Raw genomic sequence first — 40,949 nt, 5'->3', positions numbered from 1 at the left:
TCCAGGGCCTTGTCCCCCAGGAACCCGGCAATCGATTCCAGGATGGCGCGGCGGCGGTCCTCGGCACTCAGCTCGAAGACGGCGTCGGCCTTTTCATCCGAGACAAAGCCCACCAGGGTTCCCCGTGAATCACCGTGGTTGGTGTTGTCGTAGACCTCCTGGACCAGCGAACCGGCACCAAAACCCGTTCCGGAGAGTCCGTCTTCACGCCAGAACGGCGTGCGGTAGACGGCGTGGACCTTGATCACCAGGCCCAGCGACTGGTGCTGGTGCATCTGGTGCTGCCGCCGCGGAAGCGGCGGATCAAAAGAGACGCGTGAGTAAAGGTTCGGTGGCACCGCCATGATCACAAAACGCGCATTCACGGTGGCGCGCTCCGAGACAACGCTGACGCGGTGCCCGCCTTCCCCGGCGTCCTCCCAGCGGACAGTGCGTACCGGACTGTTAAGTACGACGTCGGCACCCAGTTCCGCTGCCTGCAGCAGGGACACCTGCTGCATCCCTCCGATGACCCGCTTGTCCAGGATGAAGTCCTCGTCGGTGAGGTGGCTGAAGGACCCGGCGGAGGCTGCCATCAGGACCGCCTGCAGTGCCGAAAACGCGTGTGCGGGCTTGGTGAGCATGCCGCCGGCGATGAACAGTCCAATGTTGTTGCAGGCCTCCTCGTCGTTCGAGTTCCGGCGCAGCCAGTGGTGGAAGGAGATGGTGTCCAGTTCACGGGCCTTGGGGTGCGCCCACGGCTCGGTGGCGCCGATTTCCGCGGCGAGGCCGTCCAGAATGCCGATCAGCTTGTCCATTTCCGCCCCGGTGGCTGCGCTCACCGGGAAGGAATCACCGGTGTAGCGGGTTTTCTTGCCGTCGGCGCCGACGTAGACGGACTCGCCCTCCCGGTAGCGGGAGTATGTCTTCAGGCCGAGCTCGTCCAGGAGCTCCAGCAGTACGGTCTGATCCGGGGAGACCCACTGGCCGCCGATTTCCAGCATGGCCCCGTCAATGGTGTCGGTCCAGGTCCGTCCGCCCACGCGGTCCCGTGCTTCCAGCACTGCCACGCTGAGGCCTGCCTTCCTCAGCTCGCGGGCAGCGGTGAGCCCGGAGGGTCCGGCGCCAACGATCACAACGTCACGGTCAAGATTCAGCATGATGTCCTCTCTATGGCCGGTCGAGTGACGCGAACCACTAAATGAATGCCATTCATTTAGTAGAACTATAGCTGTTTCGCGGCCCCCGAGGAAGAGGCCGGTGGAATAATGCTGGGGATACTGCCCGCAGAAAGGCCAGCAATGCCGGCATCACCAGCCGCTTCACGAAGTACCACGGAGCGCGAACCCGTGGCGAAAACCGGTGCGGCACGGCGCCGCGTGGGGCGGCCCGCCGCGGCTGTCCTGGACAAGGCGGGAATCACAGCCGCGGCCCTGCGGCTCATCGGCAAGAACGGCTACGACGGTCTCACCATGGCCGCACTGGCCCGCTCACTGCAAGTGGCGCCGTCGGCCCTTTATAACCATGTGGAATCCAAGCGGGACGTGCTCCTGCTCGTGGAAGACCACTTGACCGCACTGGTGGACGTGACCCCATTCGCGGCGGAACCCTGGGAGTCCGCGGTGCGGAAATGGGCCTGGAGTTACCGGGACGTCTTCGCGGAGCACACGCCCTTGATTCCCGTCATCGCTGTACTTCCCGTGACTGACGCGCCCCAGACCCTCGCCATGTATGAGACCGTCAGCGCAGGATTCCGGGCGGCCGGATTCCCGGAGGAGCGGATCGTGTCCGCCATCGTGGCCCTGGAATCGTTCATTTTCGGATCCGCCTACGACGTCACGGCCCCAGCCGACATTTTCGATTCCGGCAGCATGGCGGAGTCGACGCCGAGCTTCACGGGTGCAGTCCGGAGCTTGGCCGCGCAGGGGCACGAGAAACCTGCAGACGTGGCGTTCAGCCTGGGGCTTGAGGCCCTAATTGCGGGCCTCGGGGCGTTACGGGAGTAGGCCCAGGGCGTTCTCAGCCTCACCCTGTTCCACCACACCAGATTCCGCCAGCCACTCTATGGTGCGCCGCCGCATGGCTCGGTCATGGAAAGAGAACCAACGGGTCTCAAGCCCGGGGAACTCTGTGAGCGTGTTCCTGAAACGCCGGAACGCTCCCTTGCCGTCTATTGCGCGCCAGAGCAGGTCCTTGGCGCGTTCATCCTGCACATCCGCGATGAACGATTCCATATCAATTGCGCCCAATGTCAGCATGAGCAGTCCTCCGGGAGCATGAACAGCTGGTGTCGTTCGCATGCTATACCCACGGTTACGGCCGTGGAATGCCGGATTCTGGGCCCAGCGCTAAGGACCGCCCCAGCGTTAAAGAAGGGAACCCCGGTCCGAAGACCGGGGTTCCCTTGATTGCGTGCGCGAGGGGGGATTTGAACCCCCACGCCCTTTCGGACACTGGCACCTGAAGCCAGCGCGTCTGCCGTTCCGCCACTCGCGCGCAACTTCTTTTCCATGAATTACGGCCGGTTTCCCGGATCCGCAACCTTGTAAAAGCAGCGAGATCAAGCATAACGGACATCGGCGGCAAAACACCAATTGAGCCTCGGGAGGGGTCAAATTCCCCACCGGGAGGGGGCCAGCCGGGAACCACCAGTGAACTTTTCCGGGGGCCCGGCCGTTGTGGATTAAGGTCATTCACAGGCCTGCCCAGTAGTATCTGATGTAGTAGTGCCTGCCACTGCCAGGCAGGCCGCTGGGTTCTGAACTGCATTGTTGGCTGAGTTCCGGAACGAAAACTGCCCCTCAGCCGGGGGGAAAGGAGAAGGACCATGGGATTGCTGGACAAGGTCGAGCGCGGCATCGAAAAAGCCGTCCGCGGTGTCTTCTCCACCGGTTCGCGCGCCCAGGTTGAACCTGTGGAAATCGCCAGCCGGCTCCGCCGCGAGGTTGACAACAAAGCCCTCACCATCGCCGCCGGCCGCACACTGGCCCCCAATGTCTTCGACGTCCAACTCAGTGACGACGACTTCAGGAGGGCTCAGGACTGGGGCACGCCGCTGGCCGAAGAACTCTGCGACGTCGTCATAAACCACGTCCGGAGCCAGGGCTACACCCTGCAGGGCTCGGTGCGGATCTCTTTCCGCCGGTCCGAGGATCTTCGCGCTGGCAACTTCGAGATCGTCTCCTCCACTGAGAAGTCCAAGGCCGGCCCCGGAGTCGCGTCGGCCAGGCCCAACCTGCCAGCAGCCCCCAGCCGCCCGCCCGTACGGCTGCAGCCCGTCCTGGACATCGACGGTCAGCGCTATTCCCTCAATGCCCCCTCCATCGTCCTGGGAAGGTCTTCCGAGGCCGACATCCTGATTGACGACACCGGCGTCTCGCGCCGCCACCTCGAGATCCGCACCGCCACCGGCGTCACCAGCGCTGTGGACCTCGGCTCCACTAACGGCAGCTACGTCAACGGCCATAAACTGGCAGGCAGCACCGAACTGACCGACGGCTCCACCATCACTATGGGACGGACAAAGATCATCTTCCGCCTGCTTCCCGCCAACCCTGGGGGCCGCCCATGAGCGACCTGACCATCACTGCCCTGCGGTTTGGGTTCCTGATCCTGCTCTGGGTCCTCATCTTCAGCATCGTTTCGGCCATGCGCAGGGACCTGATGGTGGGCCGCAAAGCCGCCGCCGGCACCCCCACCGCCCGTCAGGTCCGCAAAAACCCGGGACTGGCCGAGGCTCCGCCGCAGCCGCTCAAGCAGCAGGCCCACCAACTGGTGGTCACCGAAGGCCCGCTCAAGGGAACCACCATCCCCCTGGCCGCCAGCCCCATCCTGTTGGGCCGCGCTCAGGAAGCCACACTGGTACTTGAGGACGACTACGCCTCCGGCCGCCACGCGCGGTTGTTCCCGCAAGGCAGTCGATGGTTCATCGAGGACCTTGGCTCCACCAACGGCACCTACCTGGCCGACCAGCAACTTACCCGGGCTCTGCCCGTTGAGCTTGGTGTACCCGTGAGGATCGGCAAGACGGTCATCGAATTGAGGCCGTAGCCATGGCCGCTGACATTCCCGCCGGCGGGGCCACCCCCGTCCAGCGGCCCCTCATCATGCGCTACGCCGCGCGCTCGGATGTGGGACGCATCCGGGCCAAGAATGATGACTCGGCGTACGTCGGCCGCCATTTGGCAGTGGTCGCGGACGGCATGGGCGGCCACGCTGGCGGCGATGTTGCCTCCGCCGCGACCGTGCTGGACATGCTGCACCTCGATCATGGCGACTACGACGGAGACGCCGGCACGGTCCTCGCCGACGAGATCCAGACGGCCAACTCCCTGCTATCCGAGCTGGTGCACATCAACCCCAAGCTCGCCGGCATGGGCACCACCGTCACATCCCTGCTGCTCGCCCAGGGCAAGCTGCACTTCGCGCATATCGGCGACTCCCGGGCGTACCGCCTGCGTGATGGCGTGTTTGAACAGGTCAGTGTGGACCACACGTTCGTCCAGCGGCTGATCGATGAGGGCCGGCTCCGGCCCGAAGAGGCCGAAACCCACCCGCACAAAAACGTCCTTATGCGCGTCCTGGGCGACGTCGATGCCAGCCCCGAGCTGGATCTGGACACCCTGGACGTCAAACCCGGGGAGCGCTGGTTGCTGTGCTCGGACGGGCTCAACTATGTGGCAGGACACGTGGTGGAGCGGACCGTCCGCGAGACAAAAGACCTGCGTGAGTGCGTCGAAACCCTGGTCAACCTGACGCTGGAAGCCGGCTCACCGGACAACGTCACCGTGGTCATGGTGGAAATCACCGAGGAAACGTCCGACGACGTCAGTACCGCCGCCGTCGACATCATTCCTTCGCAGCTGCTCACCGAAGCCCTCGCCGCGGCCGGCGACGCCGCCAGCGCTTCACCGGACACCGAGGCCGACGACAAAAAGCCCGCCGCCGACAAAGCCGAAAAGCCAGCTGCCGCGGAACCGCCGCCCTCCACCGACCCCCATCTCGGCGAGCACCTTTCGGCCGAAGTGCTGCGGCAGGAACTCGCATCGCGCCCGCACGAACTCGTCGGTGCTGCGGCCACTGCTGCCGAGTCCGGCTCCATTCCCACCATCGCCGGCCGCACCGTGGCCCGGCGGGCCGCCACCGTTCTGACGCACAAGGCCGACGCCCCGGTTGCTGAGGTAGATGACGTCCTGGGACGGCCCAAACCCCGCCGCTGGGTCACCATGTCCATCGCCGCGTCCGTGCTGGTGGTCCTGACACTGGGCCTCTGGCTCGGCTATGCCTGGACCCAGACCCGCTACTACATCGGGGAACACGATTCCCGCGTGGCCATCTTCAATGGTGTGTCCCAGCGGCTTGGTCCCATCCAGCTTTCAACCCTCGAAGCCGTTACAGAGATCCGGATGGATTCCTTGCCCCAGTTCTCCCAGCAGCGCGTCCGGCAGACAGTGCCCGCGCGTGACCTCTACGACGCCCAGCGGATCGTGAAGAACCTCGAAGGCACCGGCACCATTGCTCCGCCGGGTGAGTGCCTGACGCCATCGCCCACTCCGGCGCCAGCAACGGCGCCCGCTGAAACACCCACCGCGCCTGCCCCATCGCCGGACCCAGCCGCTCCGGCGGCAGCACCACCTGCCCCGGCCGCCTCACCCACCCCCACTACCGTCTGTGAGGAGGGCCAGTGAGCCAGCTCAGCACCATCCCCAAGCCCCGGCGCAACGTGGAACTGTTGCTGCTCATCCTCGCCCTGTCTGTGGGCATCGGCGCCAACATGCTGGTGGGCGTTGACCAGGCGAAGGCGTTCGACTCCGATTTCTGGTTCCAGTCCAGCCTCCTCGCGGTGGCCGCCCTGGTCTTCCACGTGGTCCTGCGGGTTCGGGCAAAATATGCCGATCCGGTAATACTTCCCTTGGTGGTTGCACTCAATGGTCTGGGTCTTGCCATGATCCACCGCCTTGACGCCCCCGGGGAGGACACCGGCAACAACCAGCTGCGCTGGACCCTGATCGCCATGGCAGTGGCCATTGGCGTGATCTGGTTCCTCAAGGACCACAGGGTGCTCCGCCGCTTCACTTACATCTCGCTGGCTGTGAGCGCGCTCCTGCTGATTCTTCCGCTGGTGCCCGGCATCTCGGCCGGCGAAATCCTGGGCGCCCGGGTCTGGATCCGGATGGGTCCCATGACGTTCCAGCCGGGTGAGATCGCCAAGATCACGCTGGCTATATTCTTCGCCGGTTATCTTTCCTCCAACCGCGACCTCATTCTCCTGGCCGGCCGCAAGATCGGCCCGCTGCAGTTCCCCCGGTTCAAGGACATGGGGCCCATGATCACCGCCTGGCTGGTGAGCATCGGCGTGTTGATCTTCCAGCGCGACCTCGGGTCTTCCGTGCTGTTCTTCGGCCTGTTCATCGTGATGATCTACGTCGCCACCAGCCGTATCAGCTGGGTGGTCATCGGCTTGGGCCTCATCCTGGGCGGCGGCTTCGTGGCAGCCCAGGTGTTTTCCCATGTCGAAGTCCGCATCTACGGCTGGCTGAACGCCTTCAGCCCGGAAGTTTACGAGACCGGCAGCCGGCAGGTCATCGAGGGACTCTTCGGCATGGCCAACGGCGGCCTGGTGGGTACCGGCCTGGGCCAGGGCCGGCCGGATCTGGTCCCCTTCGCCAACAGCGACATGATCATCGCGTCCATCGGCGAGGAGCTGGGCCTGATCGGACTGTTCGCCGTAGTGCTGATGTACGTCATGCTGTTCACGCGAGGGTTCCGGGCGGCGCTGGGCACCCGGGATGCCTTTGGGAAACTTCTGGCCTGCGGACTTTCCTTCGCCATCGCCCTTCAGTGCTTCGTGGTGATCGGCGGAGTCACACGACTGATCCCGCTGACCGGCTTGACCACGCCGTTCCTTGCCGCCGGCGGCTCATCGCTGCTGGCCAACTGGATCATCGTTGGCCTGCTCCTGCTGATCTCCCATACGGCGCGGGGACCGGTGGACACCACACCACTTCCTCCCGGCGGCGCCGCGGAACCTGCAGGAATTGATACTCCCACCGAGGCGGTGAAACAAGCGTGAACCAAGCAATCCGTAATTCCTGGGTGGCAGCGATCGCCATGTTTGCCTTGATCTTCGGCGCCATCAGCTTCGTCCAGGTGGTGGGTGCCGATGACCTCAAGGGCAACCCCCTGAACCAGCGCGCCATTCTGCAGAATTACTGCAACGACCGCGGCGCCATCATCGTGGGCGGGGACCCCGTGGCCGAATCGGTGGAAGGCACGTCCGAGGTCTGCCAGTTCCAGCGGACCTACGCACAGCCGGCACTCTATGCAGGCATCACTGGCTACTTCTCGAAGAACTACGGTGCCACCGGCCTGGAAGTTGCCATGAACGCCCAGTTGGCCGGCAGCTCCGACCAGCAGTTCTTCGACCGGATCGGCCAGCTCTTCCTGGGCAACCAGCCGAAGGGCGCCTCGGCGGAACTCACCATCGATCCCGCCATCCAGAAGCTCGCCTACGACCTCATCCCGGACGGCCAACGGGGATCCATTGTGGTCACCAGCCCGAAGACCGGCGCCATCCTGGCCATGGTGTCCAAGCCGTCCTATGACCCCAACCTGATCGCCACCCAGGACCCCACCGCCGAAACCACCAACATCAATGAGCTGGTCAAGGTACCCGGCATCAACCTGAACCAGAATGTCAGCGGACCCACGGGCGAGTTGCTCGCTCCGGGATCAGTCTTCAAGCTGGTGGATACCGCGGCGGCCCTCGCCTCCGGGAAGTACAACAAGGACAGCGTGCTCCCCAACCCGGCCGAGATGCCCTTCCCTGGGATCCAGTACAAACTGCCGAACTACGCCGGAGGCAACTGCTACACCCAGGACAAGGCCAGCTTTGCCTTCGCCCTGCAGCAATCCTGCAATACGCCGTTCGCCAGCATTGCCCTCGACCTGGGCCGCGACGCCATCGCCGAGCAGGCCGCAAAATTCGGCTTCGGCGAGGATCTGGGCGACCAGCTCAAGCTCGCCTACGCCAAAGGCGGCGGCTTCCCCGATGACCTGGACGGGCCGGGCCTGGCCCAGTCCGCCATCGGCCAGAAGGACGTGCGCGCCACTCCGCTGCAAATCGCCCTGATGACCGCGGCCATCGCCAACAACGGCGTCCAGATGAGCCCCAGCCTCGTCAAGACCGTGCGGTCCCCGGACCTCAGGGTCATTGACGAGCCCCAGCCTGAAGCACTCCGGACGTCCACCACCCCGGAAATTGCCCGCCAGATCACCGAATGGATGACCAGTGCGGTGAGCCAGGGCATCGCCCGCGGGGCGGCCGTCCCCGGTGTCCAAGTGGCCGGGAAGACCGGAACCGCTGAACTGGGCAACGGCCTGAACAACTCATGGTTCACCGGGTTTGCCCCGGCGAACAACCCGGAGGTGAGTGTCACCATCGTCATGGAAGGCGTAGACATCACCACCGGCGCACAGCTAACCAGTCCGAACGCGAAGAAGATTTTTGAGGCGGTGTTGAATAAGTGAGGCCTACAACGGGAATCACCCTCGGCGGCAGATTCCAGCTGACCACGCGGATTGCGATCGGCGGGATGGGAGAGGTCTGGAAGGCCAAGGACCAGGTCCTGGGCCGAATTGTCGCCATCAAGGTACTGAAGGAGGAATACACCGGTGACCCCGGTTTCCTCCAGAGGTTCCGTGCCGAGGCACGCCACACCGCCCTGTTGAACCACGTGGGCATCGCCAATGTCTTTGACTACGGCGAGGAGGATGGCTCCGCCTACCTGGTCATGGAGCTTGTCCCTGGCCAGCCGCTGAGCAGCATCATCGAGCACGAGCAGGTATTGTCCCCGGACCGGACGCTGTCCATGATGGCGCAGACCGCCCGTGCCCTTTCCGTCGCCCACGCCCAGGGGCTGGTCCACCGCGACATCAAGCCGGGCAACCTGCTGATCACACCCGACGGCCGGGTCAAGGTCACCGACTTCGGCATCGCCCGCCTGGCCGACCAGGTCCCGCTGACACAGACAGGCCAGGTAATGGGCACCGCCCAGTACCTCGCCCCCGAGCAGGCCACCGGCCAGACCGCTACCGGCGCCTCGGACATCTACTCACTCGGCGTGATCGGTTACGAGTGCCTCACCGGGCACCGGCCCTTCTCCGGCGAATCCCAGATCGCCATTGCCCTCGCCCAGGTCAACGACGCCCCGCCGCCGCTTCCGGAGACTCTCCCCAAACCGGTCCGCGCGCTGCTGATGTCCATGCTGGCCAAAGACCCCAAGAACCGCCCGGCCAACGCCATCAAGCTGTCCGAAGCCGCCGAGGCCATCCGCAACGGCGATATTGACGCCGCGCACGCAGCGGTTCCCGGCATGCTGCTCTTCGAGGCAACCACGGGCCCCATTACTGCGCCGGTAGACATTGCCACGGCACCCACCGGCGTCATCGCCCAGAAGGACAGCAACACGACGTCGACGTCCGCCCTGCCCGTGCTGGGTGCCGCTGCCGGCGGCGCTGCAGTCGGCGCCGCGGCCGCGGGAGCCGGGAGCACGCTTTCGCGCGCGGACGCCCTGGCCGCGGAGCGCAGCTGGGTGCAGGAGGAAGAGAAGTACGACGACGAACCGGAGGACGAGCCCGCGCGTCGCGGCCGGAGCCCCTGGACTTGGCCACTGGTCGCCTTAATCGTGCTGGTCCTGTTCGCGCTGGTGGGCTTCTTTCTGACGCAGCAAGGGATTTTTAACCCGTCCGGCACCGTCACCAACTCTGCGTCCAGCAACCCGCCGTCCACCAGCCCCAGCCCGTCAAAAACCTCGGCGTCCGCTACGCCTACCCCCACCCGGACCACCGACGCGCCCACGCCGACGCCCACCCCCACCACGGTGGACATCATTTCGGCGGCCTACCTCGGGAAGGACTACCGTCAGGTCCAGGGGACGCTGGAAACCATGGGCCTGTCCGTCCGGGTCATCCCGCAGCAGAGTACCTCCGCCGCCGGAACGGTGTTGCAGGTCAACCCCACGGGCACCGTGCCCAAGGGGGCTGAAGTGACTGTGACCTACGCCGTCCCGGTCCCGGCCAGCATGCCGACCGCTCCGCCGTCTTCGCCGGCCGCCTCTGCTGAGCCAACGTCCACCCTCCCCAAATGCAACCCTGGCCAGCTGCCGGGATTGCCTCCTACCTGCGCGCCGTAGCGGTCGGAACTGACAGTGAGTGATTCGGCCCGCACCCCGCTCCACCGGGAGGACAGCCTCCCGGTGGATAACCAGCGTGTCCTCAGCGGCCGCTACGAACTCGGCGGAATCATCGGCCGCGGGGGGATGGCGGATGTCCACCGTGGAGTGGATACCCGGCTTGGCCGGACCGTTGCTATCAAGCTTCTCCGCCCGGATATGGCCCGTGATCCGCAGTTCCAGGCGCGCTTCAAACGGGAAGCGCAGTCCGTGGCGGCGCTGAACCACCCGTCCATCGTCGCCATTTACGACACGGGCGAACATACGGTTCCGGATGGCTCGGAGGACAGTGTCCGGGTGCCCTACATCGTGATGGAGTTTGTTGAGGGCCGGACCATCCGCGACCTGATCCGGGCCAAGGAAGTCAGCATTGACCAGGCCATCGACTTCTGCCTGGGTGTGCTTTCTGCCCTTGAATACAGCCACAAGGCGGGCATCGTCCACCGGGACATCAAACCTGCCAACGTGATGTACTGCGAAGGCTCCAATTCCGTGAAGGTCATGGACTTCGGGATTGCCCGGGCCATCGCCGATTCATCCGCCACCATGACGCAGACCCAGGCCGTGGTGGGCACTGCCCAGTACCTCTCGCCCGAGCAAGCCCGGGGCGAAACAGTGGATGCGCGCAGCGACCTCTACTCCGCAGCGTGCCTGCTGTACGAAATGCTCACCGCCCGCCCGCCCTTTATTGGTGACAGCCCCGTGTCCGTGGCGTACCAGCACGTCAGGGAAATCCCGGAGCCCGCAAGCAGCGTGAACCCGGAGGTTTCGGCGGCCCTGGACAGTGTCCTGGCCAAGGCTCTGCAGAAGAACCGGGCGGACCGTTTCCAGGACGCGGCCGCCTTCCGGCGTGCGCTGCGCGCCGCCCGGGCGGGCGTGTCCGTGCCCGCGCTGGCCGCAACCGAAGCCCCCACCGATCCCAACGACCACGTCCCGACGCCGGAACGCCCGCCCGTGACAGAGGCGTTCGGGCTCACCGGAGCCGGCTTCCTGGACGATGCCCCCACCGGCCGGCCGCGCAACGCGGACGACACCCGGACTGACGGCGTACCGGTCATGGCTGCTGCCACCCGGGGACAGTCGGATATCGATGAACTGCCCTTGGGCTTCGCGCCGGAACGTGAGCGGACCGCCCGGCAGAAGTCCCGTCGTCGTACGTGGGTTGCCACCCTGGTGATCTTCACCCTCCTGGTTCTTGGCGGCGGCGGTCTCTGGCTGTACAACGTCGTGAACCAGCCAGCTCCAGCGCCGCCCAAGGTGGCGGTCCCGGCGGTCGCGTCCCTGACGGAGTCGGCGGCCCTGCAGGAACTTTATGGTGCCAACCTGCGGCCGCAGATCAAACGGAACAAGCACGAGACCATACCCAGCGGGACGGCCATCGGCACTGACCCGGTGGCCGGAACCTCGCTTGACCCCAATGCGGAGGTGATCCTGAATATCTCTGAAGGCCCAAGCGCCGTCAAGATTCCGGAGAACCTTCCGGGCCAGACAGAAGCCGCGGCGCGGGACATCCTGCGCCAGGCAGGACTCGTGGGAGCCCCTTCCACCACCACAGCCAACAGCGCCACCGTTCCCGGCGGCAGGGTGATTACCACCAGTCCGGCGCCGGGCCAGCTGGTGGGTGTGGGCACCACGGTGGAGATCGTGATTTCCACCGGCAAGGTGTCCATGCCTGAACTGCGCGGCCGCACGCGTGCCGAGGCGGAAACGGCGCTGAAGGAACTGGGCCTGGTCCCCAACGTCCAGGAAGTGGAGAACTCCGAGGTGGAGGCGGGCCGGGTCACGGATCAAAGCGACCCGGTGAACGCCGCCGTCGATCAGGGCAAGACGATCAATATTGTGGTGGCCAAGGCACCGGCCCCGCCGCCCACACCAACGGCCACGGCCACACCCACTAAAAAGGGCTAAGCCTCCACCCGCTCCTTAAAGCAACGCGGGGTCACTTCGCGCCCATCCCGAAGAGGAACATGGGCGCGAAGTGACCCCGCGTTGTTCGTGTGTGCCGGTCAGTGCTGGATGAGCGGGCTCAGCGTGGCGGCACGGGCGGCGGCTCCCGCCATTCCCAGGGACTCGAGCCAGTTGCCCAGCATCTGGTAGCCGCCTTCGGTCAGGACCGACTCCGGGTGGAACTGCACCCCGCACAGCGGTGCAGTGCGGTGCTGCAGGCCCATCACGACGCCGGTCGCGGTCTCGGCCGTGATCTCCAGGACGTCGGGGATGGTGTCCCTTACCGCTGCCAGCGAGTGGTAGCGCGTCGCTGTCACGGGGGAGGGGAGCCCGGCGAAGACGCTGGTGCCGTTGTGCTCCACCAGCGAGGTCTTGCCGTGCATCAGCTCCGGCGCGTGGGTCACCGTGCCGCCATAGGCTTCGGCCAGGGCCTGATGGCCCAGGCACACACCGAACATCGGCTTGTTGTTCGCCCCGCACCACTTGATCAGCTCAATGCACACGCCCGCCTCGGCGGGGTTTCCCGGACCGGGTGAGATGAGGACGCCGTCGCGCGTTTGTGCCATCTCGATGGCCTCAGCGAGGGTCACGTCGTCGTTGCGGACAACGGTGGTCTCGGCGCCGAGTTCCTGGAGGTAGCCCACCAAGGTGTAAACGAAGCTGTCGTAGTTGTCTACGACCAGGATTTTGGTTGTGGTCATGGCTGGCTTGCAGAACCAATCGTTGAGTCGGTGAATGCGGTGAACCCGGACATCCATGGGAACAGGAACTGAACCATCAGGATCAGTGCGCCGGCGACGAGCACCAGCGACGTGAGGATCCGCAGCCAGAGGGGGCCGGGCAGGTGGCGGAAAATCCAGCCGTACATACTCAGTTTCCTCCCACGGCTGCGGCCACCTGGGCGGCGATCTCGGCCGGCGGGCCCGCCGAGGCAGGCTGCCAGCTGTCCAGCAGCGCGTACGCGATGATGCGTTCCTCGGCGCCGAAGCGCGGATTGCAACTGGTCATGGTGAGGAAGCTTTCGGTGGGAGTGGCGCCGGGTCGGGTGGGGACCGGTTCCAGGACATCGGTCCGGGACGGCATCACAATCTGGTTGTTGCGGAAGACATAGATGTAGTAGCCGTCCTTGGTCTGGACGTAGATTTTGTCCCCCGGGACAAGGGTGTGGATATTGTCCAGGACGGCACCGTGCGTCTGCCGGTGGCCGGCCACCGCGAAGTTACCGACGGCGCCGGGCATGGCGGTGTTGGCGTAATGGCCAAGCCCCAGCGTATCCAGGACATCCCCGGTGGTTCCCTGCACGATGGGCCGGGTGTAGTTGGGGCCAAAGCGGGGGATATACATGATGCCGATGGTGCCGGCATGGCCTGGTGCCGCGGCAACGGCCGGGGTGCCGTAATCCACGGGCGCTGCCGATGGATCCGGTTCCGGGCTTGCAGGCACCGCGCCGCCCAGCCCTTGGGCGAACTCCTTGATGACGGCACTCTGCTTGGCGTCGGATTCGATGTTGGTCCACCACAGCTGCCAGCCCACAAAGAGCAGGAGGATAATGCCGGCCGTGATGAGCAGCTCGCCGAGCACCTGCACTGTGCCACGCAGAAGGGAAGCGCGGACGGGCGCCGCACGGGCGGGCCGCGTAGCGGCGCGCCTCGCCTTCTCCTGCACTACCACGCGTTCTCCTCCGGGGTGGCCGCGATGGGCGTTTGAATGCCCTGAACTACGGCTAGAATTGACTGCTAGTAAGAATCCAGATTTGACCAAGATCGCGCAGACCGCTGGCAACTTCCTTCTTGCAGGATATCAAGCCCGCGGCGCCGAGCTTGCTCCAGTCCGCCAAGGAGAGCCCGTGCCCGAGTCAAAGCCTCGCAAGAAGACTTCCACCGCCGCGCAGCCCGCTTCCGGGGCGCAGGCGTATAAGCCCAACGCTGTTTGGTTCAAGCCGGTGATGTTCGGCCTGATGATCATCGGGCTCTTCTGGATCATCACGTTCTACATCAGCGAGGGCCGGTTTCCTGTCCAGGCCTGGGAGTCGTGGAACATCGTGGCCGGCTTCGGCATTGCCATCATCGGCTTCCTGATGACCACGCGCTGGCGTTCCTGACCTGACCGCAGGACCCGCATGACTCCCGCTGCCGCCGCCCAGCCCCTAAACGAGGGTGTGGACGGAACTGTCCTGGGCGACGACGGCCTCGCCCGTCCGCCGTGGGCCGCCGCGGATCCGCTGTTGCGCGAGTACTACGACTCCGAATGGGGCCTGCCCGTCCGGGACGAACAAGGCCTGTACGAGCGCATCTGCCTTGAGGGCTTCCAGGCAGGTCTCTCGTGGGCAACGATCCTCCGGAAGCGCCCCGCCTTCCGTCAGGCTTTCCTCGACTTCCAGCCGGACGCAGTTGCCGCTTTTACGGAAGCGGATGTTGAGCGCCTGCTCCAGGATCCCGGCATCATCCGCAACCGGCTCAAGATCCGTGCCGCCATCACCAATGCCCGGGCCACCATCGCGCTGCGCGAGCGGGAAGGCCTGGTTGACTTCGTGTGGCAGTTCCAGCCCCGGGCCACTCCCCAGCCGGTCACGCACGCGGAGATCCCCACGCAGTCACCGGAATCGGTGGCGCTCTCCAAGGCGCTGCGGACGCAGGGATTCTCGTTCGTTGGCCCCACCACCATGTTCGCGCTGATGGAAGCCATCGGAATGGTGGACACCCATCTTCTGGACAGCCACCGGCGCGGATCCTCAGGCGTCTGGACCGGCTGACCTGCCGCTCCGCGGGGCGCTGACCGGATGCCCCGCCGGCGCCTGTTGTCCACAGCTGTTGGGAAAGTTATCCACAATGTGTATAACTTTCCCGGCGCCGGAACCGAAAGCCGCCCGTGCAGGCCATGGCGCACGGGACCGGATCCAAAGCGCTCGGACTGACAGTTACTAACAGTGTGGATTGGCTGTGGATAATACACACTGACCCGACCACGGCGATCCTTGGTGTCACCACCCGGAGGCACACCCGGGAGTCCGCTAAAGGCCCGGGGCAATCTCAGTTGCCCTACCCGTGTCCTGCGTGGTCCGTTACCGGCTCTGGGCCCAGTCAGCGATCCCGGCGGACCGGATGGTGGCTGGTGATGGACACCCGGTTAAAGGCATTCATGGTGATCACCAGCCAGCTGACCGCCGAAAATTCATCGGCGCTGAGGTGCTGACGCGCATATCCTTCCTCAAGCTCGGTTGTCCGGTGGTCCGGCAGTTCGGTGATGCATTCTGCCAGGGCAAGGGCAGCCCGCTCCTTGTCCGTGAACAGGGCTGTCTCCCGCCACGCCGGCAGGACAGCAAGCCGCTGCTGGCTCTCCCCGGCCTCCATGGCGTCCCGTACATGCATGTCGAGGCAATAGGCACAGCCGTTGATCTGGGAGATCCGCACGTTGAGCAGCTCTATGGTCTTGCGGTCAATCCCGGCCGCGTCGGCGGCTTCGCGCACTTTCAGCCCCAGACCGTTGAGAGCGCGCCATACCGCGGGGTGCTGCTTGTCGAGGTAGATGTGCTGGGTTGTTGCGGTGGCGCTCAAGGCGGTCCTCCTGGCTGGAAGCTTGCTGGGTCCGATGCTGCGTAGGAACACCCTCGCACACACCGTGTTATCCACTTACTAACACTGGACTACCCACAAGTTATCCACAGTTGTGGACAACAATCCACAGGACGGCCCGAGCGGACCCCTCAGCTGCCCCAGTCGGGGAAACACTGATGGTTAACTACATGTCTGTAAGTTGTTAACACTGTGAATAACCCTGTTGATACGGGCAGGCCGGATCCCCTCGTATGGGCCCCCGGCGCGGAAAATGGCCAGGATATCCACAGGTCGGGCTCAAATGGCGTGTTTTTCCACTTAACCACAGGCGCATCCCCAGGTGTTTTCCACAATTGTGGACAACCGGATGATCCAATCCGGCAAAATGGCGGACACCCGGGAGCAGGGCCACATCGAAATCCTGAACTACACCCATGTAAGTTACCAACAGTGTGGATAACCCCTGTGGATAACTTCGGCGCCGTCGTCGTGGCCTGACGCGGACCACCGGCTGCTCGCACGCCGGGACGCACGCAGCAAGTGAACGGGCAGCGCGATGCGGAGGCCTCACCAGGCACAGAAAAGACCCCGGTGTCCGTTGGGACACCGGGGTCTAAGTGGTCTGTTGGAGCTGGGCCTGAGGACCCGGACGGTCAACCGGCCGTGACGCGGAGCCAGCTCGCCAGGGCCAGCAGGAGAACCACTCCGGCCAGTCCGGCGGCGTGCAGCAGGGGCTGCCGCGGGCCCCGGGGTGCGTACGCAATGACGGCAGCGCACAGGGCTCCTGTGACGAGCCCGCCCAGGTGGGCCTGCCAGGCGATCTGGGGGACCACAAATCCGATCACGCCGTTGATGGCGATCAGGATCCACAGCTGCCGCGTATCCCCGCCGCGGTGTCGCTGTACCAGCAGCATCGCCCCGAAGAGTCCAAAGATCGCCCCCGAGGCACCCACCACTCCGGCAAGAGGCACGCCGGGCACGTAGCCGGGGGTCAGCAAGAGATAGCCGACAGACCCTCCGATGGCAGAGATGAGATACAACGCCAGGAAGCGGACCCGGCCCAGAAGCGGTTCGAGTGCCTGGCCGAAAATCCACAGCATGTACATGTTCAGCACAATGTGGAGGATGAATCCCTGGGAGTGCAGGAACGCCGCCGTCAGCATCCGCCACGGTTCGAACTCACCGAATTCGGGAGTGGCAAAAACATTCGCGAACGCCAGGTTCTGGTAGATCCACTCACCGGGGACCACCCATTGCAGAACGTACATCGCCGCGCACAGGGCGATGATTCCAAACGTCACTATGGGTTTGCCGGTTGCCACGGCGCCGCCGTAGACAGTCTTGACCGCCGGCGTCGTGCGCTTTGTTTCGTTGACGCAGTCAACACACTGGAATCCGACGGCGGCCGCCCGCTGGCAGTCCGGGCACGCTGGGCGGCCGCAGCGCTGGCAGCGCACATAGGAGGGCCGGTCCGGGTGCCTGGGGCACACCGGAACCTGCGCGGACGGCTCGGCCGCCGGAATTCCGTAGCTCATGTGATGGGTTAGAGCTGCTCGATGTCGATGCTGTTGATGGTGACGTCCTCAACCGGGCGGTCGCCCATTCCGGTGCGGACGCCCTCGATGGCGTCGACGACCTTCTTGGAGTCCTCGTCAGCAACCTCGCCGAAGATGCTGTGCTTGCCCTGAAGCCAGTCGGTGGGGATGGTGGTGATGAAGAACTGCGAACCGTTGGTGCCCTTGCCCGCCTGGATGCCGGCGTTGGCCATGGCCAGTTTGTAGGGGGCGTTGAAGCTGAGTTCGGGGTGGATTTCGTCGTCGAACTTGTAGCCGGGTCCGCCCACGCCGCGGCCCAGCGGATCGCCGGCCTGGATCATGAAGTCCTTGATGATGCGGTGGAAGATGGTGCCGTCATACAGCGGCGTGCCCGTCTTGTCCTCACCGGTCTCCGGGTGGGTCCAGGCCTGCTCCCCGGTGGCCAGGCCAACGAAGTTCTTGACCGTCTTCGGCGCATGGTTGCCGAAGAGATTAACGACGATGTCGCCGAGGCTCGTGTGGATGGTTGCTTTTGCAGTTGCGATTGCAGTCATGCCGCCTATTCTTTCACGGCAGGTCAACGTGGAAGGGGCTGGACGGGCAGTTCCGCGCTGGGTGAAATCAGGTGTAAATCCGCGGGAAGAATAGCCCGTGCAGGTCAAGGCACGTAGGCTAACAACAGAACCGTCACATTAATCGGGAGGTAGTTGTGAAGAAATCGGATCGTATTGCCCGTGACCTTGAACAGTCAGTCAACAGCGCAGTTGAGAGCGCCAAGGACTGGGCATCCCCCCGCGTGGAAGCAGCAGTGGATTGGGCAGTTCCCCGCCTGCAGCATGGCCTGGACACCGCATCTCCCAAAATCCAGGAGGGGCTCAAGACCGCGGCCCACAACCTTGCCGACGGCGTCGCAACAGTGACGCCGCGCATCCAGGAGGGGCTCGCCCAGCTCGCCCCGAAAATCCACGACGCCGTTGAGGTCGCCACTCCGCGCCTGTACGAAGCGCTGGACAAGGCCACTCCCGTTATCCAGAACGCCCGGGACCGTGTGGTGGTGGAATACCTGCCGCGCCTTTCGGACCAGATCGGCCACGCGTCCGACGCCGTGCACCGCACCTTGGAAAGCGCGCCGTCCCACGTGGACGCCGTCGCCCAACGGCTTGCCGATTCCGGCGTCGTGCATTCCCTCCAGGAGCAGGCCCAGACGGCCGGCACGCAGCTCAAGGCCGCCGCGCACGAAGCCGGTAAGGCCGTAGGGGTCCAGATCGCCCAGCCGCAGAAGCCCAAGAAGCGCGGCTGGCTGGTGTTCGGCATCATCGCCGCAGCCGTCGCCGCCGGCGTCGCCGCCTGGAAGGCCTCCAAGCCCGTGGAAGACCCGTGGAAGACCCCTTCTCCGGTCACCCCTACTCCGGCGCCGGTGCCTGCCATCAGCGTGAACGACGCCAAGGACACGGCCGGGGACGCAGCCAGCAAGGCTGCGGCCGCCACCGGTCCAGCCGCTGACGCCGTGGCCGGCCAGGCAGAGGATGTTGCCGAGGACGCCGAGGACGCGGCCGAGAAGGCCAAGCACGTCGCCGATGAATCGGCAGACGCAGCAGCTAAGGCGTCCACCGATGCCAAGACCGCCATCAAGAACATTGCGGCCAACATGAACGGTTCCGCGGACAAGAGCAGCAACTAGCACTTCCGGCGCCCTCGCGGCGCCCACTGAAGGGGCTCCGCCTGGTGCGGGGCCCCTTCAGTGTTTTCCCAGTGTTTGTCCGGGCTGGACCCAGTCGCTGGCGGGACGAACCCTGATCGGTGCTAAATTTGAACTGATGTCAGCCGATAAATCCCCTGGGGATGCCTTGAACGACGCAGCACAGCTGCCGCTCGTGTCCATTGTCATCCCGGCTTACAACGAGGAAAGTGTCATCCGGCAGTGTCTCATCGCTGCGGTGTACCAGTCGGTGCCGGCCCACGAAATCATCGTGGTGGACAACCTCTCCACTGACCGCACCGCCACCATCGTGGCGCAGATGCAGCTGGAGTATCCGGAAAGTCCCATCATCCTGCTCAGCCAGGACCGGGACCAGGGCCTGATTCCCACCCGAAATTTTGGCCTAAACCATGCCACCGGCGACGTCCTGGGTCGCATTGACGCCGACTCCGTTGTCGAGCCGGACTGGGTGGAGCAGGTCCAGAACGCCTTTTTTGATCCGTCAGTCCAGGCAGCCACCGGACCCGTGGTCTACTACGACATGCCGATGCGGCGGTTCGGGCTCAAGGCAGACGACAAGATGCGTCAGCTGATGCTCAAGCTCGCCAAGCACCAGTACCACTTCCTGTTCGGCTCCAACATGGCCCTGCGGGCTACGGCATGGGAAACCATCCGGGACGAAACCTGCCGGGACGAGAAGGACGAAATGCACGAGGACATCGACCTGTCCCTGCACCTCGCCGACCACGAACTCAAGGTCCAGTACTGGCCCCAGATGGTGTCCGGGATGTCCGCCCGCCGGCTCGAGGATTCACCGCGGGACTACCGGTACTACGTGACCCGCTTCGACCGCACGTACAAGGCGCACAACGTCAAGAAAATGGCCCTCAAGGCACCCATGGTGGTGTTCTTCTCGGTCTACTTCCCGGCGAAGCTCCTGCGGGCCATCCACACGGTCAACACCGCCCAGTCTGTCCGCCGCGGCGGACAATAGGCCCGGTTTCCGGCTGTTGCGCGGCCTCAGTCCGTTCCTAGTTCAGCCAGACGATCCGACGGCGGTTCATCCCCACGCACGGCGGAACCTTCGCGCCGTTTCCTGAAGCCTGACCGCTGTCCCAGAACCACGACGGCGAGGCCCACGAGGATGAGCCCCAGCCCGCCGTAGGTGCCTGCGGGCAGTGTCTCGTGCAGGAAGACCGCGGCCAGCACGGCTGCGCCGGGGATCTCCAACAGGATGATCATCGACACCAGCAGCGGGCTCATGGTGGCCAGCAGGTGATTGAAGGCTGTGTGGCCCACCAGTTGGGCACACACGGTGATGGCCAGGATCCCCACCCAGCCAACGGCGTCGAACCCCACCAGCGGCTGGCCGCTGAAGAGTGCCAGCACCGCCACAAAGGCAGCGCACATCCCGTAGCAGAGCGTGGTGTAGGTTCCCGTGGTCATGGTCTGGCGGGCCTTGCCGCCGGCGAGCGTGTAGAGGCCGGCCAGGGCCCCACCGGCGACAGCCAGCAGGTCACCCAGGAGCGCGTCCGGCGAGGATCCCATGTCGAACCCGGTGATCGTGACAACACCACCAAAGGCGATCCCCAGCCCTGCCAGCACCTGCCAGCGGTGCCTGGTGCCACGGAGGAGCTGGAAGACCGCGATCCAGGCCGACTGCAGGCAGACCAGGGCGGTGGCGGCAGCCACGGACGTCAGCTGGAGGGACGTGATGAAGCAGGCAAAGTGCAGGGCCAGGGCGACGGCGGCGAGCAGCGACCAGCGGAACTCAGGGCCGGTGATCCGGCCGAACTGCCGGGGTTCGCGGACCACGGTGGGAGTGGCCATGACGGCGGCCCCGATGGCGTTGCGCCAGAAGGCGATGGCGAGGGCACTGACGGTGGTGGCGCCGAGGGTCGCGGCGATCAACGGCCCGGACGACGCCACACCAAGGACGCCCACGGCCGCAATAAGAAAGTTCACCGTTCAACCCTACTGTTCTGGATTAACACTGTGCCGCCTTAACGACAAAGTCCCGGACAGCTTTTCAGCTGTCCGGGACTTTCCTTATGGTGGAGGCACGGGGACTCGAACCCCGAACCCCCTGCTTGCAAAGCAGGTGCGCTACCAATTGCGCCATGCCCCCATAAGAAGCAACCCGTCAATCATACCCTAGAACCGTGGAGCATTTTGCAGGCTCCCGGTCCGGGAATCCGGCCTATTCGACCTTGTCGGTCGACTGGCTCCAGACTGTTTTCCGGGCCTCGGATTCCTGTGCTTTCCTGTAGAGCAGGACGCCTGCGATCGCAGCTGCAAGTACCAGCAACTTCTTCACATGCTCCCCGTTCCGATCCTGCCTGCCGTGAAGCAAACCGAACCTTCCTTCGAACCTGCACAGGTTCCGTGGGCGTACCAGGACTTGAACCTGGGACCTCTTCGTTATCAGCGAAGCGCTCTAACCGCCTGAGCTATACGCCCCGATGCCTCATCGGGCCGAGACATGACTTTACAGCACATCCCGGCCCGATCTCAAATCGAGGCATTTCGCCGGAGAATTTCCGGTGAAATTATGGGTTTTCAGTCGTCCGTGAGGGTGACGCCGATGCCGCCAACTAGCGTTGCGGAGATGTTGTAAAGCACCGCTGACAGCATGGACAGCGCCGTCAGCAGGACAACGTTCACCACGGCGATAATCGTGGCAAAGGAAGCCACCTGGCCCAGGGATGCGACCTTCTTCAGTTCGAACCCGCCGCCTTCGGAGCCTGACAGGGTACCCAGGAGGCTGTCCACCTGGTCAAAGATTCCGGTGAGGTCCAGGACAGTCCAGAGGACGATTGCGGCCACGACGGTGACGATTCCCAGCGCCACCGACAGCAGGAACGCCATCTTCAGGACGGACCAGGGATCCACCTTGCTGACCAGCAGCCGTGCACGCCTGACCTTGGCCTTGGGTGCAGGCTTGACCAGGCCGGGCTGGGCCTGCGGAGACCGGCCCTGCACTGGGCGCTGGCTGGCCTGTGCTGCCGCCTGCCTGCCCTGGCCGGCACGCTGGCCCGTCTGGCCTGCCGGAACCCGATCCTGCGCAGGGCGCTGGCCGGGAACGGCCGGCCGCTGCCCCGGTGCGCCCGCAGGGGCCGGTGGACGCTGCTGCGGACGGACGGGGGCGTTCACCCGGGGTGCGGCCGCGGGCGGCGGCGTTCCGCCGGGGACATTGCTGCTCGGCTTGGGATATGAGTCGGGATTACTCACTCGTTACCTCCGGTGTAGTCTTCGTTCGGCTCAGCGTCGCCGGAGGCGTCCTCTGACTCAACAGCCGGTGATGTTTCTGCCGTTGTTGCTGACCCTGCGGATCCCTCGGGGGACCCGGCCTCTTCAGCCAACGTTACGTCATCGTCCACGGATTCTTCGCCCTCGAGGCCGCGTTCGCTGTTCCTGGCCACCTCAATGATGCGGTCATTCTTGTCCGGCTTCGCGAAGATAACACCCATGGTGTCGCGGCCCTTGGCAGGTACGCCGGCCACGGATGAACGGACAACCTTGCCGCCTTCCATGACCACCAGAACCTCGTCTTCTTCCTGGACAATCAGGGCGCCCACAAGGTGGCCCCGTTCCTCCTGGTACTTGCCCACCTTGATGCCCAGGCCGCCGCGGCCCTGCAGGCGGTATTCCTCCACCGCGGTGCGCTTGGCGTACCCGCCTTCGGTGACCACAAAGACGAACGAACCGTCCGTGACGACGTCGGCCGCCAGCAGTTCATCGTCCTCGCGGAACTTCATGCCGGTGACACCGGACGTGGCCCGACCCATGGGACGCAGGGCATCGTCCGTGGCGGTGAAGCGGATGGACTGGCCCATGCGGGACACCAGCATGAGGTCATCCGTTTCGGAGACCAGCTGGGCGGATACGAGTTCGTCCTCGTCGCGCAGGTTGATTGCGATGACGCCGGCGGAGCGGTTGGTGTCGTAGTCCTCCAGACGGGTCTTCTTGACCAGGCCGCGCTTGGTGGCCAGCACCAGGTAAGGGGCCTGCTGGTAGTCCCTGATGTCCAGGACCTGGGCGATGTGCTCGTCCGGCTGGAAGGCCATCAGGTTGGCGACGTGCTGGCCCTTGGCATCACGGCCGGCCTCCACCAGTTCGTACGCCTTCGCCCGGTAGACCCGGCCGAGGTTGGTGAAGAAGAGCAGCCAGTGGTGGGTGGTGGTCACGAAGAAGTGCTCCACCACATCGTCGCCGCGGAGCTGGGCGCCCTTGATGCCCTTGCCGCCGCGCTGCTGAGACCGGTAGTTGTCGCTTCGCGTGCGCTTGACGTAACCGCCGCGGGTAATGGTGACAACCATTTCCTCTTCGGGGATCAGGTCCTCCATGGACATGTCGCCGTCGAAGCCCATCAGGATCTTGGTGCGGCGGTCATCGCCGTGCTTGGCCACGATCTCGCCCAGCTCGGTGCTGATGATTTCGCGCTGGCGTTCCTCGGAGGCAAGGATCGAGTTGTACTCGGCGATCAGGGCCTCAAGTTCGGAATGGCGGTCCTGGATCTTCTGGCGTTCCAGGGCTGCCAGGCGGCGCAGCTGCATGTCCAGGATGGCCCGGGCCTGCAGTTCGTCGATGTCCAGCAGCTGCATCAGTCCGTCGCGCGCGGCTTCGGTGGTGTTGGACGCACGGATGAGCGCAATGACTTCGTCCAGCGCGTCCAATGCCTTCAGGAGGGCACGCAGGATGTGCGCCTCTTCCTCGGCTTTGCGCAGGCGGTAGCGGGTACGTCGCGCAATGACGTCCAGCTGGTGCGTTACCCAATGGCGGATGAAGGCGTCCAGGCTCAGCGTGCGCGGCACCCCGTCCACGATGGCCAGCATGTTGGCGGAGAAGTTGCTCTGCAGGTCGGTGTGCTTGTACAGGTTGTTCAGCACCACCTTGGCCACGGCGTCGCGCTTGAGCACAATGACCAGCCGCTGGCCGGTGCGGCCGGAGGTCTCGTCGCGGAGGTCCGCAATGCCGGAGATCTTCCCGTCCTTGACCAGTTCGGCGATCTTGATGGCCAGGTTGTCCGGGTTGGCCTGGTAGGGCAGTTCGGTGACAACCAGGCACGTACGGCCCTGGAGTTCCTCGACGTTGACCACGGCGCGCATGGTCACGGAGCCGCGGCCCGTCCGGTACGCGTCCTCAATGCCCCTGTGGCCGAGAATGGTCGCGCCGGTGGGGAAATCGGGTCCCTTAATACGGAGCAGCAGCTCTTCGAGCAGTTCCTCGCGGCTGGCCGTCGGATTTGCCAGGTACCACTGGACGCCGTCAGCCACTTCGCGGAGGTTGTGCGGCGGAATGTTGGTGGCCATGCCCACGGCAATGCCGGAGGAGCCGTTGACCAGCAGGTTGGGGAAACGGGCCGGCAGGATGGTGGGTTCCTGGTTCTTGCCGTCGTAGTTGTCCTGGAAGTCGACGGTTTCCTCGTCGATGTCCCGGACCATCTCCATGGCCAGCTGGGACATTTTCGTTTCGGTGTACCGCGGGGCGGCGGCACCGTCATTGCCCGGCGAACCGAAGTTGCCCTGGCCCAGGGCCAGCGGGTACCGCATGGTCCAGTCCTGGATCAGGCGGACCAGCGCATCGTAGATCGCGGTGTCGCCGTGGGGGTGGTACTGGCCCATGACCTCGCCCACCACACGGGCGCACTTGTTGAAGGACCGTTCCGGCCGGTAACCGCCGTCGAACATCGCGTACAGCACGCGGCGGTGCACGGGCTTGAGGCCATCGCGCACGTCGGGAAGGGCACGGCCCACAATAACGGCCATGGCGTAGTCCAGGTACGAGCGCTGCATTTCCGTCTGCAGGTCCACCTGCTCCACGCGGTCAACCAGCACGTCGCCTTCAAGCACGGTTTCCGGAAGATCGGCGGATTCCGCCGGGTTCTCGGGTGTCTCGTCACTCATCGTTTATATTTTCCGTTTCAGGTATATGTCGGACTTGGAATATCTACTCGGTGAACCGGTCAGATATCCAGGAACCTGACGTCCTTGGCGTTCTGCTGGATGAAGTTTCGGCGGGACTCCACGTCTTCGCCCATCAGTGTGGAGAAGGTCTGGTCCGCTGCCAGGGCATCGTCCATGGTGACCTGCAGGAGGGTCCGGTGGTCCGGGTCCATGGTGGTGTCCCACAGCTCGGTATAGTCCATCTCGCCCAGGCCCTTGTAGCGCTGGATGCCGTTGTCCTTCGGGATACGGCGGCCGGCGGCCTGCCCGGACAGGAGCTTGGCATCGCGCTGCTTGTCGCTGAAGACGTAGTCGTGCGGCGCGTTGGACCACTTGATCCGGTACAGCGGGGGCTGCGCCAGGTACACATAGCCGTTTTCGATCAGCGGGCGCATGTAGCGGAACAGCAGCGTCATGAGCAGCGTGGTGATGTGCTGGCCGTCAACGTCGGCATCGGCCATCAGCACGATCTTGTGGTACCGGAGCTTGCTGAGGTCGAAGTCCTCGCCGATGCCGGTGCCGAACGCGGTGATCATGGACTGGACCTCGGTGTTGCCCAGGGCCTTGTCCAGCCGGGCCCGCTCCACGTTCAGGATCTTGCCGCGCAGCGGCAGGATGGCCTGGGTTTCAGGGTTGCGGCCGCGTTTGGCGGAACCGCCGGCGGAGTCGCCCTCCACGATGTACACCTCGCAGCGGGCGGGATCCTTCGAGGAACAGTCGGACAGCTTGCCGGGCATCCCGAAGGATTCCAGCGGGCTCTTGCGGCGCGCATTGTCACGGGCCTTCCGGGCGGCCATCCGGGCCTGGGCCGCGGAAATGGCCTTACGGATGACATCCCGGGCGGGGCCGGGGTTGCGTTCCAGCCAGTCGCCCAGGCCGTCGGTGACCACGCGCTGGACGAAGCCCTTGACCTCGGAGTTGCCGAGCTTGGTTTTGGTCTGGCCCTCGAACTGCGGTTCGGCCAGCTTCACCGAGATGACCGCCGTGAGGCCTTCACGGATATCGTCACCGGTGAGGTTGTCGTCCTTTTCCTTGATGATGCTCTTCTCACGCGCGTAGCGGTTGATGAGGGAGGTCATCGCGGCGCGGAAACCCTCTTCGTGGGTGCCGCCCTCGTGGGTGTTGATGGTGTTGGCGTAGGTGTGGACGCTCTCGGAATACGCGTTGGTCCACTGCATCGCCATTTCCAGCGCGATGTGCCGTTCCGTGTCCTCGGTTTCGAAGGAAATGACGTCCTCGTGGACAACATCAACCTTTTTGCCCGAGTTCAGGTGCTTCACATAGTCCAGCAGGCCGTCGTCGTACTGGTACACCACGGTGCGGTGCTCAGCGGTGACTTCGCCTTCTGTGACCACGACGTCAAGGTTGAGGTCCTCATTGGCGTCCGCGTTCGATGCTGCTGTGCGCTCGTCCGTGAGCGTGATCCGCAGGCCCTTGTTCAGGAAGGCCATCTGCTGGAAGCGGGCGCGGAGCGTCTCGAAATCAAATTCCGTGGATTCGAAGATTCCCGCGTCCGGGTAGAAGGTCTGGGTGGTGCCGGTGGTGGCGCTTTCTTCGCCCTTAACCAGCCCGCCCTGGGGCTTGCCGCCGTCGGCGAAGGACATCCGCCAGACGTTGCCCTGCCGCCGGACTTCAGTGTCCACCCTGCTGGAGAGCGCGTTCACCACGGAGATACCCACGCCATGGAGGCCGCCCGAGACTGCGTAACCGCCGCCGCCGAACTTGCCGCCGGCGTGCAGGATGGTCATAACCACTTCCACGGTGGGTTTGTGCTCGGTGGGATGCATGTCCACGGGGATGCCGCGGCCATCATCTACAACTTTGACGCCGCCGTCGGCCTGCAGGACTATTTCGATGTGCGTGCAGTACCCGGCCAGTGCCTCGTCAACAGAGTTGTCCACCACTTCATAGACCAGGTGGTGCAGGCCGCGCGGCCCGGTGGAGCCGATATACATGCCCGGGCGTTTCCGGACGGCTTCGAGGCCCTCAAGTACGGTGATGTCGCTTGCGCCGTATTCCCGGGGTGTCACGGCCGCCGCCGGCGGCGTATCGGGGGTAGGGACGTCCTCCGTTGCGCGTTCCACTGCCTGGGTATCTGTATTGTCGTTAGCCACAGGTGCTGTCGACTCCTCTTTTTCGATGATGGCCGGCGGCGGCCTTCCAGGGGAAAGCATCCGCCAACAGGCACAAGCTGATGGCGCTGACGGATACGTCGACGTGCAGGACCGAAGTCCGCCTGCGGAGAGCGTGCGGAAAACGGACTCAGTCAACGTTTCACCGGCGCCCAGTTATCTGCTGTGATTCTATCGTGAAATGGGCTGCAAACCCGCATTCCGGCGGGCGTCGCGGGACCTTGATGTGCCGATGCGAGGCCGTTGACCCCGCCTAGGGCGCCCTCGAGGTCCCGTCTCCGGGTTCCTATACGCCCCAAGGGCGTTAGCCCGCCCTACACGCCGCCGGACGAATATTCAAGAGTCGACGGCGGCGGCTAACCGTAGGTATCGCGCGGCCCGCGGCCGTTGACGGTGCGTCCGCCCTTGCGCCAGCTGGGTGCTGACGGGCCGAGCACCTGGATGCTGGTGACCACGCCATCGCCCAGTTCCGTGCGGAATTTCTCCAGCAGGCTGTTGCTCAGCAGCCGCAGCTGCGTGGACCAGGCCGTCGAGTCGCAGCGCACGTGAAGGGTGGTATCGGTGAAGCTCTCCGGGGTGCAGTGCGCTGAGATCTCCGGGCCAACCAGCGTGGCCCACTCTGCCATGACCGATCCCACCGCTACCGGCGAGCTCCAGCCGCGTTCGGCCACGAGGCGTCCCACCACTTTGCCAAGCCCCAGCGGATCACGGCCGGTGGAATGGAACTGGCTGAAACCTCGGGTATCCCGGATCCCACCCTTTGTCTTGGCGGCGCCGGCCTTGGGGGGTGCCTTCCGGCGGATTTCGCCGCGTGCGGCCGCGGCCTCACGCATGCGGTTCAGCGCAGCCTGCGGCGCGTCGATGTTGTCAGGATCCCGGCCGGGCTGCAGCCCGCCCTTTTCATCCTTATTCATCGATTCCTCCCGGGATGACCTTCACCCGCCGGCCGGAGAGTTCCTCCGGGATATCGGCGTCGACGGCGGCGGTCACCAGGACCTGTTCCGCGCCGGAGACTATTGCCGCCAGTTTACGCCGGCGCCCCACATCCAGCTCGGCGAAAACGTCGTCGAGGATGAGGATCGGTGCAGACCCGCCGGTCCTCGCGTCATCGAGCATGACGTAATACGAGGCGAGCCGGAGGGAGAGGCACATCGACCAGGTTTCGCCGTGCGAGGCGTACCCCTTGGCGGGCGCTTCGCCGAGGATCAGTTCGAGCTCATCCCGGTGCGGCCCCACCAAGGAGATTCCGCGTTCAAGTTCCTTGCGGCGAGAGGCTGCAAAGGCCTGGACATAGCGGCCGGTGAGGTCCTCAACGGTGAGGTCCCGCAGATCTTCGGCAGCGGCGGACCCATCCGTCAACGAAGCGCCACCGGCACCAGCTGCCGCGCCGCCGTCGTCGTCCATCAGGTTTTGGAGGGTGGACCGGTAGACGGCGTTGGCTTCCTTGGACCCATCCGTGAGCTGGGCATACGCCTTGGCCAGGTGCGGGCTCAACAGTTCCACCAGTTCCAGCCGCGCGTGCAGCAGCTCAGCGCCCGCCCGGGCCATGTGCTGGTCCCAAACATCGAGGGTGGCCTCGTGCCCGGCAGTGAATTTTCCAGCCCGGGCGGATTTGAGCAGGGCGTTGCGCTGCTTCAGGACACGGTCATAGTCCGTGCGCGTCGCCGAATGCCGGGGCATGAGGCTGACCAGCAGCTCGTCCAGGAACCGGCGGCGGTTGGACGGATCTCCCTTGACGAGCGCCAGGTCCTCAGGGGCGAAAAGCACTGTCTGGCAGATCCCCAGGAGATCCCTGGCACGGACGGGATTGCTACGGTTGATTCGCCCCCTGTTGGCGCGGCTGGCATTGATCTCAAGTTCCAGGACCGTGGTCTGGCCGCCGCGGACCAGGCGCGCCCGGACCAGCGCGCGGTCCGTGCCGAACCGGAGCAGCGGAGCGTCGGAACTGACCCGGTGCGAGCTGAGGGTGGCCAGGTACCCGATGGCCTCCATGAGGTTGGTTTTGCCAATGCCGTTTGCCCCGACGAGCACAGTGACCCCCGGTTCGAGGGGAAGGTCGACCTGGGCGTAGCTGCGGAAGTCAGTGAGCGAAAGGTGTTCTAGGTACACGCGGTGTTCGACAATTCTCGGAACCCGCGGGTCCCGGGGTGGATGTTACTTGGCGGGACGGGTGGCATGCCCGCCGAACTGGTGGCGCAGCGCGGAAACCATCTTCATGGCGGGCGAGTTTTCCTCGCGGGAAGAGAAGCGCGCGAAGAGTGCAGCCGTGATGGCCGGTGCCGGGACAGCGTTGGCAATGGCTTCCTCAACGGTCCAGCGGCCTTCGCCCGAGTCTTCGACGTAGTCATCGATGGATTCGAGTCCCGGGTCCTCGTCCAGCGCCTTGACCATGAGGTCCAGCAGCCAGGACCGGACGACGGTGCCCTTTTGCCAGGCGCGGAACGTACCGGGCAGGTCGTCGACAATGTCCTTGGCAGCCAGCAGTTCGTAGCCTTCGGCGTACGCCTGCATCAGGCCGTACTCGATGCCGTTGTGGACCATCTTGGCGTAGTGTCCGGCACCGATTCCGCCGACGTGGACAAAGCTGTCCGCCCGCTCGCCTTCGGGACGGAGCACATCAAAAACCGGCAGTGCCCGCTCAATATCGGCAGCATCGCCGCCAGCCATGAGCCCGTACCCGTTCTGGAGGCCCCACACTCCGCCGGAAACGCCGCAGTCGGCGAAACGGATCCCCTTCTCGGCCAGCGCGGCACCATGTTTCTGGTCCTCGGTGAAGCGGGAGTTGCCGCCGTCGATCACCAGGTCGCCGGCGTCGAGCTTGTCCCCGAGTTCGGTGACGACGGCATCGGTGATGTCGCCTGACGGGACCATGACCCAGATCAGCCGCGGGGCCGGAACGGCCGCAATGAGCTCATCCACGGAGGCAACATCGGTGACCTCGGGGTTGCGGTCAAAGCCGGTGACCTCAATGCCGCCCTTGCGCAGGCGTTCGCGCATGTTGAAACCCATCTTGCCAAGGCCGATCAGTCCAATATGCACGTGGGTCTCTTTTCTGCGCGGGGTTGGCTGTCGTTTTGGGGCCCAGAACGACAACAACTGTCTGGGCCCACGCCGCCAGGGTTCCCTGGCCGAGCTTGCGAGGCGAGGGTGGCGGTGGGGACTAGTTGGGAAGGCGGACGGGCATGACCAGGTAACGGTAGTCGTCCTGGTCCTCGCCGTCGGCGTCTGCCTGGGCCGTGATCATCGCGGGCTTCGGCGCCGTGGTGAAGGAGAACCTGACGTACTTCGTTTCGATGACGCTCAGGCCCTCCACCAGGTAGTGCGGGTTGAAGGCGACGGTGATGTCGTCACCGGAGAGCTGGGCTTCGAGTTCTTCGGAGGCCTGGGCATCTTCGCCGGTGCCGGCGTCCAGGTGCAGCAGTCCTTCGGTGAAGGCGAGGCGTACCGGGGTGTTGCGTTCGGCCACCAGCGACACACGGCGGACGGCTTCCACAAGTTCCTGCGTCTGGACAGTTGCGTGGATGGGGGTGGAATCCGGGAACAGCGAGCGGATCTTGGGGTAATCACCATCCACGAGCAGCGACGTGGTGGTGCGGCCGCCGCTTTCGAAACCGATGAGGCGGCTGTCATCGTCAGCAAGGGCGAGGTTGATGTCGCCGCTGTTGCCAAGGGTCTTAGCCACTTCGTTGAGGGTTTTTGCCTTCACCAGGGCACTGGTGGAAATTCCCGGTGTGGTGGGCTTCCACGGCACTTCGCGCATCGCCAGACGGTAGCGGTCGGTGGCCAGAAGCGTGATGAGGTCGTCCTCGATCTCCATCCGGACGCCGGTCAGGATGGGGAGTGTGTCATCCTTACTGGCCGCAATGATCACCTGGGACACAGCCTGGGCGAACGCGTCACCCGGGACGGTGCCGCTGATGGCGGGTAACGCAGGCAGCGGCGGGTATTCGGCCTCGGGCATGGTGGCCAGATGGAAGCTGCTGCGGCGGCAGGTCAGCGTCACCTTGTTGCCATCGGTCTCCACGACCACCGGAGCGGAAGGAAGGCTGCGGCAAATGTCTGCGAGGAGGCGTCCGGAAACGAGGATGGTTCCCTCAGTGGTGATGTCCGCGGGGATGTCCAGCCGTGCGGAGGTCTCGTAGTCAAAGCTTGAGAGGCTGACCGTACCGGCCTCAGCCTTCAGCAGCAGGCCCGACAGTACTGGAACCGGCGGCCGCGGAGACAACGACCGGGCTGTCCAGGTGACGGCTTCTGCCAGGACGTCCCGTTCGACTCTGAACTTCACGGAAGGGTGCCGCCTTTCATTGCTGCTGCCTTGTCTGAACCGGAAACTCCCAAAGGGAGCCCAAAAGTAGTGGCGCCCCAACAACGGAACCTGCATGGTTCATCGAGTGCTGAACCACAAAGAAACCCGAGGATGGGAGCGCTGCTGACAGCTTAGCCGGAAGACGGCTGATTAACCCATCCCCGGTCAGGACGCCTGGGGTCCGGAGGCCCTTGGGCCTGGGCCGGTTCGGGGTGCGGATCGAGATTGTTATTTGAGGGAAATCAATTTCTTGGGATTAGTAGTGTTAATAACTGCTGTGGATACTGTGGATAACTCGATCCGGCCGCAGGATCCAGCGGTTAAGCCCTGTTCATGGATTGTGGGTGACGCAGGTTTTAAACAGGCTGTGGATGGGGATAACAATTTTTGGGTTTTCGCTGATCCACAGGCGGCTTAGGGGTTTTAAGCCCATTAAGCTCGGTTGTCCCCTTAAGTATCCACAGGGTTATCCACACGCACCTGTTAATAAGGTATAGAGGCGACAGCTCAGGAGTTGCGCTGCTGCTGCTTGATCCTGTTGGTGAGTTCGGTGACCTGGTTGTAGATCACACGACGCTCAGCCATCAGCTCACGGATTTTGCGGTCCGCGTGGATCACCGTGGTGTGGTCGCGGCCGCCGAGTTCCTGGCCAATCTTCGGCAGGGACATATCCGTGAGCTCGCGGCAGAGGTACATGGCGATCTGCCGGGCGGTCACCAGCGTGCGGGTCCGGGACTTGCTGCAGAGTTCCTCCATCGTGAGCTTGAAATACTCCGCCGTCTGGATCAGGATCTGGCTCGACGTGATTTCCTGGGCGCCGTCATCCGTGATGAGGTCCTTCAGAACCATCTCAGCCAACGCAACATCGACCGGCTGCCGGTTCAGGCTGGCAAATGCCGTCACCCGGATCAGTGCGCCTTCGAGTTCGCGGATGTTACTGGAGATCTTGGAAGCGATGTATTCCAGGGCATCGTCCGGGGCGGAGAGGCCTTCGCTGAGGGCCTTCTTCCGCAGGATGGCGATGCGGGTCTCGAGCTCGGGCGGCTGGATGTCGGTGAGGAGGCCCCACTCGAAGCGGGACTTCATCCGGTCCTCGAAACCTGCCAGCTGCTTGGGCGGCAGATCCGAGGTGATGACCACCTGCTTGTTGTTGTTGTGCAGGGAGTTGAACGTGTGGAAGAACTCCTCCAGCGTCCGGTCCTTGCCGGCCAGGAACTGGATGTCATCGATCAGCAGCACGTCCACGTTGCGGTACGTGGTCTTGAAGCTGGCGCCCTCGTCATCGCGGATGGAGTTGATGAAGTCGTTGGTGAACTCTTCGGAGTTCACGTACCGGACCCGGATTCCGCTGTACAGGCGGCGGGCATAGTGGCCGATCGCGTGCAGGAGGTGGGTCTTGCCCAGCCCGGAATCACCGTAGATGAACAACGGGTTGTAGGCCTTGGCGGGCGCTTCGGCCACGGCCACGGCAGCTGCATGGGCAAAGCGGTTGGACGAACCGATCACAAAGGTATCGAAGACGTACTTGGGGTTCAGCCGGCCGAACTCGTGGGAAGTGCTCGGCAGCATCGGCTGCGGCTTCTGCTCGATCAGCTGGTCCGGCGAGTAGGAAGGTTCGACGACGGGTTCCGGCTCCGTGTGGAGCGGCACCAGATCGGTGTCCACGTCGATCGCGCAGCGGATGTCCTCGGAGAAAACGTTATGCAGGGCGTCATCCAGGGCGTCCTTGACCTGGGTCTGAAGGACTTCACGGGTCAGTTCGTTGGGAACGGCCACCAGGAGGGTGGATCCGATCAGGCCCTGGGCCTGGGCCAGGATGACAAAGCCCCGCTGCCGTGGAGATACGCGGTCGTCCTGCTCGAGCAGGCTCACAACCCGACGCCAGGAACTTCCGACAGTATTGGCGTGGTTGGCTTCGTCTACTGTCATCAATCAGTTCCTCAAAACTTGCGTGCCTGCATTACGTGCAGCCCCAAGTCCCGAACCAGGATGCTGGTTCAGCTTCATCCACAGGGTTATGCACAGTCCGTGGATAATCGGCTACTGAGCCACTCTAGGGGAACAAAAGGCCAGAAGATAGCTGGGAAGTAGCTTGTGGATAATTACACCGTTGTGGTTCGAAAACAGGCCTTGTGAGCCACTTCATCCACAGGCTGTGGGGCCAGGTTAACCACAGCCGGGGACAGGGACGCAGGGGTACCCCGGTTTGACTCTGGCAGGCATTTTGCCCTAACGTTGTGAAGTCCTTTGTGTACGCTTTTTGGCCCCTTCTGAATCTCTCTGACGCACCGCGTTGGAGCAGCCGGGGGAAGCGTGCATATACAAAACTTAGCGTCGGCCAGTTCTTCCCCTTTTACTGATCGGGTGGGCGCACCTTTGATCCACTGGAGTAACTAACGTGAGCAAGCGGACTTTTCAGCCGAATAACCGCCGTCGAGCCAAGAAGCACGGCTTCCGCCTTCGTATGCGTACCCGTGCCGGCCGTGCCATCCTGGCAGCCCGTCGTGGCAAGGGCCGCACCGAACTGTCGGCCTAGATAACTGACTCGTCGGTTTAACTTTTCTTTGCGAGTTTAAGGTGCTGGCCACCCGTAACCGTTTGAGGACTGCAACCGATTTTTCAACAACTGTACGTTCCGGTGTCCGCAATGGACGCCGGAACGTAGTGTTATATGCGGCAGCTATTGCTGCCGACGAACCCAGCCGGATCGGGTTCATCGTTTCCAAAGGTGTCGGGAACGCTGTGGTCAGGAACCTCGTTAAGAGGAGACTGAGAGAAGCCGGTGCTGCCTCGCTGCGCGAGTACGGTACCGGGTTCGCCATAGTGGTCCGGGCGCTGCCTGCGTCCGCTGCCGCCAGCTGGGATCAACTGCTGGCGGACTACAACGCCGCACTGGAATCAACCATGAGCCGGTTGGGCAGCCGCCTTCCGCGGGCTGCTGTAAACGGTTCAACCGGTACAACACAGGAAGGGACACAGCGTGCGTAAGGTAACTGCCGCCGTCGTCCACTACCTTCATCCTGTTGCTGCCGCCGTGGGCACCTTCCTCTGGAACCTGCCCAGAAACATTCTTATTCTGCTGCTGATGGCCTACCGCAAGGTGATTTCTCCCTTGTATGGCCAGGTCTGCCGTTTCTTTCCTTCCTGCTCGGCGTACGCCCTTGAGGCGATCACTGTCCACGGGGCGGTGAAGGGCAGCTGGCTTGCGGCCCGTCGCCTTGTGCGCTGCCATCCGTGGAATGCCGGCGGTGTGGACCATGTCCCCGCCGGCCACCGCCACTGGCCCGATCACCGGACCCCCACAATTGTTGTGCTGAACAACCCGGACAAGTACCTGGCTGCTCAGACTGATGGAGAAGGCCGCCTTGCGGCCTGACGAATAGGGATATCGTATGGACTTCTTTGAAACAATCATGTTTCCGTTCAAGTGGCTGGTTTCCATCATCATGGTGGGCTTCCACGAGGGCCTGAGCAGCATCGGGCTGCCTGAGGCTTCGGGCTGGACGTGGACGCTGTCCATCATCGGGCTGGTGCTGGTGATCCGTGCCGCCCTGATCCCCGTATTCGTCAAACAGATCAAGGCGCAGCGTGGCATGCAGCTGCTGCAGCCGGACCTGAAGAAACTCCAGGACAAGTACAAAGGCAAGACCGACCAGCTGTCCCGCCAGGCAATGGCGCAGGAACAGATGGCCATGTACAAGAAGCACGGCACCAACCCGTTCTCTGCCTGCTTGCCCATGCTGATCCAGATGCCGTTCTTCTTCGCGCTCTTCCAGGTTCTGTCCGGCATCACAGCGGCCCGAACCAAGGGCGCCGGCATCGGTGCCATGAGCCACGAGCAAGTGGTGCAGTTCGACGATTCCAGCATCTTCGGGGCTACGCTTTCCGCTTCCCTGTTGCATGGCGGCGCCGGCAACCAGACCGCCGTGTGGATCCTGTCGATCGTGATGATCCTGGCCATGACAGCGTCGCAGTTCATCACGCAGAAGCAGATCATGGCCAAGAACATGTCTGAAGAGGCCATGGCCAGCCCGTTCATGCGGCAGCAAAAGATGATGCTCTACATCCTGCCCGTCGTGTTCGGTGTGGGTGGCATCAACTTCCCCATCGGTGTCCTCATCTACTGGACCACCACCAACCTCTGGACCATGGCGCAGCAGTTCTTCGTCATCCGCCGCATGCCGACGCCGGGATCCCCCGCCGCCAAGGCACTCGCCGAGCGCCGGGCTGCCAAGGGCCTGCCGGTCCTGCCCATTCTGGGCGGGAAGAAGGCCGACGCCGAAGCGGAGGCAGCTGCCGCAGCTGCGATCATCGAGCAAAAGGGACAGCGCGTCCAGCCCCAGCGTAAGAACAGGAAGAAGAAGTAATGTCAGCCGAGAGCACCGAACACGCCCTTTCCGACGAGATCATTGACGATCAGGACGAATCAGCGACTGACGCCGATGCTTCCCCCAAGGGATCCGCTGCCAGCCGCCTCGAAGAGGAAGGTGACGTTGCTGCCGATTACCTCGAGGAGCTCCTGGATATCGCGGACATCGACGGTGACATCGACATCGAAGTCCGGAACGGCCGCACTTACATTTCCATCGTTGCCGAGGAAGAAACCGATAGCCTCGACAGCCTCGTCGGCGAAGACGGCGAAGTCCTGGAAGCCCTTCAGGAACTGACCCGGCTCGCTGTCCTCTCCGCGACGGAGAACCGCTCTCGCCTGGTGCTGGACATCAACGGCTACCGTGAGCAGCGCGCCGGCCACCTCCAGAAGATTGCGGAGGATGCAGCAGCTTCGGTCAAGGAGTCCGGCAAAGCCGTGGCACTGGAGCCGATGAGTGCGTACGAACGCAAAATCGTTCATGACGCCGTCGCTGACCTGGGACTCGTCAGCGAGTCCGAGGGCGAAGGCGCCGGGCGCCACATCGTAGTATCCGCAGACTAGAGAATGCTGAACCGCTAATCATGGTTGACATCACGGCAGCAGAATTGCTGGCGGCCGAGAAGATTTTCGGTGACCGCCTGGACCTGGCCAAACGCTACGTGGAGCACCTGGCCACGTCGGGAACCGAACGCGGGCTGATCGGGCCGCGTGAGATCCCACGGTTGTGGAGCCGGCACGTCCTTAACTGTGCCGTTATCGAAAGCGAGATCGCGCACGGCAGCCATGTTGCTGACGTCGGAAGCGGAGCCGGACTTCCCGGACTTTGCCTCGCCATCGCGCGTCCGGACCTCCAGCTGACACTGATCGAGCCGCTGGAACGCCGGGTGATTTGGCTCCAGGAAGTGGTGGACGATCTCGGCCTGACAAATGTCACGGTGATGCGGACCCGGGCGGAGCTTGCGGTTGGCATGGTGGACGCTGATGTTGTGACTGCCCGGGCTGTTTCCGCTCTGGGCAACCTCGCCGGCCTGACCATCCCCTTGCTCGCCGGCAAGGGCGAGGTTGTGGCCATTAAGGGACGCAGCGCAGGCGAGGAAATCGAAAAAGCAGCGAAGGTCATCCGGAAACTCGGTGGCGTCCAGACCTCTGTAGTGACTGTCGGTGAAAACCTCCTGGAGGAACCCACCACGGTGGTACGGATCGTCGTTAACAAGTCCCGAAAGATCTCCTAGTCCTGGCCCGGTAGCCTTGGTCTGCAGGGCGAAGCGGTTAGGCTAGACAACGGCAGCAAAAGCCGAACGAGAGTGAGTGTGTCCCAGTGACCAGTAGCGAAGCCTCCACACAACGGATACCCCCGTTCGTGTCTTTGGGGTCAGCACGATCAGTTGCTGGCATGGGCATGGGTTCCGCGCCCGGACGAGGGGAAAGTCACCCTAATCCGGTTGCAGAAATGGCAATTCTTGCCTCTGTTTCACGTGAAACAACAACGAGTGGCCGGATCAACGTCATGGACACCATGGACGATTCCAGTCCTATCGCCCGGGAACTCGCGCACGAGACCAGGCGCCGCGAACGGCTGGTTGGCCGGAAACTTCCCAAGCCGGAGAAGACACGTATCTTCACCGTGTCCAACCAAAAAGGCGGCGTGGGCAAGACCACCACCACCGTGAATATCGCTGCTGCCCTGGCTGCAGCCGGCCTGAACGTCCTGGTCATTGACATCGATCCCCAGGGCAACGCCTCCACCGCCCTCGGCGTCGAGCACCATGCCGATGTGGACAGCATCTACGACGTCCTCATCAACGATTTCCCTCTTGCTGACGTCGTAGCACCGTGCCCGGACATCAGCAACCTGATTTGTGCTCCTGCCACCATTCACCTGGCCGGAGCGGAGATTGAGCTTGTTTCGCTTGTGGCCCGTGAACAGCGGCTCCGCCGGGCGATCGATGTCTATGCCAAGACCCGGGCAAAGAACGGCGAAGAACGCCTCGACTACATCTTCATTGACTGCCCGCCCAGCCTCGGGTTGCTTACGGTTAATGCCTTCTGTGCTGCCGGTGAGGTCCTTATCCCCATCCAGTGTGAGTACTACGCACTGGAAGGCCTCAGTCAGCTCCTCAAGAACATTGAGATGATCCAGAAGCACCTGAATGCGGATCTGGTGGTCTCCACTATTCTCCTCACGATGTATGACGGACGGACCAACCTTGCAGCCCAGGTGGCAGCGGAAGTTCGCCTCCACTTCCCCGAGCAGGTCCTTGGTGCTGTAGTCCCCCGCTCCGTGCGGATTTCAGAAGCTCCGAGCTACCAGCAAACCGTCATGACGTACGATCCTTCCTCCAGTGGAGCCCTGTCTTACCTGGAAGCTGCAGCCGAAATCGCTGAACGCTAGAATCTTCAAGAACTGCAACAACCGGAGTCCGGCAAGATCTGACTCTTCCATCGGAGGGATTTATCCATGAGCGAAAAGCGACGTGGCCTAGGCCGCGGTCTTGGCGCACTCATTCCAAGTTCCGCCGGTAGTGCGTCGGGCAACGGCGGCGCTGCGTCGCGGCCTGTGGATCTCTTCTTCCCTGAAGGCCGTAAGAAAGTCGGGTCCCCTGACGACGCTTCAGGGAATGGTGGGGCAGCTTCGGATGCTGCATCTTCGGAGTCGGTTGTTTCCGAGTCGATCGCGCCGACCCAGGCCAACGACGCATCGGTAACCAAGAAGGCAGCCGCGCCGAGAACGGCCTCCCCCGCGAATCCGTCGGCCAAGGCAGCAGAGAAGCTGCCGGCCGCAAATGCTCCCGCCAAGGCTCCTGCGAAAGCCCCTGCAAAGGGCGGTGCAACTACATCAACGGTGGATGGTTCGCCCACGCCAGTTGAAGGCGCGACTGGCGAGTCTGTGTCCGAGGTGCCTGAGTCCCAGAGCAGTACGCCGGATAACGGTGTTGACCTCGTGGAAGTCCCCGGCGTGCGGTTTGCCGAGATTCCGGTCACCGACATCCATCCGAACCGCAAACAGCCCCGCTCAGTCTTCGATGACGATGACATGGCGGAGCTAATCCACTCCGTGCGCGAAATCGGCGTCCTCCAGCCAATTGTGGTTCGTACCTCAACCGAAGAAGGTGGAGAACCGTACGAGCTGGTGATGGGTGAGCGTCGCTGGAGGGCAGTACAGGCGGCTGGGATGGCGACCATCCCAGCCATTGTCCGGGACACCACTGATGATGACCTCCTCAGGGATGCACTGCTGGAGAACCTGCACCGCAGCCAGTTGAACCCGCTCGAAGAGGCTGCGGCCTACCAGCAGCTGCTTGAAGACTTCGGAACCACTCACGAGCAGCTTGCGGACCGCATTGGCCGTTCACGTCCCCAGGTTTCGAACACGCTGCGTCTCCTCAAACTTCCACCCCTGGTTCAGCGTCGTGTGGCGGCCAGCGTTATTTCCGCTGGCCACGCGCGCGCGCTGCTCGCCCTGCCGGATGCAGCAGCCATGGAACGCCTCGCCCAGAAGATCGTGGCTGAAGGCATGTCTGTTCGGGCAACCGAAGAGGCCGTCACTCTCTACCAGGATCCTGCGAAGCCTGCCAAGAACAACATCCCTCGTCCGGGAGCCCGCCATGAGCGCCTGGACTATCTGGCATCCTCGCTGTCCGACCGCTTGGACACCAACGTCAAGATTTCCCTGGGTGTCCGCAAGGGGCGTGTCAGCATTGAATTCGCCAGTGTTGAAGACCTGAACCGCATCATGGAAGTTCTTGCGCCAGGATCTGAAAACTAGCGTTCTCTGTTCAAAGAAGGGCCTGTTTCACGTGAAACAGGCCCTTCTTTCGTTTGAATCGACGCCATCCTTTTATTCCGGAGCTGATACTGGCGTGGCCATCGTGGTTGTGACGCGCCCCGGGATCGAGCCCGTGGTTCGCATGGTGGACCACTCTGGTCCCGATGGGATAGTTCCGTTGTGGGGACGCGAGTTTTGCACTGTCTGCTGCCTGGACTCCTCTAAAGACTGGTCTCTTCCAACGACTGTCGTCTCTGCTTGTGTTCCCGCAGCAGTGGTGGACTTCTGGGGTTTCGGGTTTGCTGACGCACTGGAGGTGGGCCTGAGGGCGATGCAGATGGCGGGGCTGCGAACTCTCGAGACGGAGATCAGGCAGGAGTGGAGGACTCGACGGATCGCTGGACATTCCGATGCGACTCTTGATACTGGGCATCCAATGGGTTCCGTTGCTCCGAGGCAGTAAAGAATGCGTCGGTTCGCGCAATTTCCAATCAGTCGGGTGCGGTGGTCATCCTGCAGGGCGGCGGAAACACCGTGTTCGAATGCTCTTGCCCCGTCCTCTTCCAGAGAGCTGGTGCGCAGCGTACGCACCCGTGCAGCTGTTGGCCTCAGCCTGTGGCTGGCTCGGTGACTAGAGGATGCGCCAGGGTGGACGTCTCCCCGGAGACCCGTCGCCAGATAGTTTTCCGACCTTCAATCTGGTTCGGCAACATCCGGGGGTTCGGCAACATCCGGGTTCGGATGGGAAGGAGCCTCGCGGTGGCTGTTTCACGTGAAACATCAACAGGTATCGCGATCTAGGCGGCGGCGCCATCGAGAAGAAACATGAAGTTGGTAGGGTCTAAAGCCCTCGGCGAGTGATGTCGCCAGCGAGTCACCTGAGCTGCGGCTGCGGCTGTTGAAGTAGATTCGGCTTTGCAGCATCCGAGGGGCTTCGCCCGCAGCCAAAGTCGGGGCAGAAACACTTCTATAGAAGCAGTTCACCAAGCTTCGTGAGGGTAGTCGAGATTGCTGAGCAGGCTCGGCCTATGCCAGCCGTCTTCCAAATGGTTTCACGTGAAACATAGTGACGAGTCCAGCGCACCGTGCCCGGCACCTCCCCCGGCACCCCGGCACCCCGGCACCCCGGCACCCCGGCACCCCAGGACCTCAGGACCCCAGGACCCCAGGACCCCAGGACCCCGACAACCGGTCGCCCCGTCGCCTCGTAGCCCTCTCGGCGTCGACGAGTGGGCTGCGACTCGGGTTGTAAACATGCAGCCCAGGCGCCCTCCCACATCGATCGCCGCGGGAACAGAGACAATTCGCGGACTGTGGAGTTGACGGCTTAGAGCCCACGATGGCCTCTTCTCGCCTCGAGGAAGATTCCGCCCACAATCCCCCGGCCGGCAGTGACGGCCCGCCGCTGGCTACATCCTGCGGACCCAGCGCACCTGCCCAGGGCTCTGGGACCTTGGTAAGCCGTCCGGAGGGTTCGTAGTC

At 63.7% G+C, this 40,949-nt stretch carries 38 protein-coding genes and 3 tRNA genes; 20 read left to right on the top strand and 21 right to left on the bottom strand.

Translation table 11 applies throughout. The features are described 5' to 3' along the window. Positions 1–1,139, bottom strand: a 1,139-nt coding sequence (locus V6M49_RS16665) for a flavin monoamine oxidase family protein (protein WP_332762131.1), incomplete at its 3' end; no start/stop codon positions are given. Positions 1,140–1,247: 108 nt separating this feature from the next. Between V6M49_RS16665 and V6M49_RS16660 the strand changes: the two genes are divergently transcribed. Next, entirely contained in the window at positions 1,248–1,985 is a 738-nt protein-coding gene (locus V6M49_RS16660; RefSeq protein WP_141138893.1) for a TetR family transcriptional regulator, read from the top strand. Here the strand turns inward: V6M49_RS16660 and V6M49_RS16655 are convergent. Then, entirely contained in the window at positions 1,974–2,237 is a 264-nt protein-coding gene (locus V6M49_RS16655; RefSeq protein WP_332762129.1) for a UPF0158 family protein, read from the bottom strand. The genes V6M49_RS16660 and V6M49_RS16655 overlap by 12 nt on opposite strands. 155 nt (positions 2,238–2,392) lie before the next feature. Continuing rightward, positions 2,393–2,475 (bottom strand) — tRNA-Leu (locus V6M49_RS16650). Positions 2,476–2,806: 331 nt separating this feature from the next. Between V6M49_RS16650 and V6M49_RS16645 the strand changes: the two genes are divergently transcribed. From V6M49_RS16645 to pknB, 7 genes are read left to right on the top strand one after another with little or no spacing between them, the layout of a single operon-like run. Then, entirely contained in the window at positions 2,807–3,550 is a 744-nt protein-coding gene (locus V6M49_RS16645) for a DUF3662 and FHA domain-containing protein (RefSeq protein WP_332762128.1), read from the top strand. Further along, positions 3,547–4,029 carry an FHA domain-containing protein FhaB/FipA gene (locus tag V6M49_RS16640; protein WP_332762127.1) on the top strand — a complete coding sequence of 161 codons (483 nt, stop codon included), beginning with the start codon at positions 3,547–3,549 and terminating at the stop codon, positions 4,027–4,029. Before V6M49_RS16645 ends, V6M49_RS16640 begins: the two co-directional genes overlap by 4 nt. 2 nt (positions 4,030–4,031) lie before the next feature. Further along, a complete protein-coding gene (locus V6M49_RS16635; protein ID WP_332762126.1) occupies positions 4,032–5,666 on the top strand; it encodes a PP2C family protein-serine/threonine phosphatase in 1,635 nt (544 codons plus the stop codon). Further along, a complete protein-coding gene (locus tag V6M49_RS16630; protein ID WP_332762125.1) occupies positions 5,663–7,051 on the top strand; it encodes an FtsW/RodA/SpoVE family cell cycle protein in 1,389 nt (462 codons plus the stop codon). The genes V6M49_RS16635 and V6M49_RS16630 overlap by 4 nt, the downstream gene beginning before the upstream one ends. Beyond that, the gene (locus V6M49_RS16625; RefSeq protein WP_332762124.1) at positions 7,048–8,508 is read left to right on the top strand and encodes a peptidoglycan D,D-transpeptidase FtsI family protein; all 1,461 of its coding nucleotides are present in this window, start codon (positions 7,048–7,050) and stop codon (positions 8,506–8,508) included. Before V6M49_RS16630 ends, V6M49_RS16625 begins: the two co-directional genes overlap by 4 nt. Continuing rightward, a complete protein-coding gene (locus tag V6M49_RS16620; RefSeq protein WP_332762123.1) occupies positions 8,505–10,172 on the top strand; it encodes a protein kinase domain-containing protein in 1,668 nt (555 codons plus the stop codon). Before V6M49_RS16625 ends, V6M49_RS16620 begins: the two co-directional genes overlap by 4 nt. A 15-nt stretch (positions 10,173–10,187) precedes the next feature. Further along, positions 10,188–12,119, top strand: a complete 1,932-nt coding sequence (pknB, locus tag V6M49_RS16615) for a Stk1 family PASTA domain-containing Ser/Thr kinase (protein ID WP_332762121.1) — start codon at positions 10,188–10,190, stop codon at positions 12,117–12,119. A gap of 98 nt (positions 12,120–12,217) precedes the next feature. Here the strand turns inward: pknB and V6M49_RS16610 are convergent, their stop codons facing one another. From V6M49_RS16610 to V6M49_RS16600, 3 genes are read right to left on the bottom strand one after another with little or no spacing between them, the layout of a single operon-like run. After that, positions 12,218–12,859 carry an aminodeoxychorismate/anthranilate synthase component II gene (locus tag V6M49_RS16610; RefSeq protein WP_056342783.1) on the bottom strand — a complete coding sequence of 214 codons (642 nt, stop codon included), beginning with the start codon at positions 12,857–12,859 and terminating at the stop codon, positions 12,218–12,220. After that, positions 12,856–13,026, bottom strand: coding sequence for a hypothetical protein (locus V6M49_RS16605; protein WP_200950679.1), 171 nt, complete (start codon positions 13,024–13,026; stop codon positions 12,856–12,858). The genes V6M49_RS16610 and V6M49_RS16605 overlap by 4 nt, the downstream gene beginning before the upstream one ends. A gap of 2 nt (positions 13,027–13,028) precedes the next feature. Continuing rightward, on the bottom strand, positions 13,029–13,829 hold the full coding sequence (locus V6M49_RS16600; RefSeq protein ID WP_332762118.1) for a class E sortase: 801 nt from the start codon (positions 13,827–13,829) through the stop codon (positions 13,029–13,031). Between the two features lie 175 nt (positions 13,830–14,004). Between V6M49_RS16600 and V6M49_RS16595 the strand changes: the two genes are divergently transcribed. Beyond that, complete coding sequence (locus V6M49_RS16595; protein ID WP_104060389.1) at positions 14,005–14,259, top strand: cell division protein CrgA; 255 nt, start codon at positions 14,005–14,007, stop codon at positions 14,257–14,259. A gap of 18 nt (positions 14,260–14,277) precedes the next feature. Continuing rightward, complete coding sequence (locus V6M49_RS16590) at positions 14,278–14,910, top strand: DNA-3-methyladenine glycosylase I (protein ID WP_332762116.1); 633 nt, start codon at positions 14,278–14,280, stop codon at positions 14,908–14,910. Positions 14,911–15,238: 328 nt separating this feature from the next. Here V6M49_RS16590 and V6M49_RS16585 read toward each other — a convergent pair whose 3' ends face one another. The 3 genes from V6M49_RS16585 to V6M49_RS16575 form a co-directional block, all read right to left on the bottom strand. Then, positions 15,239–15,712 (bottom strand): carboxymuconolactone decarboxylase family protein, encoded by a 474-nt coding sequence (locus tag V6M49_RS16585; protein WP_056342773.1) that lies wholly within the window; start codon positions 15,710–15,712, stop codon positions 15,239–15,241. 653 nt (positions 15,713–16,365) lie between these two features. Further along, positions 16,366–17,247 carry a rhomboid family intramembrane serine protease gene (locus V6M49_RS16580; protein ID WP_332762114.1) on the bottom strand — a complete coding sequence of 294 codons (882 nt, stop codon included), beginning with the start codon at positions 17,245–17,247 and terminating at the stop codon, positions 16,366–16,368. Positions 17,248–17,255: 8 nt separating this feature from the next. Then, positions 17,256–17,801: a peptidylprolyl isomerase gene (locus tag V6M49_RS16575; protein ID WP_141138883.1), complete on the bottom strand. Its 546-nt coding sequence runs from the start codon at positions 17,799–17,801 to the stop codon at positions 17,256–17,258. A 155-nt stretch (positions 17,802–17,956) separates the two neighbouring features. Between V6M49_RS16575 and V6M49_RS16570 the strand changes: the two genes are divergently transcribed. Both V6M49_RS16570 and V6M49_RS16565 read left to right on the top strand, forming a co-directional pair. Then, positions 17,957–18,928 carry a hypothetical protein gene (locus V6M49_RS16570; protein WP_332762110.1) on the top strand — a complete coding sequence of 324 codons (972 nt, stop codon included), beginning with the start codon at positions 17,957–17,959 and terminating at the stop codon, positions 18,926–18,928. Positions 18,929–19,064: 136 nt separating this feature from the next. After that, positions 19,065–19,940 (top strand): glycosyltransferase, encoded by an 876-nt coding sequence (locus V6M49_RS16565; RefSeq protein ID WP_141138881.1) that lies wholly within the window; start codon positions 19,065–19,067, stop codon positions 19,938–19,940. Positions 19,941–19,966: 26 nt separating this feature from the next. On the opposite strand, the gene V6M49_RS16560 is transcribed toward V6M49_RS16565, so the two are convergent. The 12 genes from V6M49_RS16560 to dnaA all read right to left on the bottom strand — a co-directional run bounded on the left by V6M49_RS16560 (position 19,967) and on the right by dnaA (position 33,258). After that, positions 19,967–20,911, bottom strand: coding sequence for a DMT family transporter (locus V6M49_RS16560; protein WP_141138880.1), 945 nt, complete (start codon positions 20,909–20,911; stop codon positions 19,967–19,969). 87 nt (positions 20,912–20,998) lie between these two features. Further along, positions 20,999–21,074, bottom strand: a tRNA-Ala gene (locus tag V6M49_RS16555). A gap of 72 nt (positions 21,075–21,146) precedes the next feature. After that, on the bottom strand, positions 21,147–21,263 hold the full coding sequence (locus V6M49_RS16550) for a DLW-39 family protein (protein ID WP_210412373.1): 117 nt from the start codon (positions 21,261–21,263) through the stop codon (positions 21,147–21,149). A 69-nt stretch (positions 21,264–21,332) separates the two neighbouring features. Next, positions 21,333–21,406 (bottom strand) — tRNA-Ile (locus V6M49_RS16545). Between the two features lie 99 nt (positions 21,407–21,505). Next, on the bottom strand, positions 21,506–22,177 hold the full coding sequence (locus tag V6M49_RS16540; protein ID WP_104060339.1) for a DUF3566 domain-containing protein: 672 nt from the start codon (positions 22,175–22,177) through the stop codon (positions 21,506–21,508). Then, positions 22,174–24,852, bottom strand: a complete 2,679-nt coding sequence (gyrA, locus tag V6M49_RS16535; RefSeq protein WP_104060340.1) for a DNA gyrase subunit A — start codon at positions 24,850–24,852, stop codon at positions 22,174–22,176. The genes V6M49_RS16540 and gyrA overlap by 4 nt, the downstream gene beginning before the upstream one ends. 59 nt (positions 24,853–24,911) lie before the next feature. Continuing rightward, on the bottom strand, positions 24,912–27,005 hold the full coding sequence (gyrB, locus tag V6M49_RS16530; RefSeq protein WP_332762104.1) for a DNA topoisomerase (ATP-hydrolyzing) subunit B: 2,094 nt from the start codon (positions 27,003–27,005) through the stop codon (positions 24,912–24,914). 374 nt (positions 27,006–27,379) lie between these two features. Further along, entirely contained in the window at positions 27,380–27,937 is a 558-nt protein-coding gene (locus V6M49_RS16525) for a DUF721 domain-containing protein (RefSeq protein ID WP_056342749.1), read from the bottom strand. Beyond that, positions 27,930–29,132, bottom strand: coding sequence for a DNA replication/repair protein RecF (gene recF / locus V6M49_RS16520; protein ID WP_332762101.1), 1,203 nt, complete (start codon positions 29,130–29,132; stop codon positions 27,930–27,932). Before recF ends, V6M49_RS16525 begins: the two co-directional genes overlap by 8 nt. A 45-nt stretch (positions 29,133–29,177) precedes the next feature. After that, a complete protein-coding gene (gnd, locus tag V6M49_RS16515) occupies positions 29,178–30,062 on the bottom strand; it encodes a phosphogluconate dehydrogenase (NAD(+)-dependent, decarboxylating) (protein ID WP_141138875.1) in 885 nt (294 codons plus the stop codon). A 121-nt stretch (positions 30,063–30,183) separates the two neighbouring features. After that, positions 30,184–31,308 (bottom strand): DNA polymerase III subunit beta, encoded by a 1,125-nt coding sequence (gene dnaN, locus V6M49_RS16510; protein ID WP_141138874.1) that lies wholly within the window; start codon positions 31,306–31,308, stop codon positions 30,184–30,186. 528 nt (positions 31,309–31,836) lie between these two features. Next, positions 31,837–33,258 carry a chromosomal replication initiator protein DnaA gene (dnaA, locus tag V6M49_RS16505; protein ID WP_056342735.1) on the bottom strand — a complete coding sequence of 474 codons (1,422 nt, stop codon included), beginning with the start codon at positions 33,256–33,258 and terminating at the stop codon, positions 31,837–31,839. A 469-nt stretch (positions 33,259–33,727) separates the two neighbouring features. On the opposite strand from dnaA, the gene rpmH reads away from it, so the two are divergent. The 8 genes from rpmH to V6M49_RS16465 all read left to right on the top strand — a co-directional run bounded on the left by rpmH (position 33,728) and on the right by V6M49_RS16465 (position 39,467). Next, the gene (rpmH, locus tag V6M49_RS16500; RefSeq protein ID WP_003800212.1) at positions 33,728–33,865 is read left to right on the top strand and encodes a 50S ribosomal protein L34; all 138 of its coding nucleotides are present in this window, start codon (positions 33,728–33,730) and stop codon (positions 33,863–33,865) included. A 41-nt stretch (positions 33,866–33,906) separates the two neighbouring features. Further along, positions 33,907–34,317 (top strand): ribonuclease P protein component, encoded by a 411-nt coding sequence (gene rnpA, locus V6M49_RS16495; RefSeq protein ID WP_056342732.1) that lies wholly within the window; start codon positions 33,907–33,909, stop codon positions 34,315–34,317. Continuing rightward, positions 34,310–34,705, top strand: coding sequence for a membrane protein insertion efficiency factor YidD (gene yidD / locus V6M49_RS16490; RefSeq protein ID WP_104060345.1), 396 nt, complete (start codon positions 34,310–34,312; stop codon positions 34,703–34,705). The genes rnpA and yidD overlap by 8 nt, the downstream gene beginning before the upstream one ends. Before the next feature lie 16 nt (positions 34,706–34,721). Next, entirely contained in the window at positions 34,722–35,696 is a 975-nt protein-coding gene (yidC, locus tag V6M49_RS16485; RefSeq protein ID WP_104060346.1) for a membrane protein insertase YidC, read from the top strand. Continuing rightward, complete coding sequence (locus tag V6M49_RS16480) at positions 35,696–36,262, top strand: Jag family protein (RefSeq protein ID WP_104060347.1); 567 nt, start codon at positions 35,696–35,698, stop codon at positions 36,260–36,262. The genes yidC and V6M49_RS16480 overlap by 1 nt, the downstream gene beginning before the upstream one ends. 20 nt (positions 36,263–36,282) lie before the next feature. After that, positions 36,283–36,933, top strand: a complete 651-nt coding sequence (gene rsmG / locus V6M49_RS16475) for a 16S rRNA (guanine(527)-N(7))-methyltransferase RsmG (RefSeq protein ID WP_332762093.1) — start codon at positions 36,283–36,285, stop codon at positions 36,931–36,933. An 86-nt stretch (positions 36,934–37,019) separates the two neighbouring features. Next, positions 37,020–38,093, top strand: coding sequence for a ParA family protein (locus tag V6M49_RS16470; RefSeq protein WP_308470654.1), 1,074 nt, complete (start codon positions 37,020–37,022; stop codon positions 38,091–38,093). Between the two features lie 66 nt (positions 38,094–38,159). After that, positions 38,160–39,467, top strand: a complete 1,308-nt coding sequence (locus tag V6M49_RS16465; RefSeq protein ID WP_332762088.1) for a ParB/RepB/Spo0J family partition protein — start codon at positions 38,160–38,162, stop codon at positions 39,465–39,467. The last annotated feature ends 1,482 nt before the right edge of the window (positions 39,468–40,949 follow it).

This window comes from Pseudarthrobacter sp. (assembly GCF_036675385.1).
GTDB lineage: Bacteria > Actinomycetota > Actinomycetes > Actinomycetales > Micrococcaceae > Arthrobacter.
The sequence above is the reverse complement of the archived record's forward strand: the minus strand, read 5'-3'. Positions and strand labels throughout refer to the sequence as shown.

What these genes read in the sequence shown, in the direction of transcription:
- V6M49_RS16605 (WP_200950679.1), bottom strand. Translation starts at nt 13,026, where the DNA reads ATGTACGGCTGGATTTTCCGCCACCTGCCCGGCCCCCTCTGGCTGCGG.
- V6M49_RS16575 (WP_141138883.1), bottom strand. Translation starts at nt 17,801, where the DNA reads ATGACTGCAATCGCAACTGCAAAAGCAACCATCCACACGAGCCTCGGC.
- V6M49_RS16590 (WP_332762116.1), top strand. Translation starts at nt 14,278, where the DNA reads ATGACTCCCGCTGCCGCCGCCCAGCCCCTAAACGAGGGTGTGGACGGA.
- V6M49_RS16580 (WP_332762114.1), bottom strand. Translation starts at nt 17,247, where the DNA reads ATGAGCTACGGAATTCCGGCGGCCGAGCCGTCCGCGCAGGTTCCGGTG.
- V6M49_RS16655 (WP_332762129.1), bottom strand. Translation starts at nt 2,237, where the DNA reads ATGCTGACATTGGGCGCAATTGATATGGAATCGTTCATCGCGGATGTG.
- yidC (WP_104060346.1), top strand. Translation starts at nt 34,722, where the DNA reads ATGGACTTCTTTGAAACAATCATGTTTCCGTTCAAGTGGCTGGTTTCC.
- V6M49_RS16480 (WP_104060347.1), top strand. Translation starts at nt 35,696, where the DNA reads ATGTCAGCCGAGAGCACCGAACACGCCCTTTCCGACGAGATCATTGAC.
- V6M49_RS16610 (WP_056342783.1), bottom strand. Translation starts at nt 12,859, where the DNA reads ATGACCACAACCAAAATCCTGGTCGTAGACAACTACGACAGCTTCGTT.
- V6M49_RS16525 (WP_056342749.1), bottom strand. Translation starts at nt 27,937, where the DNA reads ATGAATAAGGATGAAAAGGGCGGGCTGCAGCCCGGCCGGGATCCTGAC.
- V6M49_RS16635 (WP_332762126.1), top strand. Translation starts at nt 4,032, where the DNA reads ATGGCCGCTGACATTCCCGCCGGCGGGGCCACCCCCGTCCAGCGGCCC.
- rsmG (WP_332762093.1), top strand. Translation starts at nt 36,283, where the DNA reads ATGGTTGACATCACGGCAGCAGAATTGCTGGCGGCCGAGAAGATTTTC.
- gyrA (WP_104060340.1), bottom strand. Translation starts at nt 24,852, where the DNA reads ATGAGTGACGAGACACCCGAGAACCCGGCGGAATCCGCCGATCTTCCG.
- V6M49_RS16465 (WP_332762088.1), top strand. Translation starts at nt 38,160, where the DNA reads ATGAGCGAAAAGCGACGTGGCCTAGGCCGCGGTCTTGGCGCACTCATT.
- V6M49_RS16565 (WP_141138881.1), top strand. Translation starts at nt 19,065, where the DNA reads ATGTCAGCCGATAAATCCCCTGGGGATGCCTTGAACGACGCAGCACAG.
- V6M49_RS16645 (WP_332762128.1), top strand. Translation starts at nt 2,807, where the DNA reads ATGGGATTGCTGGACAAGGTCGAGCGCGGCATCGAAAAAGCCGTCCGC.
- dnaA (WP_056342735.1), bottom strand. Translation starts at nt 33,258, where the DNA reads ATGACAGTAGACGAAGCCAACCACGCCAATACTGTCGGAAGTTCCTGG.
- V6M49_RS16660 (WP_141138893.1), top strand. Translation starts at nt 1,248, where the DNA reads ATGCTGGGGATACTGCCCGCAGAAAGGCCAGCAATGCCGGCATCACCA.
- V6M49_RS16640 (WP_332762127.1), top strand. Translation starts at nt 3,547, where the DNA reads ATGAGCGACCTGACCATCACTGCCCTGCGGTTTGGGTTCCTGATCCTG.